We start from the raw sequence: 54,044 nt of genomic DNA on the forward strand, positions 1-54,044 counted from the left end.
CGCGCCGGGCCAGGCGCCGGGCGCACCGCTGCCGGGGGTGGCCGCACCGGGCCAGGCACCGGGCCGGGCCGCGGCGGGGGCCGGCTGCTCCTGTACGGGCGCGGGGGCCGGCTGCTGCACGGGCGCGGGTGCGGGGGCGGGCGGAGGCGGGGCCATCGGCGTGTGGGCCTCGGGCCCGGGCACGTACCCCATGGCGGGCGCCGGGGGTCCGGGCGTGAAGACGGGTGCGGGCGCGGCCGCGGCCCCGCGCTCCAGCCGGTCGAGCCGCGCCTGGAGGGAGCGCTCGTCGTCGAAGGCGGCGGGCAGCAGCACGCGCGCGCAGATCAGCTCCAGCTGGAGCCGGGGCGAGGTGGCGCCGCGCATCTCGGTCAGTCCGGTGTTCACGAGATCGGCGGCGCGGCTGAGCTCGGCGGCCCCGAAGACAGAGGCCTGCGCCTGCATGCGCTCGATGACGTCGACGGGGGCGTCGATGAGCCCCTTCTCGGCGGCGTCGGGCACGGCGGCGAGGATCACGAGATCCCGCAGCCGCTCAAGGAGGTCGGCGACGAACCGCCGGGGGTCGTTGCCGCCCTCGATGACCCGGTCGACGACCTCGAACGCGGCGGCGCCGTCCCCGGCCGCGAAGGCGTCGACGACGGAGTCGAGCAGGGACCCGTCCGTATATCCGAGAAGAGAGGTCGCCATGGCATAGGTCACACCGTCGTCGGCGGCACCGGCGAGCAGCTGGTCCATGACGGACATCGAGTCACGCACGGACCCGGCGCCGGCGCGCACGACGAGCGGCAGCACCCCGTCCTCAACAGGAATACCTTCCTGCCCACACACCTCGCCCAAGTAATCCCTGAGCGTCCCCGGCGGCACGAGCCGGAAGGGATAGTGATGGGTCCGGGACCGGATGGTCCCGATGACCTTCTCGGGCTCGGTCGTGGCGAAGATGAACTTGAGGTGCTCCGGCGGCTCCTCGACCACCTTCAGGAGGGCGTTGAAGCCCGCCGAGGTGACCATGTGGGCCTCGTCGATGATGTAGATCTTGTAGCGGCTGGAGGCGGGCCCGAAGAAGGCCTTCTCCCGCAGGTCACGGGCGTCGTCCACACCACCGTGCGAGGCGGCGTCGATCTCGATGACGTCGATCGACCCCGGCCCGTTCCGCGCGAGGTCCCGGCAGGACTGGCACTCACCGCACGGGGTGGGCGTGGGCCCCTGCTCACAGTTCAGACACCGCGCGAGAATGCGCGCACTGGTCGTCTTTCCGCACCCTCGCGGCCCGCTGAACAGGTACGCGTGATTGACCCGGTTGTTCCGCAGGGCCTGCTGCAACGGGTCGGTGACATGCTCCTGCCCGATGACCTCGGCGAAGGACTCGGGACGATAGCGGCGGTACAGCGCGAGAGACGACACGTATACGAGGTTATAGGCGCCCACCGACAACCCGGGAAAAACGATCTGTGTCCGGGAACGCAAGCGCCCCCCACGCACCTGCCAGAGCCGACCTACCCTTGCTGCCTTCCGGCCCTGGGGGAGTTCAGTCAGATAGCACCGCGTGAGGGGCTGCGCCCAGCGTACCCGATCCGAGCCCCACCCCGGCCATCCCCACCGACCTGCACCCTTCGCCGGACCCCCGCCCGGAATCGTGTGCGCGAGCACCCTCTCCGGTCATGTAATGTTCTCCACGGAGGATTCGCCTAGAGGCCTAGGGCGCACGCTTGGAAAGCGTGTTGGGGGCAACCCCTCACGAGTTCGAATCTCGTATCCTCCGCAGCCGCCTGAACAGGCGAAACGAAGAACCCGGACCGCTTCAGCGGCCGGGTTCTTCGGCATGTCCTGGTCTCAGTTCCGGTCTCGTTTATCTCAGGCATTCACGACATCTCGTACGGCGCGCCAGGATCACCCGTACTTCAGCCCCGCCGACAGCCCGCCCTCTGCGGGTGAACTCCCCACCGAGTGGCGACGATGGACCCATCGAATGCGCGATTCTTGGCTCCGCTCGGGGCTGCTCCGGTCCCCAGCCGCGTTCCCGGTCTCGCGAGGTGCTCCCCATGACGTCCCGATCCACGCTGACAGCCTGGCTGACCGGCCTCGACGCCCCACGGCTGTCGCGCGTACTCGGGACCCGGAAGGACGCCGTGGCGCCACCGGAGCCACGTTCCATGGAGGAGTTGGCGGAACGTCTTCTGCGGCCAGGTTCAGTGGCGCTCGTCCTGCCGCAGCTTCCCCTGCCCTGCCTCCAAGTGGCCGAGGCCCTGGCCGCCTTGGGAGCATCCCTGTCGCGCGGCGCCCTGGCGAGGGCGCTGGGAGCGACGGCGCCCACTGCCGCTCGGGAACTGGACGCCGTACTGGAGGCTCTGGCCGATCACGCTCTGGTCTGGCCGGACGGCGACGGGAATCTCCACATGGCCGCCCCGTTGCGGCAGGCGTGGGACGCGCCTCTCGGGCTGGACGCTCCGCTGGAGGAGCTGCTGGAAGGCGTGACCTCCGAGGAGTTGCGCGGCATGCTCGTGGCACTGGGCATCAGGCCGCCCGGCACCAGGCAGCAGCGCACGGCCGCTGTCCTGGAACACCATGGCGATCCGCAGCGCGTCGCCGCGGTGATCGCGAAGGCCCCTTCGGCCGCCCGGCAGCTGCTTGAGCGACAGGCGAAGTCCGCACCACGGCACACGGAATTCGTCGTGTTCGGAGCCCCCATGGCCGATGTCCCGCCGGGCGAGCGGTGGGCCCTGGACAGGGGGTTCCTGTTCCGCAACCGCCACGGGTACGGGCCGGCCCGCATGCCCGCCGAGGTGACACTCGCGCTGCGCGGGCCGGACTGGCATGCGCCGTTCGATCCCGTACCACCCACGGCGGAGCTGGTGCCCGTCCCCGCGGTGGAGGTGGACCGGGAGGCGACCGCAGCCGCCACGGCCTTCGCAACCCACGCCGCCTCGGTCCTGTCGGTCTGCTCGGCGGCTCCACCGGCCCGGCTGAAGTCCGGCGGAATCGGCGCGCGTGAACTGGGGCGGATCGGCAAGGCCGCGCAGGCCGACGACGCGGTGGTACGCATCACCCTGGAGATCGCCTACTCGGTCGGGTTGCTGGGCGCCGACGGCGACCGCATCGCACCCACCGCGGTGTACGACACCTGGGCGGCGCAGGAACCGGCAGCGCAGTTCACCGACCTGCTTCACACATGGTGGAGCCTGTGGCTCACTCCCTCCCAGTCCCGCGACGAAGACAACAAGTCCCTTCCTGCCGTGGCCGGGGCTCCTCGCTGCAGCGCCTGTCTGCAGGCTCGACGGGGGCTGCTCGCCGCAGCGGCAACGCTTCCCGAGGGTCAGAGTGTGCAGGTCGGCACCGATCTGGGTCCGCTCGTCGCCTGGCACCGTCCGCTCGCTCATCCGTCGTTCCACGACGAGACGCCCTTCGCCGCGACGGTCCGCGAGGCCGAACTGACGGGCGTCATCGCCCGAGGCGCCCTCTCCCGGCTCGGTGCGGCCCTGGTGACCGGTGACCGGGAGGAACTGGCCGTCGCGTGTCGGCGGCTGCTGCCGGAGGCCACGGGAACAGCCCGGTTCGGCGGCGACCTCACCGCCATCGTCGCCGGCACGCCCTCGGCACGCCTCGCCGAGCTCCTGGATTCGACCGCCGACCGGGAGACCAGCGGCACGGCCTCGGTATGGCGGTTCAGCGGCGACAGCGTCCGCCGCGCCCTGGACACCGGTCGCGCTCCGGACGAGATCTCGGCCGAGCTGACCGCCGCCGCCGACGGGACCCTGCCGCAGCCCCTCTCCTATCTCATCGCCGACGCCGCCCGCCGTCACGGTCGTGTGCGCATCGCCCCCGCCGCCTGCGTCATCCACAGCGAAGAACCCGCGCTCCTGGCCGAACTCGCCGCCCACCGGTCACTCGCCGCACTCCGACTGCGGCAGCTCGCCCCGACGGTGCTCGTCAGCGGCAGCCCGCCCGACAAGACCCTCGCCGCGCTCCGGGACCAGGGCTATGCGCCCGTCGCCGAGGCCGCGGACGGGACCGTACGCATCGAGAAGGTGCCGCCTCGACGGGCCGCCGCTGTTCCGGCCCCTCGGAAGGCCACCACGAAGGCCGGCACCGGACGCTCAGCACACCGAGCGGCGGAGGCGCCCGCCGCAGTCGACCCGTCCGCCCTGGCGGTCCGGCTGCTGGCCACCCCGCCGACCGCTCCGATGCCCGATCCATTCGGCACCGGGGTCCCCTTCGGTACGGATACCGAGGAGATCGTCGCCGGATGCGCAAAGCAGCTGACGTACACCGACGTCCGCCAGCTCGCCCACGCCATCGACACGAGTACGGCCATCACCGTCGAGTACATCGCCGCCTCGGGCAGCCGCACCGTCCGTACCCTCAGCGGCCTCGACCTCGACCCGCCCTACCTCGAAGCCTGGTGCCACCTTCGGGACGCCGAGCGTGTCTTCACCCTCTCCCGCATCCACGGCGTCATGCCGCCAGGGCATGGCTGAGCCCCGGGCTCGTCATGATCGGCGGGAGCGTCACTGCTGGGCGCCCTACGTCCGACAGCCCTCATGCATCAACATTGATATACTTGGCACACGTTTCGATATACGGCGAGGTGCACCGATGAGCCGCACAGTGATCGATCTCGACGACGAACTGCTGGCCGAGGTGGCAAAGGCCCTCGGGACAGGCACCAAGAAGGAGACCGTCAACACCGCCTTGCGTGAGGTACTGGAGAACCGGCGCAGAGCACTCGCGCTCACTCGCCTGCGCGCGGCGACAGGCGAGGGGGCCTTCGACCTTGAGCTCTTCGACGACAAGAGGAATTACCGTCGGTGAACTCGGCCCAGTTCCTCATCGACACCAGCGCCCTCGCCCGGTTCCTGCGCGGTGATGCCGAGCAGTACGGATGGGACCAGGCCGCAGCGGCAGGCCTCATCGCGACCTGCCCGATCACCGAGCTCGAGTTCTTCTACAGCGCCCGCTCCACCGCCGACCGCGCGCAGGGAATCGAAGACCTGCGCCTCCTCTTCGGGCGGGTCCCCGTGGACGATCGGGCATACAGCCGGGCCTGGCAGGTCCAGGAAGCCCTGACCAAACGAGGTCAGCACCGCAGCGCCGGGGCAGTCGACCTGGTCGTAGCCGCCACCGCCGAGCTCCAGGGCCTCACTCTCCTGCACCGCGACCGCGACTTCGAGTGCATCGCCGCCATCACCGGGCAAGCCCTGCAGTGGTACGGGCCTGACGCCGGCAAGTGACCGTCACGGTCTCAGTTCCGGTCTCATTCACCCCCGTCCGGCCCCGTCCGGACGGAGCCACCTTCGACCTCCTCTTCTTCATGCCGCTCCTGGGCGCGGCGGTCGGGGCGGCGGCCGGCGCGCTGGGCGGAAAGATGGCCGACGTCGGCATCGACGACGACTTCATCGACTCGGTCAAGGCGAAAGGTGACACCGGGAACTTCGGCCCTGTTCCTGCTCTCGCAGGACGCCGTGGTCGAACGCGTACGAGGAGCCTTCCCGGGCGGCCACACGGAGCTGATCCACTCGAACCTGGACAGCGAGAAGGAGACAAAGCTCCGCGAGGTCTTCGCGAGCTGAGCAGCCGAACGAAACCCCACGGGCGGACGGGCCGACCAGGCAGACGAACCTGGCGACCGGTCCGCCCGTTGCGCGTTCGGCAGACCGTCCACGCGCTCGGCACGCTTTGACGTCCGGGAGGACGTCTGTTGACGCACCTGGGTAGCCCCTGGGCCCCGCTGCCCCTCGCTATCGAAGCGCCCCGACGCCCCGGACGTGGCCCTCAGGGCTGAACGCGGCCTCCAGAGGGGCTCGTTCACTGGATAGGGGGGTGATCGGCCGGAGGCACGTTCCTTCTCCATCCGATCTGTAGTGATGCCGATACTTTCTGTGATGACCAGTCGGCACACTCGACTCAACTAGGGGCGACCAATGAGGAAGTTGGCAACGGCAGCCGTGGCAGCGGGGCTGTTCTTCGGGGGGATGGGGGTTGCGGCGGCTGATTCGTGGCACGACGTGACGCTCTTCAAGACGACCGGAGCGCATTTCGCGGAAGCGAAGTACAAGTGGGAGCCCGTAGAGGTGCAGCAAGGCGCCTTCCACATCAAGGGCGAGCTGCGTGACACCGGCATGGAGGACGACCACAACGTGTATCTGCAGGTGAAGGTGCACGGTTACGGCTGGAATCGCTTCAACGGGGTGCAGAAGAAGAACGTCTGGATCGACAAGCTCGTCCACGATGGTGCCTCTCGGTACACCAATACGGCAGAAGTGCGCGTGTGCCAGAACCGCGGCTCCTTGCACCCTGACAACTGCTCTCCGACGAAGCACTTCAAGCGCCCGTAGGGGCAGTCCCATCTGTGCGGGAGCCGCACACCGGTGGCTCCCGCCCCCCCTAGGAGTGCGCACCTTGAAGGACGTCATTCTCCGCGCCGAGGGCGTGGATCTCTTCTACGGCACACAGCAGGCGGTAACCGGTGCCGATTTCACGCTCAAGCGCGGCGAAGTGGCCGCCATCATGGGCAGCAGCGGGTCGGGCAAGTCGTCCCTGCTGTACTGCCTCGCTGGGGTCCTGCCGCCTTCCAACGGCACGGTGACCTTCGACGGACAACAGCTCTCCTCTCTCCCCGACGGGGAGCTCAGTGCGCTGCGCCGTACGCGTCTGGGGTTCGTGTTCCAGTACGGGGAACTACTGCCGGAACTGACCGTCGAGGAGAACGCGGCCCTTCCCCTCCGGCTCGCCGGGATCAGTAAGTCCCACGCCCACGCCATGGCCGGCCAGGTGCTGGGACGGCTCGGGATGGGCGATCTGTTACGGCGCAGGACGTCGAAGCTGTCGGGAGGCCAGAGCCAACGCGTGGCCGTTGCGCGCGCTCTGGTCCACCGGCCGGACGTGGTGTTCGCCGATGAGCCGACAGGAGCCCTCGACAGCACAAACGCAGCGGCTGTGCTCGACGAGTTCCTTCAGCTGGCGCGCCGACAGAAGACCGCCGTAGTCATCGTTACTCACGATGCCCATGTCGCTGCGAAGGCCGATACCCAGTACACGATGTCGGACGGTGCCCTGGCCCAGCGGGTGGCAGTGTGAACGCTTTCGCCCTCGGCATGCGCCTGCTGTGGCGCAGCGGGCGCAGGGCGCGGGTCCGGTTCCTCCTGATGGCGTTCGGGTCCGCACTTGGCGTTGTCTGCCTGGCCGCCGCACTCACCATTCCGGCGATCATCGCGGCCAGCGACGCCCGCGTGACGGTCCGATCGGTGGAGCCCGGCAAGAGCAAGAACGCCGTCTACCAAGAGTTCCTGGACCCCTACGGTTCACAGCCGCTGCGACGGATCTTCATCGCTCGCACAGGCCCCGGGCCGTTGCCGACTCCCCCGGGAATCAAGGAACTCCCTCGCCCCGGCGAGGCGATCGTTTCGCCGAAGCTGGGCGAGATCCTGGCTGCCAACCCACGCGCTGCGGGCCTCGTGCCCGGCCGTGTGACCGCCACGATCGCCCCGGCGGGGCTCGCGGGTCCCGACGAGTTGTACGCCTACATCGGCACCAGGCCGAATGAGCTGACCGAGGCGGCGCCGCTCGGGCACTTCGGCAGCAAGTACATGCGGCACGAGCTCGTCGAACCATCGACGCTCGACATCCTGCGGTTCACTCTCGGCTGCATCGTGCTGCTCCCTCTCGTCATCTTCCTCTCCGTCTGCGCGCGGCTGTCCGGTGAATCCCGTGCGCGTCGGCTCGCCGCTCTGCGGCTCCTCGGCCTCAGCATGAAGGACACACTGCGGGTCAACGCCGGAGAGAGTGTGGTCGCCGCCTTCGTCGGTGCCGTGGCCGGACTCATCGGCTATCTCGGGGTCAACGAAGTCATGGCGCGGATCGGGTTGCCCGGCTTGCACTGGTACCCGGCCGACGGGCGGCCCGAGGGGGTGACCATCGCCGTATGCCTGCTGGGGTGTCCGGCCCTCGCGTGGGTCGTCGGCCAGTTCAGCGCACGGCGGGCAGCCCAGTCGCCCATCAGCGTGCGCCGTACCGGAGAGAGCAATCCTCCGAAGAAGTTCGGGACTTTGTTGTTGATCCCGGGGCTCGGAGTCATCGGCGGATACTGCGCGCTCAGTGCAATGGGGCGGGATCCGTCGGGCGGGTCTGCCAGCGCGGTTCTGGTTCCCACCGCTGTGCTGATGACTGGGGTGGGGCTCGTGTTCGGTCTGGCACCGATCACATCGTGGCTCTCGCAACGCCTGGCGGCAGTCTCGAAGTCCTTGCCTCTGTCGCTGGCCATGCGACGGACAGAAGTCGATTCGGGCAGTGCATTGCGGGTGGTCACCGGTCTCGTGCTGCTGGTATTCGGTGCCTCACTCACGCAAGGGGTGCTCATCGAATTGGACCAGGTCAGTCGGCGGACGACTCCGGTCCAGGAGTACAGCCTCCCCATGTCGGAGCTGAGTAAGCAGCAGCACGCGCAAATGTCCGCATTGCGCGGTGTACAGGCGCATGGGCTGGCGACCCAGTCATGGGTGCCCGACGTGGAGGTGGACCGCCCCAGAATCCAAGCTGTTGTTGCAACCTGCGCTCAGTTGGCTGCCTTCACCGAGACCACGAGCGGATGCGTCGACAACAAGGTGCTGAGGGTCGTGGATCCGACTTACCCGTCTGACGGCGATTCCCGACCCGGCGGCAGCTTCCTCTTCCTGCTCACCGATGGTCGAAAGCTGCAGGTCTCCGTACCCCAAGACACTGTCACGGTTCGGTCCTACCAACCCTCGGAATTCGGCGGCCCAAGCCTGCTCATCCCCCCCTCCTCCCTCCCCCAAGGCACTCAGCTCGCCGGCGCTCGATTCGTTCTCGTCAGTCCTTCCGACCCCGACACCGTCCGTGCCGTGCTCGATGGGATCGGGGCCGTGGCTCCGACCGTTTCCGTTGAGCCCGTGGGGATTGTTATCGACTCGCTCGCTCAGTTGACCGTGATTCGGAGTCTGCTGGTCGTCGGGATGGTGCTCGGGCTCGTGATCGGGGTGGCCGCGTTTGTCGTGTCTGTGGCCGATCGGGCCATGGAGCGGCGGGGGCAGGTGACCGCGTTGGCCTTGTTGGGGGCTCGGGCGGGGACCTTGCGGGTGGTGCAGGTGGTGCAGGTGTTGTTGCCGCTGGTGGTGGGGTTGGGGGCCGCCATCGTGACCGGGTGGCTTGCCGAGTCCAGTTATCTGATCACCGGGGGTGGTGCGGTGCACTGGGACTGGGAGGGCCTGCCCCTGCTGTTCGCCTCCGCGCTGGGGGTCATGCTCGCCGCCGCGGTCGCCTCCGTGCCCATGGTCCGGCGTCACATCGATCCCGAGCACATTCGGCGGGACTGATCCGGCGGGGAGCGATGAGTTTCTCGGGGGTTCGGGGTCCTTGTTCTCAGTTGCCCGTTCACTCCCAGGAGATCACCGTGTCCGAGAACGCCGTCAAGGGTCCCGCCAGCTACTTCCCCTCCATCGAGAAGAAGTACGGGCGGCCCGTCTCCGAGTGGATCGGGCTCGTTCAGGCCTCGCCGCTCGTCAAGCACATGGAGCTCGTCTCCTGGTTGAAGGCCGAGTACGGCATGGGCCACGGGCACGCCAACGCGCTCGTGGCCCATGTGCTGGCCGGGGGCAAGTAGTCCTCAGGCCGCCAGGGTGTGGGTCGTGCGGCGCTCCATGCGGGTCTTCAGGGTCAGCGTCGCCGCCGCCGTCGCCGTGCCCGCCACCAGCGCCGTCCACCACAGGGCCGCCGGGCTCAGCGTCGTGTACATCGTCACCCCCAGCGTCAGCGCCCCGAAGCGGGCCATCCCCCACGTCCAGCTGAACGCGCCCTGGTAGCGGCCCCGGGCGTGGGCCGGGGCCAGGTTCGCGAAGAGGCTTGCCGCGATGCCCGCGACCACCACCTCGCCCAGCGACCAGATCACCACCGACAGCGTGTATCCCGCGATGCTGTCCGCCAGGCCCGTCACTGCCACTCCCAGCGCGATCAGCGCGCTGCCCGCGCTCTGCACCGCCAGCTGCGGCAGTCGGGACAGCCAGGCCGTCACGAACGGCTGCAGCCCCACGACCATGATCGCGTTGACCGCCGCCATCGCCCCGTACACCGCCGGCGACAGGCCGCTGTCGCGGACCGCGAGCGGCAGCGCGACCTCCGTGAGGGAGTAGACGAAGAGCTGCACGCCGAAGAGCGGGAGCAGGAGCATCGCCAGGCGGTCCCGGAGCACCACTCCGTAGCCGATGCCGTCCTTCTGCTGCTTCTCGTGCTTCGGTTCCTTTATGCGTACCGCCACCACCAGCGCGTACAGCAGCATCGAGCCCGCGTCCACCGCGAACAGGAGCCAGTACCCCTGCGCCGCCAGGTAGCCGCCCAGGACGCCCGCCACCGCGGTGCCGATGTTCACGCCCCAGCCGAAGAGGGCGTACGCGCGCCGGCGCCGTTCGCTGTCGACCGCGTCGGCCATCAGCGCGTACGCCGCCGGGGAGACCAGGCTGCCCGCCGCGCTGATCAGCAGCGCCGCCGCCGCCATCGTCCACACCCCCGGCGCCAGGAAGAGGGCCCCCTGCGCCGCCGACGCTCCGATCAGGCCGATCAGCATCGTCGGACGGCGGCCGATGCGGTCCGCGAGGATGCCGCCCACGGCCGGGCCGATCAGGTTGCCCGCGCCGAGCGCGCCGAGTACGTACGTGGACGCCCCGCCCGTCACTCCCCGCGAGGCCAGGAAGAACACCAGGAACGGCGTGACCAGGTAGCCGAGTCGGTTGACGATCGTTCCCGCGAAGATCGTCCAGACCACGGACGGGAGTCCCCGGAACGCCGAGGTCGAAGCAGCCGGGGTAGGAGTCGCCGGGGTGGACTTGCTTGTGGAAGGCATGGAAGGGAGTTTGTTCTTGCGCCCCCTTCCCCTCCATTGATTAAGGTCAGAGCGAATCCATTCGCCTACTCCAGGACGTGGCACGCATGGAAGCCGGGCTCAGTTTCTCCGCCGCCGACCTCGCCCAGACCCGCTTCGCCGTCTCCCCCATGTGGGAGGTCGTCACCAGCTACCGCATCGTCGTCCACCACCGGGACTCCGCCGCCCACAGCCGCTGGGCCGCCCAGGTCCGGCCCCGGATCGTGCGCGCCGGCCTCGATCGCGGCTGGCTCGCCGCCCTCGTGCCCGCCCGCGGCTACCTCGCCGACTTCCTCAACCCCACCCCCGCCGGGCCCTTCCCCACCCTCGACGCCGAGCTCGACGCCATCCGCCGCTCCCCCGCCGAGGACGTCATCGACGACCTCGACACCCTGGAGGGGAAGGGGGTCGACGCGTCCAGGCTCCGGATGCTGGGCGAGGACCCCTCGGCCGTCCTCCCCAAGGTCGCCGACGAGATCGAGACGTACTGGGAGCTCGCCCTCGCCCCCTACTGGGCCCGCATCCAGAAGGTCCTGGAGGTCGATGTCTTCCACCGGGCCCGGCAGGTCGCCGAGCACGGTTCGGCGCGGGTCCTGAGCGAGCTCCACGAGACCGTGCGGTGGGACGACGGCACCCTGCGGCTCGTACGGCGGCACTGCGCGCTCACCCGCGACCAGGCCGGGTCGGGGCTGCTGCTCATCCCGTCCGTCTTCGCCTACCCCCAGGTCCTCACCCGTTCCGTACACCCCGATCCGCCCCAACTCGCCTATCCGGCCCGTGGGTTCGGCGGCGTCTGGGAGCCCCGGACCAGCGCCGCCACCGATGCCGTCGCCGCCGTCCTCGGCCGCTCCCGCACCCTGCTCCTCACCGAGCTCGACACCCCCGCCTCCACCACCCAACTCGCCGACCACTGCGGCATGTCCGCCGCCGGCGTCTCCCAGCACCTCATCGCCCTCCGCAACGCCGGACTCGTCACCGCGCACCGCAGCGGCCGCTCCGTCCTCTACGCCCGCACCGCCGTCGCCGACCAACTCCTCCAGCCGCCGGGGATCATGGCCGGATGAGCTCTTCTCCCCCTCTCTGGACCGAGCGTGTTCTCGTACGTGACGGTGTACGGCTGTCCTGTCGCGACTGGGGCGGCTCCGGGCCCGACACCCTCCTCCTCCACGGGCTCGCCGGCCACTCCGGCGAGTGGGACGCCCTCGCCCGGCTGCTCCGGGACGCCGGGCACCGGGTCGTCGCCCTCGACCAGCGCGGGCACGGGCGCAGCGAGCGGCTCCCGGCGGACGTCTCCCGGGCCGCGTACGTCGCCGATGCCGTCGCCGTCGTCGAGGAACTCGGGCTCGTACGACCCCTGTTGATCGGGCAGTCGCTCGGCGGGCACACCGCGCTCCTCACCGCCGCCGCCCACCCCGGTCTCCCACGCGCCCTCGTCCTCGTCGAGGCCGGGCCCGGTGAGCCCGAGCCCGGCCTGCCCGAGCAGATCGGGGGCTGGCTGCGGGCCTGGCCGGTGCCGTTCCCCACGCGGGAGGCGGCCGTCGCGTACCTGGGGAACGGCAAGCGGGCCGTCGGGGAGGGCTGGGCCGACGGGCTCGAAGAGCGCGACGGCGGGCTCTGGCCGCGCTTCGACCCCGGCGTGATGGAGCGGTCCCTCGACGAGAACGCCCGGCGGGAGTTCTGGGGGGAGTGGGGCGCTGTCGCCTGCCCCGGTCTCGTCGTCCTCGGGGAGGGCGGGATCATCGGGCAGGAGCAGTACGGGGAGATGGTTCGGGGGCTGCCCGGGCTGCGTGGCGTCAGCCTCCCCGGGGCCGGGCACGATCTGCATCTGGAGCGGCCCGAGGTGCTGGGTGGGCTGATTCTCGATTTCCTCCGGCAGCAGGGGCTTTGAAGCCCTTGCCTTGGAGTGCACTCCAGTCCCTAGAGTGCGCGCATGCGCTATCGGGTACTCGGCGGGACCGGGATCGACGTCAGCACCTACTGCCTCGGCACCATGATGTTCGGGGCGGTCGGCAATCCGGACCACCAGGAGTCCGTACGGATCATCCATGCCGCCCTCGACCAGGGCATCAACTTCGTCGACACGGCCGACATGTACTCGGCCGGCGAGTCCGAGGAGATCGTCGGCAAGGCGCTGCGCGACCCCCGGCGCCGCGAGGCGACCGTCCTCGCCACCAAGGTGTACTTCCCGATGGGCGGCGAGGGGCCCAACCGGGGTGGCTCCTCCCGGCGTTGGATCACCCTCGCCGTCGAGAACAGCCTCAAGCGGCTCGGTACGGAGTGGATCGACCTCTACCAGGTCCACCGGCCCGATCCCCGGACCGACATCGAGGAGACCCTCGACGTTCTCGGTGATCTCGTCGGCCAGGGGAAGATCCGCGCCTTCGGCTGCTCCACCTTCCCCGCCGAGGAGATCGTCGAGGCCCACGCCGTCGCCGAGCGGCGCGGGCTGCGCCGCTTCCGGTCCGAGCAGCCGCCGTACTCGCTGCTCGCGCGGGGTGTGGAGGCCTCCGTACTGCCCACCGCCCAGAAGTACGGGATGGGCGTACTGACCTGGAGCCCGCTCGCCTCCGGCTTCCTCACCGGCAAGTACCGCAAGGGGCAGCCGATCGACCTCACCAGCGGGCGGCCCGCGCTCACCCCGCACCGCTTCGACCCCTCCCTGCCCGTGAACGCCGCCAAGCTCGACGCCGTCGAGGCCCTCGTCGACGTCGCCGAATCCATCGGGTGCTCCCTGCCCGAGCTGGCGATCGCCTTCGCCGCCGCCCACCCGGCCGTGACCTCCGTGATCCTCGGCCCCCGGACGATGGAACAGCTGGAGGGCCTGCTCAAGGGCTCGACGGTCGTCCTCACCGACGAGACCCTCGACCGGATCGACGCGATCGTGCCGCCCGGGACCAACCTCTACCAGCCGGACGGCGCCTGGCGGCCGCCCTACCTGACCGATCCGACCCTGCGGCGGCGGCCGTTGGGCGAGCGGGCCGCCGGCTGAGCCGCGGGGGCGTCCTGGGGCGGCTCGGCCAGGCCCCGCGAGCCCGGCCCGATCCGAAGGACGGACCCTAGGGGCTCGGGGTGAACTGCTCCGTGCCCACCACCCGGAGCAGGGCCAGGCGCTCCCCCGCGTCCGTGCCCGGCGGCGGGGTGTAGAGGACGAGGCGCTGTTCGCCCTCCGGGGCGAGCAGCACCTGGCAGTCCAGGTCGACCGCGCCGATCAACGGGTGCGCGACCCGCATCCGGCTGTGCCGGCGGACCGCCACCTCGTGCCGCTCCCACAGCTCCGTGAACTCCTCGCTCGCCCCGCGCAGCCGCTCCACGAGCCGGGTGGCCGCCGGGTCGCCGGAGCGGCGGCCGACGGCCGCGCGCAGGTCGGCGACGTGGAGGCGGCTGTAGTACGCGTGCTCCTCGGCCGGGTACGCCGTACGGGCCGCCGGGTCGGCGAACCAGCGCCAGACCACGTTCCGCCCGTGCTCCGACACCGTGCACACCCCGCCGAGCAGGGACTGGGCCATCGCGTTCTGCGCGAGGACGTCCCCGAGGTCGCTCAGGACCTGCGCGGGGGTCGTCTCCAGCTGGTCGAGCAGGTGCAGCAGGCCCGGTGCGACATGGTCGCCGGCCGTGGCGCCGGCCGGCGGGCGGTGGCCGGCGAGGAGGTGGAGGTGGTCGCGCTCGTCGGTGTCGAGGCGCAGCGCGCGGGCCAGTGCGGCGAGCATCTGCGGGGAGGGCTGCGGGCCGCGGGCCTGCTCCAGGCGGATGTAGTAGTCGGCGGACATGCCCGCGAGCTGGGCGACCTCCTCGCGGCGCAGTCCTGGCGTGCGGCGCCGGGGTCCCGCCGGGAGGCCCGCGTCCTGCGGGCGGACCCGCTCACGGGAACGGCGCAGGAAGTCGGCGAGTTCACGGCGGTCGATCGTCATGCGGATCATGGTGCCGTGTGCGGGCCGCCGTATCCAGGGACCGCCGGTCCCCGGGTCGGGCCGTCGGGCTTCGAGAAGAGCACGAGTTCGTGAAGAGAGTGACGGAATTCCTCGGCTCGGACGCCTCCTGAGGCCATTCTGGACCGCATGACGGAGACCAGAATGATCGACGCGGCCGAGCGGCGGGCCCGGCTCGGGGTACGGCACCGGCTGGCGGGGGGCGCGCGGGCGGGGTCCGCGGCGGAGGTCGGGGGCGCGCTGGTGGCGCTGCACGCGACGGATCCGGCGAGCGTGTTCCTCGCGGTGGCGGCGCGGTTGGCGGAGGGCGTCGAGCCGGTGGGGGCGGTGGAGCGGGCGCTGTACGAGGACGGGTCCCTGGTCCGTATGCACGGGATGCGGCACACGGTCTTCGTCTTCCCGTCCTCGCTCGCCGCCGCCGTCCAGGCCTCGACGACCGAACCGGCCGCGGTCCGCGAACGGACCACGCTCCTCAAGCACTTGGCGGCCGGCAGCGCCTTCGACGGGGACTGGCTGGCGGAGACCGAGCGGCTCGTCCTCGCCGAGCTGGGCGCGCGGGGCGAGGCGACGGGGGCCGAACTCGGCGAGGCCGTACCGAGGTTGAGGTCGACGTACGTGTACGGGCCGGGGACCCGCCAGGAGGGGGTGCAGTCCGTGGCGAGCCGGGTGCTGCGGGTGCTCGGCATGGAGGGCCGGATCGTACGGGGCCGGCCGCAGGGTTCGTGGACGTCGAGCCGCTTCCGGTGGGCGACCGCCGAGGCCCATCCCGTACAGGACCCGGCGGAGGCGCGGGCCGAGCTGCTCGGGCGGTGGCTCGGGGCGTGCGGGCCGGCGACCGAGGCGGACCTGACGTGGTGGACGGGGTGGAAGGTCACGGACGTCCGCAAGGCGCTCGCGGCGGTGGGGGCGGTGCGGGTGACGGTCGCGGAGGGGGCGGGTTTCGTGCTGCCGGAGGACCTCGGGCCCGTACCGGAGCCGGAACCCTGGGCGGCGCTGCTGCCCGCGCTCGACCCGACGGCGATGGGGTGGCGGGGGCGCGACTGGTACCTGGACCCGGAGCACCGGGCGGCGCTGTACGACCGCAGTGGGAACGTCGGGCCGACGGTGTGGTGGAACGGCCGGATCGTCGGCGGCTGGGCGCAGCGCCCGGACGGCTCCCTCGCCCGCCGGCTCCTGGCCGACGTGGGCGCGGAGGCGGAGCTGGCGATCGCGGCGGAGGAGGAGCGGCTCGCGGGGTGGCTGGGGGGCGTGCGGGTGACGCCCCGCTTCCGGACCCCGCTGGAGCGGGAGCTGAGCGGCTCCTGACCGGCTCGTCTAGTGGCGGATGTCCAGGCCGGGCACGCCCAGGTCGTGGAGGCCGTCGAGGACGAGGTCGACGCCGACGGCGGCGAGCAGCAGGCCGAGCAGGCGGCCGAGGAGCTCGATCGTGGCGTGGTGGGTGCGGCGCAGGATCCGGGTGAGGAGCAGGACGCAGACGAGGTCGAGGGCGATGACGGACACGTACGCGCCGACGACCGTGGAGCGCCAGGTGAAGGAGTCGCGGGCGGCGGCCTCGATGAGGACGGCGGTCATGGCGAGCGGGCTCACGACGTACGGCATGAGCAGCTCGCGCACCCCGCTGACCAGGTCGGGGGAGTCCTGCTGGGTGCCGTCGGAGCCGAGGTGGAGGCCGAGGACGAGGCCGACGGCGTAGATGAAGAAGATGACGCCGCCCGCGAGCTGGAGGGCGGGCGTGCTGATGTGGAAGAGGTCGAGCAGCCAGGGCGCGGTGATGCCGGTGACGAGGCCGACGAGGACGGCGGCGCCGGAGGAGATGAGCGCGATGAGCCGCAGCTGGCGGACGTCGTGGACCTGGGCGAGGCCGGCGAAGGCGAGGAGCACCTTCGGGGGTCCGACGACGGAGAAGAAGGCGATGAAGGCGGCGGAGAAGGTGAGTGCGTTCACATCGCAGATCTTGACCGGCGCCATGGGGCGGTCGAGTGATTTCTCCCGTTTTCCCGGTTTCCCTCCGCGCGGTGTCGAGAACGGCGGCCCGGCTCCGACTGTGCTGCGAGAGGCAGTAATCGCAGAGATCGACGAGGAGGACGTCATGAAGTACCTGGTGATGGTCCAGGGAGCGCAGGCCGACTACGAGGCGATGACGGGCCGCGGCTCGGCGCAGTACCCGGCCTGGGACAAGACGCAGCTCAAGGCCATGTTCGACCATATGAACGCGATCAACGAGGACGTGACCGCGCGCGGCGAGATGGTCGACGCCCAGGGCCTCGCCGCCCCGTCCACGACCCGCTTCGTCACGGTGGACGCCCAGGGCGAGCCGGTCGTCACGGACGGCCCGTACGCCGAGACCAAGGAGGTCCTCGCCGGCTACTGGGTCCTCGACTGCGACTCCCTGGCCCGCGTCACGGAGATCGCCGCCCAGGTCGCCCGCTGCCCGGTCCCGCCCGGCTCCCCGGACTACCCGGTGGTCATCCGCCCGATCGACGAGACGGGCCCGAGCCAGGACTGAGTTTCAGTGCACCCCGTGGGCTCCGCCTGACGGGCGGGGCCTGCCGCCCGATCGACGAGACGGGCCCGAGCCAGGACTGAGTTTCAGTGCACCCCGTGGGCTCCGCCTGACGGGCGGGGCCTGCCGCTTGGGATGAGGAAGGGGGTCGTCAGGGCTGCTGCGGTGGCCGTGAGGGTGCAGGCGGTGAAGGTGGTCGTGAAGCCTGTCGGTCCCAGGGCGAGGGTGGAGGTCGCGGCCACGCCGAGGGTGCCGCCGAGCTCGTGGAAGGTGTTGACGATGCCCGAGGCGAGGCCGGCCTCGTGGGTGGGGATCAGGCCGAGGGCCGTCGTGGTCGCCGTGACGAAGACCGCGCCCAGGCCGAGGGCGGCCGTCGCCAGGGACGGCAGGAGGGTCGTCCAGGGGTTGGCGGTCGGGGTCAGGAAGGCGAGCGGCAGGCAGCCCGCCGCCGCCAGGGCCATGCCGCCGGCCGCGCAGGCGCGCGGGCCGGCCGTCGTGACCAGGCGGGAGCCGAGGTGGGCGCCGATCGCCGTGGCGAGCGCGACCGGGAGGAAGAGGAGGCCGGTGCGGAGGGCGTCCAGGCCGTGGACGCGCTGGAGCCGCATCGAGCCCAGGAAGAAGAACGAGATCAGGAGTGCCGTCGCGACCAGCATGAGGGCCGAGCCTGCGACGACCGGGCGTCGGGTCAGCATGCGGAGGTCCATGAGGGGGGCGCGGGTTCGGCGTTCCGTCGCCGCGAAGGCGGTGTAGAGGGCGGCTGCCGCCAGGAAGGGCAGTACCGTCCAGCCTTCGTCGCCCGCTCGGACCAGGCCGTAGACGAGCGCGGCCGTTGCTGTGGTGACCAGGAGGGCTCCCGGGATGTCCAGGTGTCCGGGAGCGCGGGTGGGCCTGTCCTTGCGGAGGACTTTCGGGAGGGTCGCCAGGAGTGCCAGGCCCGTCGGGACGTTCACGTAGAAGATCCACGGCCAGCCCGGGCCGGCCGTGAGGGCGCCGCCCAGGAGGACGCCCACGGCGGAGCCGGTGCCGCCGACGGCCGCCCAGACGCCGAGGGCCCTGGCCCGTTCCGGGCCGTGGAAGGTGGTCGTGACGAGGGCCAGGGCCGCCGGGGAGAGGAGCGCGGCTCCCACGCCCTGTGCGATGCGGCCGGAGATCAGGACGGTGGCGTTCGGGGCCAGGCCGCAGGCCAGCGACGCGGCGGTGAAGAGGGCCAGGCCCGAGAGGAGGGTCCGGCGGGCGCCGAGGGCGTCCGCCAGCCGTCCGCCGAGGAGCATCAGACCGCCGAAGCAGAGGGTGTACGCGGTGACCACCCAGGTCAGAGCCGTACGCCCGAGGTCCAGATCGGCGGCGACGGCGGGCAGGGCGACGTTCACGACGGTGACGTCCAGGATCAGCATGAACTGGGCCGCGCAGATCAGCGCGAGGGCCGTCCAGCGGCGTGCGTGGACGTCGGCGGGGGCGAGGTCGGTCGACATAACTGAACTGTACGGCACAGTACAGTTGAACTCAACGGTACAGTTCGGTTGGTACGCTCCCCGCATGGATCCCAAGCCCGCGCCCACCGGCGCCCGCGCCGCCCGCAAGCGGCAGGCCGTCGTACGGGCCGCCCGCGACCTCTTCCTCCGCGAGGGCTTCGGCGTCGGCATGGACGCCATCGCCGCCGAGGCGGGCGTCTCCAAGGTGACCGTCTACAACCACTTCGGCAGCAAGGAAGCCCTCTTCACCGCCGTCGTCGCCGGCGCCCTCGACGAACCCCTCGGGGACACCGAAGGCCCCGACCTCTCCCGGCTCGCCGACGCCGAGGACCTGCGCGCCGCCCTCACCGAGGCCGGCCGCGCCTGGGCGCGGGCCGTCCGTGCCGACGAGGCGGGCCGCGCCCTGCGTACCCTCGTCGCCACCGAGCTCCACCGCTTCCCCGAGCTCGGCCGCGCCTGGCGCGCGCACGGCCCCGCCGGTCACCACCCCGCCGTCGCGGACGCCCTGCGCACCCTCGCCGAGCGGGGCCGGCTCGCGATCCCGGACCTGGAGGTCGCCGTCCTCCAGCTGTACTCGCTGCTGGTCTTCCCGCAGATGGTGTTCGAGCAGTACGGGACGGAGCTCACCGAGGAGCTGAGCGAACGGCTCGTCGTCGACGGGGTCGAGATGTTCCTCCGGCGTTACGCGCCCTGACAGGTGTCATCCTTGGACTTCGACGGAACCCCGCGCCGGGGAGTAAAATTACCCCCTGGGGTATCTGTGGAGGAGTGGCAGTGGAACTCGATCTCGCGGGCGCCGAGCTCAAGGCGGTCCTGAACCGGCTGCGCCGGGCCCAGGGCCAGATCTCCGGCGTCATCCGGATGATCGAGGAGGGGCGCGACTGCGAGGAGGTCGTCACCCAGCTCGCCGCCGCCTCCCGCGCCCTCGACCGGGCCGGGTTCGCGATCATCGCGACCGGGCTCCAGCAGTGCCTGACCGACATCGAGGGCGGCCGCAAGAACGGCGAGGACCCCGAGGCGATGCGCGCCCGGCTGGAGAAGCTCTTCCTCTCCCTCGCCTAGACCGGGAGAACGCGAGGAGTGGCCCCGGGGGTGGTGACCCCGGGGGCCGCCGGGGGGTTGGGGCGGGGCGGGCCGAAGAGGAAGGCCCCGGCCGTAATGGGGGTCGCGTTGTGCGGGGGGCGCCCCCACCCCGGCGGCGCCCCCGGGGGGGCGCCGCGCCCGGGTGTATACGCTCTCCCCCCCCCCCGCCTCCCCGGGCATACGGGCTGGTGCCCCCCGGGGTTGGCTCCCCGGGGGCCACTCCTGTGTCTGCAGGCGCTCAGGACGTCAGTCGTCCGCCAGGCCCTTCAGGCGCTTCGCGATGCGCGTCAGGCGCGCGCCCTGGTAGCGGGCGGCCTCGAGGACCTCCTCTCCGGGGGCGCCGTTGGCACCCGGGTGCGCGGTGCCGTACGGGTTGCCGCCGGCCGCGTAGACCGCCGGGTCCGTGAAGCCGGGGGAGACGATGACCGAGCCCCAGTGGTGGAAGGTGTTGTAGAGCGCGAGCAGCGTCGACTCGTTGCCGCCGTGGACGTTGTGCGCGCTGGTGAAGGCGGTGGCGGGCTTGTCCGCCATGACGCCGCGCTGCCAGAGCCCGCCCGTCGTGTCGACGTACTGCTTGAGCTGCGCGGCCACGTTGCCGAAGCGGGTCGGCGAGCCGAGGGCGTACGCGTCCGCCCACTCCAGGTCGTCGAGCGTGGCGACCTCCACGTCACCGGTGGCGTCCACGTGGGCGCGCCAGGCCGGGTTCGCGTCGATGGCGGCGTCGGGGGCGAGCTCGGTCACCCGGCGGAGGCGCACCTCGGCGCCGGCCTTCTCGGCGCCTTCGGCGACGGCCTGGGCGAGCTGGTGCACGGATCCCGTGGCCGAGTAGTAGATGACGGCGACCTTGACGGACATGGTGGACTCTCCTCAGCCGAACTCTACGAGCGAAGCGGATTTCTTTCCGGTTCCTGTTCCGAGCGTAAGCGGATCGCTATCCGCTTCGCAAGGGCAACAGGTATGCTCGCATCAGAAAGCGACCCACGGGGGAACGGGGCTCAGCGAACAGGAGTCGGCAGATGAGCACGGAGAACCCCCAGCCCGGAGACCGGTCCGGCGACCGGTCCGGAGACAGGGCGGCAGCGCCGGCACTCAGCCTGCTCCCCACCGTCGACACCCCCGCCCCCGAGCGCGCCGACGCGGCCCGCAACCGGCGCCGGATCCTCGACGCGGCCGCCCGGATCGTCGCCGAGGAAGGCCCCGACGCCGTCACCATGAACCAGGTCGCCCACGCCAGCGGCATAGGCGTCGGCACCGTCTACCGCCGCTTCGGCGACGTCTCCCAGCTCCTGTGGGCGCTCCTCGACGAGCGCGAGCGCCGCTTCCAGGAGGCGTACATGACCGGCCCTCCCCCGCTGGGCCCCGGCGCCCCCGCCGCCGAACGCCTCGACGCCTTCCTCGACGCGCTCGTCGACCGGGTCGCCGCCCAGCGCGCCCTGCTGCTCGCGGCGCACTCCGCCGCGCCCCGCGCCCGCTACTACAGCGGCGCCTACCGGGTGATGCACACGCACATGTCCCTGCTCATCGGACAGCTCAGGCCGGGGAGCGACAGCACGCTCCTCGCGCACCTGGCGCTCGCGCCGTTCTCCCCCGACGTCATGCACCACCTGACGGTCGAGCAGGAGCTGCCGGCCGACCGCCTCAAGGCCGGTATACGGGACCTGCTGACGTTGCGGGGCTGACCGATCCGCGGACGGTCGTGGACCGGTGGGCCCTCGCCGTCGCAAGATCGCGCCATGACCACGTACCTGATCCTGCACGGCTTCCAGAACCGCCGCCCGCCCGCCCACTGGCAGCACTGGCTCGCCGGGGAGCTGCGCGAGCGCGGCCACGAGGTCCGCTACCCCCAGCTGCCCGAGCCGGACGCGCCCGAGCTCGGCGCGTGGCTCGACGCCCTGGAGGAGCACGGGCGGCGCCCGGCCGAGGGCGAGTTCGTGGTCCTCGCGCACAGTCTCTCGGTGCTGCTGTGGCTGCGCGCCGGGGTGCGGCGGCCGGACGCCGACCGGGTCCTCCTGGTCGCCCCGCCGTCCCCGCAGGTCACCGCCTCGATCCCGGAGATCGCCGGCTTCGCGGACGGTCTCGACCTGGCGGAGGCGGGACTCAAGGCGCGGCTCGTGTACGGGGACGGGGACCCGTACTGCCCCGAGGGCGCCGACCTGCACTACGGCATCCCGCTCGGCCTCGACCTGGACCTCGTACCGGACGGCGAGCACCTCAACCCGGACTCGGGGTACGGGGAGTGGCCCTCGGTCCTGGAGTGGTGCGAGGACCCGGCCGTACGGGTGCGGGGAAACCTCGCGCGGTAGCACCGGCACGCCCGGTAGCGTCGGCCGGATGCATCCCGAGACCGCACCGTACGACCAGGGCCTGCTCGACGTGGGCGACGGCAACCGCATCCACTGGGAGGTCTCCGGGAACCCGGACGGCAAGCCCGCGCTCGTCGTGCACGGCGGGCCGGGCTCCGGCTCCTCCCCGGGCAGCCGGCGGTACTTCGACCCGGAGGCGTACCGGGTCGTCCTCTTCGACCAGCGGGGCTGCGGCCGCTCCACCCCGCACGCGAGCGACCCGGCCGCCGACATGTCCGTGAACACCACCGCGCACCTGGTGGCCGACATGGAGCGGCTGCGCGAGCACCTCGGGATCGACACGTGGCTGCTGTACGGCGGTTCCTGGGGCTCCACGCTGATCCTGGCGTACGCGGAGGCGCACCCCGAGCGCGTGTCGGAGATCGTGATCGCGGCCGTCACCACCACCCGCCGCTCCGAGACGGCCTGGCTGTACGAGGGCGTCGGCCGTTTCTTCCCCGAGGCCCACGAGCGCTTCCGGGCGGGGGTGGACCACGCGGCGGACCCGGTCGGGGAGTACGCCGCCCGGATGGACCACCCCGACCGGGCCGTACGGGAGAAGGCGGCCGCGGACTGGTGCGCCTGGGAGGACGCCGTCCTGTCGATGGAGGGCATGGGCACCCCGTACACCGACCGGGTCGACGACACCCGGCTCGGCTTCGTGCGCATCTGCTCGCACTACTTCGCGCACGGCGCCTTCCTGGAGGAGGGCGCGCTGATCCGCGACGCGCACCGGCTCGCCGGGATCCCCGGGGTCCTGATCCACGGCCGGCTCGACATGGGCGGCCCGCTGACCACCGCCTGGGAGCTGGCCCGCGCCTGGCCGGACGCCGAGCTGCACGTGGTGGAGAAGGCGGGACACCTGGGCGGCGAGGAGACCCGGGAGCTCGTCCTCGCGGCCCTCGACGGGTTCGCAAAGGGGTGAGTCCACGGGTCGTACCGCTTCGCGAAGGGGTGAGTCCACCGGGCGGGCGCCACGCGCGCGCGTGATGATCGGTCCATGAGTCCCCAGGCCCCCGAGATCCACCTCGCCCAGCAGCCGGAGGCCGACGCGCTGCTCGGCCGGTCGCCGCTCGCCGCGCTCGTCGGCATGCTCCTCGACCAGCAGGTCCCGATGGAGTGGGCGTTCTCCGGCCCGTACACGATCGCGACCCGCATGGGCCACGACGACCTCGACGCGCAGGAGATCGCCGCCCGGGACCCGGAGGAGTTCGCCGCGCTGCTCTCCGAGAAGCCGGCCGTGCACCGCTACCCGGGTTCGATGGCGCACCGGATCCAGCAGCTGTGCCAGTTCCTCGTCGAGGAGTACGGGGGCGACGCCGAGGCCGTCTGGGCGGACGCGGCGACCGGGAAGGAGCTGCTCGCGCGGCTCCAGGCGCTGCCCGGCTTCGGGAAGCAGAAGGCGCAGATCTTCCTGGCCCTGCTCGGCAAGCAGTACGGGGTGCGGCCCACGGGCTGGCGGGAGGCGGCCGGCCTGTACGGGGAGGAGAACTGCCACCGTTCGGCGGCGGACATCACCGGTCCCGAGTCGCTCGCGAAGGTCCGGGCGCACAAGCAGGAGATGAAGGCCGCGGCCAAGGCCGCGAAAGCCGCCAAAGACCGCTAGCCGACTGGGAATTGATAATTCCACATGTCATTCCCGTTTGACCTGACAGTAATTGTGACGGATCTGTTCACAGAATGCCCCCGAGATCGCTAGCTTCCCCTCAACCTCGTCCGTACCGGGAAGGACTTCTGTGAACGCATCCCAGCGCCGAGCCGCGGCCATCCTCGCCGCCGCCGCCCTCGCCACCCCGCTGGTCCTTGCCTCCCCCGCCACCGCGGGACAGGACCCGGCTGCCGCACCCGCCCGCGACGCCGCCCGGCTGGCGAAGAAGCTGGTCCGCGAAACCACCGCCCAGGACGCCTACAAGCACCTGCAGAAGTTCCAGGCCATAGCCGACTCGGCCGGCGGCAACCGCGCGGCCGGCACGCTCGGCCACGACGCCTCGGCCGCCTATGTGTACACGCAGCTCAAGAAGGCCGGATACGACGTCCGCTACCAGAAGTTCGACTTCATCTACACCGAGACGCTCGCCGAGAAGGCCTCCGTCGTCGCGCCCGCGCCCCGGGCGCTCGGCATCAAGGCCATGACGTACACGAAGTCCACCCCGGTCGGCGGCATCAACGCCGAGCTCGCCGCCGTGCCCGTCGACGCCGACGGCTCCACCGGCTGCGAGCCGGGCGACTTCGCCTCCGGCACCTTCACCGGGAAGATCGCGCTGATCAAGCGGGGTGTCTGCTCCTTCGCGATCAAGCAGCAGAACGCCGCCGCGGCCGGCGCCGTCGGCGCGGTCGTCTACAACAACGTCGACGGCGCGCTCTCCGGCACCCTCGGCACCCCGGAGTCCGGCGCGATCCCCACCGGCGGGGTCAGCCTGGCCGAGGGCACCCAGCTCGCCGCCGACCTCGCCAAGGGCCCGGTCTCGCTCTCCTTCGAGATCCGCCAGCTCCAGGAGAAGCGCAGCACCAACAACGTCATCGCGGAGACCCGCGGCGGCAACGCCGCCAACACCGTGATGCTCGGCTCCCACCTCGACTCCGTCACCGCGGGCCCCGGCATCAACGACAACGGCTCGGGCTCCGCCGGACTCCTGCAGACCGCCCTGGAGCTCGCCAAGTCGAAGGACAAGGTCCGCAACAAGGTCCGCTTCGCCTGGTGGTCGGCGGAGGAGGTCGGCCTCCTCGGCTCCGAGCACTACGTCAAGAGCCTCACCGCGCTCGACAAGAAGGAGGTCAAGCTCTACCTGAACTTCGACATGATCGCCTCGCCGAACTACGGCCTGTTCGTGTACGACGGCGACAACTCGGACGGCGTCGGCGCGGACGCCGGCCCCGAGGGCTCCGCCCAACTGGAGCGCGACATCACCGAGTTCATGGACCGGCGCGGGGTCCCGCACGAGGGCACCGACTTCACCGGCCGCTCCGACTACGGCCCGTTCATCAAGGTCGGCATCCCCTCCGGCGGCACCTTCACCGGCGCCGAGGGCATCAAGACCGCGGCCCAGGCAGCCAAGTTCGGCGGCACGGCGGGCGTCGCGTACGACGTGAACTACCACGCCAAGGGCGACGACATCAGCAACATCGACATGACGGCCTTCGACGTGAACATCGACGTCATCGCCCACGCCGTGGGCACCTACGCCCACGACCTCTCGTCCCTGCGCAAGCCGGTCGTCTCCGTCCCGACCACCGGCGACGCGGGCAGCGGCGGCGGCCTGCACGGCGACCACGACGAGGTCGCCCTCTAGTCAGCGCCTCCGACGGGCCGTACCGAAGATCGAGCGGCTGATCTCCCGGCCCAGCTGGGTGCCGATCGACCGGGCCAGGGACGTGAAGATCCCACTGCCCACCACCTGTTCGGCGAGCGAAGGCTCCTCCTTCTGCCGAGGAGCCTTCGCCCCCGCCTTCTCCGCCTCCTCCGCCTTCTCCGCCTCCTCCGCCTCCTTCGCGGCCGCCGCCTCCAGGGCCGCCGCCTCCGCCGCCCGCTGCTCGGCGGTCAGCTTCTCGTACGCCGACTCCCGGTCCACCGCCTCCGCGTACCGCCCGTACAGCGGCGAAGCCTTCACCGCCGCGTCGAGGGCCGCCGCGTCGACCGGCCCCATCAGCGACTCCGGGGCCCGCAGCCGGGTTGCCGCCACCGGGGTCGGGGCGCCCTTCTCGCTCAGTACGGTGATCACCGCCTCGCCCGTACCGAGGCCGGTCAGCACCTCCTCCAGGTCGTACGGCGAGTTCGGGAAGGTCCGCACCGTCGCCTTCAGGGCCTTCGCGTCGTCCGGGGTGAAGGCGCGCAGCGCGTGCTGCACCCGGTTGCCGAGCTGCCCGAGCACGTCCGAGGGGACGTCCTTCGGGGTCTGCGTCACGAAGAAGACCCCGACGCCCTTCGAGCGGATCAGCCGCACCGTCTGCGTGATCGACTCCAGGAACGCCTTCGAGGCCCCGCCGAAGAGCAGATGCGCCTCGTCGAAGAAGAAGACCAGCTTCGGCTTGTCGAGATCGCCGACCTCGGGCAGGTCGTGGAAGAGGTCCGCCAGCATCCACATCAGGAAGGTCGAGAACAGCTGCGGCTTGTCCTGCACGGCCGGCAGCTCCAGGACCGAGACGATCCCCCGCCCGTCCGCCGCCGTCCGCAGGAACTCGCTCGTGTCGAACTCCGGCTCCCCGAAGAAGTCCCCCGCGCCCTGCTGCTCGAAGGCCGTGATGGAGCGAAGGATCACCCCGGCCGTCACCGTCGACAGCCCGCCGATCCCCTTGAGCTCGGCCTTCCCGGTGTCCGAGACCAGGAAGGCCACCACCGCCCGCAGGTCCTTGAGGTCGATCAGCTCCAGACCCTTGGAGTCGGCGTAGTGGAAGATCAGGCCGAGCGACTGCTCCTGCGTCTGGTTGAGCTGGAGCACCTTGGAGAGCAGGACGGGACCGAAGCTGGTGACCGTGGCGCGGACCGGGATGCCGGGGCCGGTGCCGCCGAGCCCGTAGAACTCGCAGGGGAAGCCGCGCGCCTGCCACTCCTGGCCGACCTGCCCGGCGCGCTCCCGGACCTTGGCGCCGTCCTGGCCGGGCGTCGAGATGCCGGAGACGTCGCCCTTGATGTCGGCGAGGAAGACCGGGACGCCGTTCGCCGAGAGCTGCTCGGCGATCAGCTGGAGCGTCTTCGTCTTGCCGGTGCCGGTGGCCCCGGCGACCAGACCGTGCCGGTTGAGCACCGGCAGCGGGAGACGGATGCCCGCTTCCGGGTGACAGGTGCCGTCCCAGAGCAGCGCCCCCAGTTCGAGTGCGGGTCCGTCGAAGGCGTACCCGGCGGCGATCCCGGCGGCGGGCCCCGCCAGGGAGGCCGGAGCCGTCCCGGTCGCTGCCGTCTCCGGCGCGGGAGCCGTCCCCGTCGCTGCCGTCTCCGGCGCGGGAGCCGTCCCCGTCGCTGCCGTCTCCGGCGCGGCCGTCGCGGCCGCTTCGGTCTCCGGCGGCTGCTCGCTGACGCTCATGACGGCACCCCAATTTCGGTTTTGTCACGGTTTGCACCAGCATCCCACTGCCGTCGCGTGGCTGCGCCGGGAGCCGCTCGCCCGGTAGGCTTTCCGTGTGATCTTCAAGCGCATCGGAAACGGAAAGCCGTATCCCGACCACGGCCGGGAAAGCACCCGGCAGTGGGCGGACGTCGCCCCGCGCCCGGTCCGCCTCGACCAGCTGGTGACCACCAAGGGCCAGCTGGACCTGGAGACCCTGCTCGCCGAGGACTCCACCTTCTACGGCGACCTCTTCGCGCACGTCGTGAAGTGGCAGGGCGACCTCTACCTCGAGGACGGACTGCACCGCGCCGTCCGCGCGGCGCTCCAGCAGCGCCAGGTGCTGCACGCCCGCGTCCTGGAACTCGACTGAGCCGACGCCCCCGCTGAGCCTTTCGGGGTCAGTTCGCCCCCATCCGGACGCGATCACATGATCATCAAGTAGGCATCGCCGACGGGCGGCATTACGCTGCGTTCATGAGCATGCTCACTCCCCCCGGCATGGGCGGTAAGTACCGCATCACGGGGGATGTCTACCCCCGCATGCGCCGCCCCCACCGCCGGCGCAGGATCGTCCTCGCGTCCGCCGCCGCCGTGGTCGTGCTCGGCGCGGCCGGCTGGGGGACGCTCCAGCTCGTCGACGTCTTCTCCGGCGACGGGGGAACGAAGACCACGGCCGGGAAGCAGGCCGACTGCAAACCCGCGCCCACGCCGACGGCCGCGCCCGCCGCCTTCCCGAAGCCCGCGCAGATCACCGTCAACGTCTACAACGCGACCCCGCGCAGCGGACTCGCGAAGACGACCGCGGACGAGCTGAAGAAGCGCGGCTTCACGATCGGCAAGGTGGGGAACGCGCCCACCGCCTACGACAAGAAGGTCACGGGCACCGGACTGCTGCTCGGCGCGCCCGCGGCCACCAAGGGCGCCTTCACGGTCCTCGGCACCCAGCTCGCGGGCGCCACGACCAAGACGGACACCCGGGGCACGGCGGACGTGGACCTGATCATCGGGACCGCGTTCAAGACGCTGTCCCCGAAGGCGACGGCGGACGCGGCCCTGGTCGCGTTGACCAAGCCCGCGCCCGCGGTGAAGCCCTGCCGTTAGGGGTTCTTCTACTCGGCCGAGCCGACTGTGTCTTATTCGGCGGAGCCGACTGTGTCTTATTCGGCCGAGCCGTACATGCGGTCGCCCGCGTCGCCCAGGCCCGGGACGATGTAGCCGTTCTCGTTGAGCCGCTCGTCGACCGAGGCCGTCACGACGGTCACCGGCGTGCCCGCGAGCTCGCGCTCCATGACCTCGACGCCCTCCGGGGCGGCGAGGAGCACGACCGCGGTCACGTCGTCGGCGCCGCGCTTGATGAGCTCCTGGATCGCCGCGACCAGCGTGCCGCCGGTCGCCAGCATCGGGTCCAGGACGTAGACCTGGCGGCCCGAGAGGTCCTCCGGCATCCGCGTCGCGTAGGTCGACGCCTCCAGCGTCTCCTCGTTGCGGATCATGCCGAGGAAGCCGACCTCGGCCGTCGGGAGCAGCCGGACCATGCCGTCGAGCATGCCGAGCCCGGCGCGCAGGATCGGGACCACCAGCGGACGCGGGTGCGACAGCTTCACGCCGGTCGTGGGCGTGACGGGGGTCTCGATGTCGACCTGCTCGGTCCGCACGTCCCTGGTGGCCTCGTAGGCGAGCAGGGTGACCAGCTCGTCGGCGAGACGGCGGAAGGTCGCGGAGTCCGTGCGCTTGTCGCGCAGGGTGGTGAGCTTGTGGGCGACCAGGGGGTGGTCGACGACGTGGAGACGCATGACTCAACAGTAGCCCGCCGAACACTGGCGTCGACCCACGGCGCCGGGGCAAAGTGGGGGCACAGGGACCCAGCGATGGGGTGGTGTGGCCGATGCCCGACCTGGAAGAACCGGCCGAGGAAGCCGCCGAGGGGGCGGCCCGCACGCCGGCACCGGAGACCGACGCGGAGCGCCGCAGGCGCCGCGCCCAGTTCCTCCGCGAGCTGAACGAGGCCAAGGCGCTGCGCGAGCGCGTGCAGCCGCGACGCGCCCGGGCCGCCCGGATGCGCCAGGCGATGCGCATGCGGACCTTCCGCTGGTGAGGCCGTCCCGGACGGATCATCCGCTGTGCGCCCCCTTCGTGCGCCGGGGTCGCACGCCCGCCCGATGGCGGGGTCGTTCAGACTGATGCACGACGCAAGAGCCGAAGACCTCTCCTGACGGCGTCGTATCTGTCACGATGCCGATTGGGCGGGGCATCAGGCTCGCGCCGCCGGAACGTCACACCTCTGATCAGTGGGAGAGAGTCAGGTGTACTTCGCCGCACTGCTCGCGCGCACCGAAGACGGGTGGGAAGCGAGCGACACGGAGCTCGACGACGTGGAGACCCTGTCGGATCTGACCGAGCTCGCCCGTGAGGCCTCGGACGACGACACGGTGATCGTCTTCATCGAGCAGGAGGACGCGTGGTTCGGGATCGTCCGGATCGAGGGTGAGGAAGACCCTCGCATCTACGTCTCGGACGGGGCCGCCGCCGCCCGTTCCTCGTACGGGGAGATGCTCACCCGGGAGCTCCTCGGGGACGATCTGGACGACCTGGTCGACGACCTGGAGACGCTGGACCTGGACGGCACCGAGGACGGGGAGCCGCCGGCCGCCGACCCGGACGAGGACGACGAGGCGGGCTCCGTCGCCGCCGAGGCCGTCCCGGCCGCTCCGGTGGGCGACCGGCTGATCCTGGCGGACCTCGGCATGTCGGCGGAGGACCTGCTGGCCCTCGACGCCGACGCGCTCGCGGAGATCGCGGACGCGCTGGGCGCCGCGGACGTCCTGGAGGCCGTCCGCTAGTGGCACCTGCGGTACCTGTTCCCGACGCGAGGGGCGACGCGGCGGGCGAGGCGAGGGACGAGGCGACGGGCGACGCCCCGGCGAGGTCCATGACCGATCCCGTACGGGACGCGGTGGGAGACCCCGACGCCGTGCCCGACGCCGTACGGGAGCCCGTACGGGATCCCGGCGCGGACGCCCTGCCCGACCCCGTACGGGAGCCCATAAGGGACCCCGGCCCGGACGTCGTTCCCGATCCCGTACGGGATCCCTGGCGGGATGCCATGCGGCTTGCGATGGCCGAGGCCGAGGCTGCCGGGCCGGCCGGTGACGTACCGGTCGGCGCGGTCGTGCTCGGGCCCGACGGCGCCGTGATCGCCCGCGCGCACAACGAGCGGGAGGCCACCGGCGACCCCACCGCGCACGCCGAGGTGCTCGCCCTGCGCCGGGCGGCCGCGGTGACCGGCGAGTGGCGGCTGACGGGCTGCACGCTCGTCGTGACCCTGGAGCCGTGCGTGATGTGCGCCGGCGCACTCGTCCAGTCGCGGGTCGAGCGGGTGGTGTTCGGGGCGCTCGACGAGAAGGCGGGCGCGACCGGTTCGCTCTGGGACCTCGTGCGCGACCGCCGGCTCAACCACCGCCCCGAGGTGATCCAGGGCGTCCTCGGCGAGGAGTGCGCCGAGCAGTTGACGGCCTTCTTCCGCGCCCGCTGACCTGCGGCGGGATACGGATTTCATCGCAGGGCCAAGTTGGGCTAAGCTCTCTCTCGGTAGCGTGTCCGAGCGGCCGAAGGAGCTCGCCTCGAAAGCGAGTGTGGCGCAAGTCACCGAGGGTTCAAATCCCTCCGCTACCGCTTCGATCGAAGGGCCCGACGCATCAGCGTCGGGCCCTTCGGCGTATCTCCCCCACGCACACGGAAGAGCCCGCGCACGGGAAAGGCCGTACACGGGAAAGGTCGCACACGGGAAAGGCCCCGGTTCGCGCGCGTGGCGCGGCCGGGGCCTTCTCACGTAGGACGGGGGGAACGGCATCGGGGGGACAAGCCGTTCCCCCCGATGAGAACCGGACCTGCAAGCCCGTACCGCAGTCAGGGGGGAAGCATGCGGCGCGGACCCCGCAGTGCGGGCCGGTTCCTTCGAGCCCCGCCGATTCCTGCCAGATCCGCCGGGCTCGACATCCATACTGCTCGCCCATCACTCTTCCGGGGGGCGGCGAAAGGCCCCGATCGCCGGGCCCTTGGTCCATAAAGCCTCGGTTAGAGTGGCGCGGTCGTACGGCGGGGGAACAGGGGAGGGCTGGGCAGATGGCGCAAGCGAAGAAGGTCGCGCTCTACGCGGTCGTGGTCTTTGTGCTGTACACGATCGTCACATCTCCCGCCCGGGCGGCCGATCTGGTGCAGGTAGGGTTCGAGGGCATTTCCAGCGCCGCCCAGGGAGTCGGTCAGTTCATGACCGAACTCGTCAACTAGGAGCTTTCCGTGATCCGCCATCTGGTCCTCTTCAAGCTCAATGACGGTGTCGACCGCGACGAGCCGCGCGTGGTCGCCGGCGTCGAGGCGTTCCGCGCGCTCGGCGAGCAGATCCCGGAGCTGCGCTTCTGGGAGTGCGACTGGAACATCACGGACCGGCCGATCGCCTACGACTTCGCCATCAACTCGGCCGTCGAGGACAAGGACGCCCTGCAGCGCTACCTCGACCACCCGGCGCACCAGGCGGGCGTCGCCCAGTGGCGCGAGTTCGCTACCTGGGTGATCGCGGACTACGCCTTCTAGTCCTCCTCTTCACCCCGAGGCTCCCCGCCGTCGCGGCGGGGGGCCTTTTCCGTGCGTGACCTCCCCTTTTTCCGCCAACATGCCCTCAACACGGGACTATGCGGTGCTTGCACACAGTGGACATGTCTTGTGATGCTATGACCGCTTTTGACGGATGAGTTGACCGTAGTTGACCCAGTCGACCAGCAAGACCAGCCAAAGGGGTGGCGTGAACGTGCCGGCCAGTACAGCACCTCAGGTCCCGCCCCAGCACGAGGCGGGTGGAGCGGCGGACACCCCGCGCCCCCGGCCGCAGAGCAGCCGGGGCGCCGACACCCGGGCGCTCACCCAGGTGCTCTTCGGGCAGCTCAAGAACCTGGAACCCGGGACCCCCGAGCACCACCGGGTCCGCGGGGCCCTCATCGAGGCCAACCTGCCGCTCGTACGGTACGCGGCGGCCCGCTTCCGCTCCCGCAACGAGCCGATGGAGGACGTCGTCCAGGTCGGCACCATCGGCCTGATCAACGCCATCGACCGCTTCGACCCGGACCGGGGCGTGCAGTTCCCCACCTTCGCGATGCCCACCGTCGTCGGCGAGATCAAGCGGTACTTCCGCGACAACGTCCGGACCGTGCACGTGCCGCGCCGGCTGCACGAGCTCTGGGTCCAGGTGAACGGCGCCACCGAGGACCTGACGACCGCTCACGGCCGCTCCCCCACGACCGCGGAGATCGCCGAGCGGCTGCGGATCGGCGAGGACGAGGTGCTCGCCTGCATCGAGGCCGGCCGCTCGTACCACGCGACCTCCCTGGAGGCCGCGCAGGAGGGCGACGGGCTGCCCGGGCTGCTCGACCGGCTCGGCTACGAGGACCCCGCCCTGGCCGGCGTCGAGCACCGCGACCTCGTCCGCCACCTGCTCGTCCAGCTGCCCGAGCGGGAGCAGCGGATCCTGATGCTGCGCTACTACAGCAACTTGACCCAGTCTCAGATCAGCCAGGAGCTCGGCGTCTCCCAGATGCATGTGTCAAGGCTCCTCGCCCGCAGCTTCGCCCGCTTGAGATCCGCAAACAGGATCGAGGCGTAGCTGGAACGGGTAGACCGGTTCGGAGCAGTTCTCCGGGTGCCCAAATGCCGTACACCCCTTGTTTCCTGCGGAAATGTCAGCTGTCCGTGTCGACAAGTCACTACAGCGTGTTGCCGACATGTGACATTCTGCTGGAACCGAGTTTGCCGCAGCCCCGCCGCCGGTATTCAGGTGGAGGCTGCGTTCCTCAGATGGTCGCGGCCACCGCGACCGTCCGCGACCTCAAGGGGGTGGCATGTCCACAGAACTGGGCAGCTCGAAGGTGCTCACGCTCACGCCCGTTCCCGTGCCCACGCAGACGACGGCGCCGACCGCGACCGACAGCGCGGAGACCGCTGCGACCGCCGAGGTCGCGCCGCCGCCGATGACGGTCGCGCCCGGAGCGCTCGACACGCGCACCCTCTCCCGCTCCCTGTTCCTGCGGCTGCGCGCCCTCGACGCGGAGGGTGCCGCGGCCGACAGCCCGGAGCGGACCTACGTCCGCGACACCCTCATCGAGCTCAACCTCCCCCTCGTGCGCTACGCGGCGGCCCGCTTCCGCTCCCGCAACGAGCCGATGGAGGACATCGTCCAGGTCGGCACCATCGGCCTGATCAAGGCGATCGACCGCTTCGACTGCGAACGGGGCGTGGAGTTCCCGACGTTCGCGATGCCGACCGTCGTCGGCGAGATCAAGCGCTTCTTCCGCGACACCTCCTGGTCGGTCCGCGTCCCGCGCCGACTCCAGGAGCTGCGCCTCGCCCTCACCAAGGCCAGCGACGAGCTCGCGCAGAAGCTCGACCGCTCCCCCACCGTCCCCGAACTCGCCGCCGTGCTCGGGGTGTCGGAGGAGGACGTCGTCGACGGCCTCGCCGTGGGCAACGCGTACACCGCCTCCTCGCTCGACTCCCCCTCGCCCGAGGACGACGGCGGCGAGGGCTCGCTCGCGGACCGCCTCGGCTACGAGGACACGGCCCTCGAAGGCGTCGAGTACCGCGAGTCGCTCAAGCCGCTGCTCGCCAAACTGCCGCCCAGGGAGCGGCAGATCATCATGCTCCGCTTCTTCGCCAACATGACGCAGTCGCAGATCGGCGAGGAGGTCGGCATCTCCCAGATGCACGTCTCGCGCCTCCTCACCCGGACCCTCGCCCAGCTGCGCGAAGGCCTCATCTCCGACTGACTTCCCGCAAACCACTGCCCTGTTGACGACTCGTCAGCCAGACTGGGGCGCATGAGGCGAAGGAAGCCGGGACTTGCGGCGGTGGCGCTCTGCCTCGGCGGGGCGCTGACCGCGTGCGGCGGCGGAGGAGACGGCGAGGGGTACGCGGCGGTCGGCGCCGGCCCCTCCCCGAAGGGCGCGGTCGCCCCTTCGGGCGTGGTCACCCTGGTCCCCCTGGAGCCCTCGGAGAGCGGGACGACGTCCAGCACGTCGTCCCCGTCACCCGCGCCCCCCGGAAGCCCCGGGACGCCGCCCACGGGCCCCGACGGGGCCTCTCCGGGCCCTTCAGGGACGCCGGGGACTCCTGGCAGCCCAGGAACCTCCGGGACCTCCGGACCTTCCCGTACGGGATCGAGTACGGGATCGAGTACGACTCCGCCGACCGCGCCCGGCACCGGCGGCACCCCGCCCCGCACCCCCTCCACGACACCCGGACCCACCACCCCCGGCACGCCCCCCACGTCGCCCACGCCGACGACCCCGCCGGGGCCCGCCGTGCTGACCGTCTCCGCGCCGAGCCTCGCGGAGAGCGACCGGCGCTGGTGCCAGCGGGTCACCGTCACCTTCCGCAACACCGGTGGCACCGCCGCCGCTTCGGGCACGGTCGGCTTCGCGACGCACGTCATCGGCCTGCTCGGCACCGACTGGGGAACGGTCGCCACCAGCCAGCCCCTGCCCGCACCGATCGCCGCCGGGACGGCACGCACCCAGACGTACACGGTGTGCGTGGACTCCTGGCGGGTGCCGCTCGGCATGCGCGTCGACACCCGCGAGGTCACCGCCACCTGGCGGTGATCACACGTACCGCACCCCCGTCAGCCCCTCCGAGAGGTCCCACAGTCGGCGGCCCGTCCCCGGGTCGGACGCCGCGTCCGAGAGGCGGACGCGGGTCGGGGTGCCCCGGAGTTCGCCCATGCCGTCCGGGCCGATGAACTCGCCGCCCGCGACCGACGGATCGGTCGCCGCGTACAGCTGGGGCAGCGCTCCCCGCTCCGGGCGCTGGGCGAGGAGCGGATTGCCGATGCGCCCGAAGAACAGCTTCGCCAGGCCCGAGGTGTCCTTCATCTGGAGGTTCGTCGCGGTGTAGCCGGGGTGGGCGAGCACGCTGCGGACCGGGCTCGCGGTCGCGGAGAGGCGGCGGTGCAGCTCCTTGCCGAAGACGGCGTTGGCGAACTTCGACTGGTTGTAGAAGGGCATCGGCGCGTAGCCGTGCTCACCGTTCAGGTCGTCGAAGCGGAGGCTGCCCTGCCGGTGGTTGATCGAGCTGACCGTGACGACCCGGGGGTCCGTCCCGGCGGCGAGCAGGTCGAGCAGCAGGCCGGTGAGCGCGAAGTGACCGAGGTGGTTGGTCGCGAACTGGAGCTCGTGGCCCTGGGGACTGAGCGTGCGGGGCGGCGCCATCACGCCCGCGTTGTTCACGAGGACGTCGAGACGCGGGTGCTCGGCGCGCAGCCGGTCGGCGAAGGCCCGGACCGAGTCGAGGTCGGCGAGGTCGAGCGGGCGGACGTCGAGGAGGCGTGGGTCGGCGCCCAGGGCCTCGGCGGCGCGGCGGCCCTTCTCCTCGTCCCGTACGGCGAGGATCACGCGGGCGCCCCGGCGGGCGAGCTCGCGGGTGGTGGCGAGGCCGAGGCCGCTGTTGGCCCCGGTGACGACGAAGACCCGCCCGGTCTGGTCCGGGATCAGGTCGGCGGTCCAGCGCTGCTTCTCAGTCATGCGGCACACGTTGCCGTTCGTGTCACCGAGTGTCAAGCACGGCTCTGGATGTCACGGAAGTCACCGCGTACCATCGTTCCCGTGACCACCCTCGCCCAGCGCAAACGCCAGCTCGTCGCGACCGAGCTCACCGAGGCGGCGCTCCAGCTGCTCGCCCTCCGGGGCTTCGACGCGGTGACCGTCGACGAGATCGCGACCACCGCGGGGGTCTCCAAGCGGACCTTCTTCCGGTACTTCGCGTCCAAGGAGGACGTGGTCGTCCAGTTCCTGGCCGGCATGGGTGCCGACATGCGCGCGGGGCTCGCCGCCCGGCCCGCCGGGGAGCGGCCGTCCGAGGCGCTGCTCCAGACCGTCTCCGTACCGCTGGCGGTCTGCGGCGACCACGCCGAGCGCGCGCTGCCGGTCGTCCGGCTGATCCTGCGGACGCCCGCGCTCCTCGCCCGCTTCCTCGAGCACCAGGCCCGGTGGCGCGAGGAGCTGACCGAGGAGCTGGCGGCCCGGCTCGGCCGCGATCCCGGGACCGACCTCTACCCGCGGCTCGCGGCGGGCATGGCGCTCGCCGCCTTCGACGCCGTACTGCACCGGTGGAGCGAGGGCGAGGGTGAGAGCCCCGAGGATCCGGGTGGGCTGATCGAGGAGGCCTTCGCGGTGCTCGCGCCCGCCCTGGATTCCGTGAACAAGTGAATCCGTGAGCAAGTGAATCCGTTAGCAAGTAGATCCGTGAGCAAGTAGATCCGTGAGCAAGTAAAAAGGTGGGCCGGTCCGCGTGCTGCGGACCGGCCCACCTCTGCAGGGGTACGGAAGCGCTGGTCAGCCCAGCGCCAGCCAGGCGACGGCCGCCAGGACGACGATCGCGGCGACGACGCCCACGATCAGGCCGACCCGGGGGCCGCCCGACGCGGCCGCGGCCTGCGGCTGCTGCCGCTGCGGGGTGCCCTCGTCGACGAAGGCGCGGAACATCTGCGTGCTGCCGGCGGGGTCGTAGCCCTCGGGACCCTGAGGGGGCTGGCCCTGGCCGTACGGTGCTTGGGGGTTGTGTGCCATGGGCCAGGACCCTAGCGAAGTCGGGGTGAGGGGCCCAAGCCCCGGCACCACCCCTTCACCTTTGCCGATTCTTTAGCGCCGTTTGACCGATTTAGTTTGCCTGAAGCAACCATCCATCTCTATGGTTGCCCTAAGCAACAAGATGGACGGGGGTGCCCGATGGCGACGCGGAACAGGTACGAGGAACTCGCCCGCTCGGTGAGTGCGATCGGAGCCGTGAAGCGCGGACTCGCCCGTGCCCTGCCCGTCGAATGCCAGGGCGGCTCGGCGGCCGTGCTCGCCCTGGTCAAGCACCACGGCGACATGCGGACGAGCCGCCTCGCCGAACTCATGGCCGTCGACATGTCCGTGTGCAGCCGCCATGTGGCGCACACGGTGGAACACGGCTGGATCGAGCGCCTGCCCGACCCGGAGGACAAGCGCTCCCGCATCCTGCGACTCACCGAACCGGGCCACGCGATGCTCGGCGAGCTGGACCGCCGGGTGACCGAGGCCTTCTCCCGCCACCTCTCGGAGTGGTCCGACGACGACGTCGAACTCCTCACCCACCTGCTGGTCCGCCTCCGCGACTCCTTCGGGGACTGCCGGGCCCAGGCCCACCACGCTTGAGAAAAAGGAAGTTCATGGCTACGACCACGCCCGACACCGGTGCGCGGGACGGCGTCACCGGTACCGGCGGTGGCGGCGAGACCGCCCCGATGACGCACCGGCAGATCATGGAGGCGCTGTCCGGGCTGCTGCTCGGCATGTTCGTCGCCATCCTGTCCTCGACGATCGTCTCCAACGCCCTCCCCCAGATCATCACCGACCTGGGCGGCGGCCAGTCCGCCTACACCTGGGTCGTGACCGCCGCCCTCCTGGCGATGACCGCGACCACCCCGCTCTGGGGCAAGCTCGCCGACCTCTTCTCCAAGAAGCTGCTCGTCCAGATAGCCCTGATCATCTACGTCGCGGGCTCGGTCGTCGCCGGCCTCTCGCAGAGCACCGGCATGCTCATCGCCTGCCGTGTCGTCCAGGGCATCGGCGTCGGCGGCCTGACCGCCCTCTCCCAGATCATCCTGGCCGCGATGATCGCCCCCCGCGAGCGCGGCCGGTACAGCGGCTACCTCGGCGCGACCTTCGCCGTCGCCACCGTCGGCGGCCCGCTGCTCGGCGGTGTCATCACCGACACCGAATGGCTCGGCTGGCGCTGGTGCTTCTACGTCGGCGTGCCCTTCGCGATCATCGCGCTGATCGTCCTGCAGAAGACCCTGAAGCTCCCCGTCGTGAAGCGCCAGGTCAAGGTCGACTGGGCCGGCGCCTTCTTCATCAGCGCCGCCGTCTCCCTGCTCCTCATCTGGGTCACCTTCGCGGGCGACAAGTACGACTGGATGTCCTGGCAGACGGCCGTCATGGTCGGCGGCTCGGTCCTCCTCGGCGCGGTCTTCGTACTCGTCGAGTCCAGGGCGAGCGAGCCGATCATCCCGCTCCGCCTCTTCCGCAACCGGACCATCACCCTCGCCTCGCTCGCCTCGCTCTTCGTGGGCGTCGCGATGTTCGCCGGCACGGTCTTCTTCAGCCAGTACTTCCAGCTGGCGCGGAACGAGTCGCCGACGATGTCCGGCGTCCTCACCATCCCGATGATCGGCGGCCTGTTCGTCTCCTCGACCGTCTCCGGCCTGGTCATCACCAAGACCGGCCGCTGGAAGGCGTGGCTGGTCAGCGGTGGCGCCCTCGCCGCCGGCGGCCTCGGCCTGCTCGGCACGATCCGCTACGACACGGCGTACTGGCACATCGCGCTGTTCATGGCGGTCCTCGGCCTCGGCCTCGGCATGATGATGCAGAACCTGGTGCTCTGCACCCAGAACCAGGTGGCCCCCGCCGACCTCGGCGCCGCCTCCTCCGTCGTCACCTTCTTCCGCTCCCTGGGCGGTGCGATCGGTGTCTCGGCGCTCGGCGCGGTCATGGCCCACCGGGTCACGGACTACGTCAAGGAAGGCCTGGCCGAGCTCGGCCCGAAGGCCGCGGCCGCGATGGGCAAGGGCGGCTCGGGCGGCGGCATCCCCGACATGGACAAGCTGCCCGCCCCGATCCGTACGGTCATGGAGGACGCGTACGGACACGGTGTCGGGGACGTCTTCCTCTACTCGGCCCCCTTCGCGCTGCTCGCCTTCGTGGTGACGCTGTTCATCAAGGAAGTGGCGCTGAAGAGCAACACGGCGAAGGCCGAGGCCAGGTAGAAAAGCTCCCGGACGCGCTTCGAGCGGAGGCGCGGCCGGGTCCGGTACGGAGCGGCGGGCAGGGGACGGCCCGCCGCTCCGTCATGTCCCGGCGCCCTCGGCGGCCTCGCGCGCGACCATGACCTCGATGCCGGCGATCAGGACGTCCAGGGCGTAGCCGAAGTCGCGGTCCCAGACCTCGCTGAGGCTGTCGTGCGAGGTCCGCTCGTCGAGGATCTCCCGCAGGCCCTCGATCTGCTCCGTGAGGCCCGGGTCGTCCCGGAAGGCGCTCACCGAGTCCACGTAGAACTCGTCCTGAGACATCCCGGCCTCCGCCGCGCGCCGGCCGAACTGGGACTCGATCGTCCCGTAGCCGTACACGAACTGGAAGACCGCCGACATCGCGCTCGGCCGGCGGTCGAGCGAGAGGCCGGTCTCCGCGACCGTGTCGTGGATCTTCTGGCCGACGGCGATCGCGTTCGGCCCGATGTTCAGGTACTGGCCGGCGCTCGGCGACATCCACCCGTGGCGGACCAGCATCCGCCGGTAGTCCAGGGCGAGCAGCCGGATCCGCTCCTGCCAGCTCCCGGCGGCGTCGACCGCCGTGAGGTCGATCTCCCCGTAGACGCTGTCCATGGCGTACTCGAGGATGTCGTCCTTGGTGTCCACGTACCAGTACAGGGACATCGCGGTGACGTTCAGCTCGGTCGCCAGCTTGCGCATCGACAGCTTGGCCAGGCCCTCGTCGTCGAGCATCCGGACCGCGGCGGCCACGATCCGGTCCCGGTCGAGCCCGGCGGGGCCGCCGCCGCTGCGGGCGGCCCTGTTCTCCAGCCAGACGCTGGAACGCGCCGGGTTCTTGGCCCGATCGGCTGCCTTGACCATCGCGTTCCTCCGTCTGTCAGCGGTCCGTCACCATGCTAGGCAGCGACCGGCTGCTCGGTGTTCACTGCCTTCTCCGCGCGCTCGGCCCGCTTGAGCAGGGCCGCCGCGAGCAGACCGCCGGCGAGGACGGCGATCGCGCCGACCAGCTGGCTGGTCTGGAGGCCGGAGGCGAAGGCGTCCGAGATCTGCCGGCGCTCGGCCTCGCCGCCGGCGGCGGCCAGCGCGGCGGGCAGGGAGGTCGCGGTGACGGCGACGAGGGCGGCGAAGCGGGCGTTGAGCACGGCTCCGAGGACGGCGACGCCCAGGCCGTTGCCGAACTCGGCCAGGGTGCCGTTGATCCCGGCGCCCACGCCCGCCTTCTCCGGCGGGATCGCGCTCATCAGGGCGTTGGCCATGGCCGGCGAGGAGACGGCGATGCCGAAGCCCATCAGGACCAGGCCGAGCAGCATGCCCCAGTAGCTGCCGTCCGTGCCGCCGCCGAGCAGCGCGATGGAGGCGAGGCCCGCGGCGACCAGGGTCATGCCGAGGACGACGGTGGGCGGGGTGCCGAGCTTCATGACGATCTTGGGGCCGACGCCGGTCAGGTTGAGGCCGACGATCGTCAGCGCGAGCGGCGCCATCCGGAGACCGGCTTCGAGCGGCTCGTACCCGAGGACGAACTGCAGGTGCTGGGTGAGCAGGAAGAGCGAGCCGCCCATGCCGAAGACGACCAGGATCGAACCACCGATGGCGCCGATGAACTTCTGGTTCCGGAAGAAGTGCATGTCGAGCATCGGGTACGGGGTGTGCAGCTCCCACAGCGCGAAGGCGCCGAGCCCGGCGACGCCGATCGCGGCCGGGACGAGGACCTGCGCGGAGAGCCAGCCGTGCTCGGGGCCGCTGATGATCGCGTACACGACGGCGGTCATGCCGATGGTGGAGAGCAGAGCGCCGAGCAGGTCGGGGCGCTCTCCCTGCGGGTTCTTGGACTCCGGGACCAGCTTGAGGACGGCGACGAGGGCGACGACCGCGACCGGGATGTTGATCAGGAAGATCATTCCCCACCAGAAGTGGTTCAGGATCACGCCGCCGATCAGCGGGCCGCCGGCGAAGCCGAGCGAGGCGACCGTGGACCAGAGGGCGATGGCCTTGACCCGCTCCGAGTCGTCGAAGATCTGCATCACGACGGCGAGGGTGGTGGTCATCAGGAGCGCGCCGCCGACGCCCATGCCCGCGCGGGCGGCGATCAGCTGCGCGGTGGAGCCGGCGAGGCCTGCGGCGAGCGAGCCGAGGCCGAAGAGCGCGAGGCCGGCGGCGAGGAGCTTCTTGCGGCCGTAGCGGTCGGCGGCGTTGCCGGCGGTGAGCAGCAGGCCGGACTGGACGAGCGAGTAGGCGTTGATCATCCACTGGATGTCGGTGGTGGAGGCGTGGAGCTCCGAGGTCAGCGAGGGGATGGCGACGCTGAGCACGGTGTTGTCGAGCAGGACGGTGAGCTGGGCGAGACAGATGACGCCGAGGATGAGCCAGCGCTGGGGATGGCCGCCGGTAGCTGTCATGGGACGGGACTCCTATACGGTGTACGAGGCCAAGGCTCGTACACCGTATAGGAGGTCTCTTACGCTGTATAGGAGTTTTTTCCGCAGGGCTGCTTCACGGGCTACTTCTCCCTGGTCAGGTCGTAGAAGGTGGCGCCGCCGACGGTCGTCTTCTCGAAGGTGGACTCCACCCACGAGGTGATCTGCGCGCTGCTTCCGCCGGCGCCGAAGCCGCCGCCGGAGGCGATGAAGTAGTGGATCCTCCCCTCGGCCACGTACTGCTTGAACCGGTCGAGGGTCGGCGACGGGTCGCTGCCGTTGAAGCCGCCGATCGCCATCACGGGCTTCTGGGTCGCGAGCTGGTAGCCGGCCGCGTTCTGGGCGCCGATCGCCGCGCCGACCCAGGTGTAGTCGTCGGCGTCGGCGAGGAGCTTCCGCTTGGCCTCGGTGCCGACGCTGGCGCCGTTGAGCAGACCGCCGACGGTGCCGGGACGGACGCCCTCGGGGAGCTGCGCGGGGCCGCCGGGGGGCTGACCGGCCTGACCGGCCTGACCGGCCTGGGGCTGGCCGAGCTGTCCGCCGGGAGCCTGGCCGCCGTTGGGCGGCTGGCCCATGCCCTGCCCTTGCCCCTGGCCCTGCCCCTGTCCCTGGCCTTGCCCCTGGCCCTGCCCCTGTCCCTGGCCTTGCCCCTGGCCCATGCCCTGGGCGCCCGGGCCGGGGCCGTACAGGACGAACATCGGGGTGCCGCCCCTCATGCCGGGGCCGCGGCCGCCCGTCGCCGCACCGGACGGGCCGGCCGTCACGATCGAGCCCTGGTGCCCCTCGGCCACGGTGGCCAGGGTGTACGCGAAGGGGCCCGCGAGGCCCGCCGCGAGGCCGAGGCCCGCCGCCGCGAGGCCGAACCGCCGGTCGACCCGGCCCGCGAGGAGGAGGCCCAGCGCCGCCGCGCACCCGGCGACCAGCACCGTCCAGCGCAGCCACGGCAGCCAGTCCGGCGTACGGCCCAGCAGCGTCCAGCCCCACACCGCCGTCACCGCGACCGAGACGGCGAGGGCCGCCGAGGCGAGGAACCGGGTCCGCTCCTCCCACAGCACCGCCGCACCCATGCCGATCAGGGCGGCGACGTACGGGGCCATGGCCACCGTGTAGTACTCGTGGAAGATGCCGGCCATGAAGCTGAAGACGGCCGTCGTCACCAGCAGCGAGCCGCCCCAGACCAGGAACGCCGAGCGCGCCGTGTCCGTACGCGCGGCCCGCCAGGTCACCACGAGCCCGGCGACGAGCAGCAGCAGCGCGGCCGGGAGCAGCCAGGAGATCTGGCCGCCGATCTGGTCGTTGAACATCCGGCCGATGCCGGTCTCGCCCCAGCCGCCGCCCGCACGCGCGGGCAGCTCCATCCCGGCGGGCATGTTCTCGGTCACCGGGCCGGCGCCGCCACGGCCCCCGCCGACGCTGCCGACCTCGTTGCCGTTGATGCGGCCGAGGCCGTTGTAGCCGAAGGTCAGCTCCAGGAAGCTGTTGTTCTGCGAGCCTCCGACGTACGGGCGGGAGGACGCCGGCCACAGCTCGACCACGGCCACCCACCAGCCCGCCGAGACGAGCATCGCCAGCCCGCCCAGGGCGAGCCGGCCGAGCCGCCGCCCGAGGCCGCCCGGCGCGCACACCACGTACACGAGGGCGAGCGGCGGCAGGATCAGGAAGGCCTGGAGGGTCTTCGCGAGGAACGCGAAACCGAGGGCCACGCCCGCCCACACGAGCCACTTCGCGCTGCCCGCCTCCTGCTCCAGGGCGCGCAGCACGCAGTACACCGCGACCGTCGTCAGGAGCGCGAGCAGCGCGTCCGGGTTGTTGAAGCGGAACATCAGCGCGGCGACCGGCGTCAGCGCGAGGACCGTGCCCGCGATCAGGCCCGCGCCCGCGCCGAACCGGCGCCGCACGGCCGCGTAGAGCACGGCCACCGTGCCCACGCCCATGAGCACCTCGGGCACCAGGATCTGCCAGGAGCCGAGCCCGAAGAGCCGCACGGACAGGGCCATCGGCCAGAGCGCGGCCGGCGGCTTGTCGACGGTGATGGCGTTGGCCACGTCGAGGGCGCCGAAGAAGAAGGCCTTCCAGCTCTCGCCGCCCGCCTGGACGGCCGCGGAGTAGAAGGAGTTGGCGTAACCGGAGGCGCTCAGGTTCCACAGGTAGAGCAGCGCGGTGGCGGCGAGCAGGCCGAGGAAAGCGGGCCGGACCCAGGGGGCGTCCTCGGCACGGCCGCGCCACAGCCGGGCGGGCCGGCCGCTGCGGGGCGCCGCGGGGACGGCGAGGGGCGGAGTGGTCATCGTTCGTTCCTTGTCGAGGCGCGGTCCGGGAAGACCCAGAGCCGGAAGAGGAGGAAGCGCAGGACGGTCGCGGCGAGGTTGGCGACGATCAGGACGGCGAGCTCGGTGGAGTGCGCCGGATCGCCGGTCGCCGCGCCGAGGGCGGCGAGCGAACCGCTCGTCAGGGCGAGGCCGATGGCGAAGACCACGAGCCCCTGCGCCTGGTGGCGGACGGCCCGCTCCCGGCCCCGGACGCCGAAGGTGAGGCGCCGGTTGGCCGCCGTGTTGGCGACGGCGGAGACGAGGAGCGCGCCGGCGTTGGCGAGCTGCGGGCCGACGCCGAGGCGGAAGGCCGAGTACAGCGCGAGGTAGAAGAGCGTGGACAGGACCCCGACCACGCAGAAGCCGACGAGCTGGCGGGCGAGCCCACCCGGCACACCGTTCAGTTCACGGTCCCGGGGGTCGTCGCCGAAGGGCCGGGCGAGCCGGTCGAGGGGCAGCGAACCGGTCGCGAGGGCCCGCCCCACCCGCCAGACGCCCCGGAGGTCGTCGGTGGCGGTCCGCACGAGGTGGACGGTCGAGTCGGGGTCGTCGACCCAGTCGACCGGCACCTCGTGGATGCGCAGCCCGGCCCGCTCGGCGAGGACCAGCATCTCGGTGTCGAAGAACCAGCCGGTGTCCTCCACCATCGGCAGGAGCCGCTCGGCGACCTCCCGCCGTATGGCCTTGAAGCCGCACTGCGCGTCGGAGAACCGGGCGGCGAGCGAGGACCGCAGGATCAGGTTGTAGGCGCGCGAGATGAACTCCCGCTTCGGCCCGCGCACCACCCGCGAGGAGCGGGAGAGCCGGGAGCCGATCGCCAGGTCGGAGTGGCCGGAGATGAGCGGCGCGACCAGCGGGAGCAGCGCGTTGAGGTCGGTGGACAGGTCGACGTCCATATAGGCGAGGACGGGCGCGTCCGAGGCCGACCACACGGTCCGCAGCGCCCGGCCCCGGCCCTTCTGTTCGAGCCGTGTGGAGCGCACCTCGGGCAGCTCGGCGGCGAGGGCGGCGGCGACGTCGGGGGTCGTGTCGGTGGAGGCGTTGTCGGCGACGGTGATGCGGAAGCCGTACGGGAAGGTCCGGAGGAGGTGCTCGTGGAGCCGGCGGACACACGGCTCCAGGTCCTTCTCCTCGTTGTAGACGGGGACGACCACGTCCAGGACGGGCCGTCCGGCCACGTTCACCGGCAGGTGGTCCCGGGCGGGAAGGGCTTCCCCGAGGGTTTGGGTTCGCATGACAGGGACACTCCCGGGCCCCGCTGTCACGGCTGTGTGATGCGCCTGTGGCCCGCCTGTGAGTCCTGCTGTCAGGCCCCGTTCATGGGGAGCCGGACGGTGAAGACGGTCCGCCCCGGGGCGCTCTCGACGGTCACGTCCCCGCCGTGGGCGAGCACGACCGCGCGGACGATGGCGAGGCCGAGGCCGGTGGATCCGGCCTGGCGGGAGCGGGAGGCGTCGCCGCGCGCGAAGCGTTCGAAGACGGCCGGGAGCAGCGCGGGCGGGATGCCCGGGCCGTCGTCCTCGATCTCGACGAGCGTCGCCGCCGGTTCCGTGCGGACGTGTGCGGTGACCTTGGTGCCGGGCGGGGTGTGGGTACGGGCGTTGGCGAGGAGGTTGACCAGGACCTGCTGCAGCCGGGCGCCGTCGGCCCGTACGAGCGCGCCGGCGGTGGGCAGTTCGAGGCGCCAGTGGTGGTCGGGTCCGGCGGCACGGGCGTCGCTGACGGCGTCCACGACGAGCGGGACGAGGTCGAGCGTCTCGTACGCGAGGGGCCGGCCGGCGTCGAGCCGGGCGAGCAGCAGGAGGTCCTCGACCAGGCCCGTCATCCGGGTGGCCTCGGACTCGATGCGGAGGAGGGCGTGCCGGGTGTCGGGTCCGCACTCCTCGTGGCCGCGCCGGGTGAGCTCCGCGTACCCCCGGATCGAGGCGAGCGGGGTGCGCAGCTCATGGCTGGCGTCCGCGACGAACTGCCGCACCCGGGTCTCGCTCTGCTGGCGGGCGTCGAAGGCCGAGTGGACGTGGTCGAGCATCCGGTTGAGGGCCGCGCCGACCTGACCGACCTCGGTGCGCGGGTCGGCCTCCGCCTCCGGGACCCGCTGATGGAGCGCCACCTCCCCGCTGTGCAGCGGCAGTCGGGCGACCTGACGGGCGGTGATGGCGACCCGCCGCAGCGGGCGGAGGGCGACCCGGACGAGCACGGTCCCGGCGAGCGAGGCGGCGACCAGCCCGGCGCCGGTGACGCTCAGCTCGACGAGGACGAGGGTGGAGAGGGCGTCCTCGACCTCGGTGAGGGGGATGCCGGTGAGGAACTCGCCCAGGGCCCCGGCGGAGTACTGGACCCGGTACGAGCCGAGGCCGCCGGGCAGCTCCACGGTGTGCGGCCGACCGTCCCGGGGGACGGCGGCGAGGGCGGCCGTCTGGGCCTCGTCGAGTTTCTCGACCCGGAAGTGCACTCCGTACGCACCGCTGTCCTCGGTCTCCGCCTGATACCCGGCGGAGGAGACGCCGTCGCCCGTGAGCACGGCCCCGAGCGTGCCGTTCGGCACGCCGCGATCGACGACGAAACCGAGCGGGTCCCGGCTCCGCACCGGATCGGGCGGGCCCAGGGCGATCGGCGGCCCGGCGGCCCGGTTCGAGACGGCCCGCACCTGCTCGTCGGCCTGGTCGTACAGGTACGAGCGGAACGCGATCGTCGTGACCGTGCCGATCACCGCCGAGACCACCGCGATCAGCGCGACCGCAGACACGACGAGCCGGGTCCGCAGCGACCACGGCCGCCGCCGACGTACGCCTCGCAGCACGGGCCCTACTCCCCCGGCTTGATCAGATACCCGGCCCCGCGCCGGGTGTGGATCATCGGCGAGCGGCCCGCGTCGATCTTCCGGCGCAGATAGGAGATGTAGAGCTCGACGACATTGGCCTGGCCGCCGAAGTCGTACGACCAGACCCGGTCGAGGATCTGCGCCTTGCTGAGCACCCGGCGCGGATTGCGCATGAGGTAGCGCAGCAGCTCGAACTCGGTCGCGGTGAGGTGGATGGACTCGCCGCCCCGGGTGACCTCGTGGCTGTCCTCGTCGAGGGTCAGGTCCCCCACGACGAGTAGGGACTCGCTGCGCGTCTGCGCGGCCCCGGACCTGCGGATGAGGCCGCGCAGCCGGGCCACGACCTCCTCCAGGCTGAAGGGCTTGGTGACGTAGTCGTCACCGCCGGCGGTGAGCCCGGCGATGCGGTCCTCGACGGCGTCCTTCGCCGTCAGGAACAGCACGGGTACGTCGGGCAGCTCGCGGCGGATCGAGCCCAGCAGGCTCAGCCCGTCGACGTCCGGAAGCATGATGTCGAGGATGACGACGTCGGGCCGGAACTCGCGCGCGGAGCGGATGGCGGCGGCCCCGTCCCCGGCGCTGCGGACCTGCCAGCCCTCGTAGCGCAGGGCCATGGAGAGCAGCTCGGCGAGCGAGGCCTCGTCGTCGACGACGAGCACCCGGACGGCGGTTCCGTCGGCGCGGAGCATGTCGGCGTGGGTGCCGGTGCGGCGTGTGGTGACGGTCATGGCACCACGGTGTCGGCCGCCGCTGAGAGGCCTCTTTCCCTTTCCTGTGAATTCCCTGAGAAAGACCCAGGGGGTTACTGAGCGTGTTTCACGTGAAACAACGCGGCTCCGTTCTCGTAGAGGACCCGCCGGAGCCAGTCGTCGCCGAGCCCGAGGCGTTCGAGGGCGTGGAGCTGGTGGACGTACGGATACGGGATGTTCGGGAAGTCCGAGCCGAGGAGGATCCGGTCGCCGAGGTCGAGGAGCCGCTTGCGCTCGGTCTCCGGGAAGGGCGCGAGCCGCTCGCTGAAGTCGGTGAAGGCCATGGTGGTGTCGAGGTGGACCTCCTCGTACCGCTGGGCCAGGTCGAGGAACTCGCCGTACTCCGGCATCCCCATGTGGGCGACGATCACCCGCAGCCGTGGGTGGCGGGCGAGCAGCCGCCCCATGGGCCTGGGGCCGGTGAAGTTCCCCGGGGTCGGGCCGGAGCCGCAGTGGACCACGACGGGCGTACGGCTGTCGGCGAGCGTCCCCCAGACGGCGTCGAGCGCCGGGTCGCCCGGGTCGAAGCCGCCGACCTGGAGGTGCACCTTGAAGACCCGGGCGCCGGCGTCGAGCGCCTGGTGGACGTACGCGTCGACGCCCGGCTCGGGGAAGAAGGTCGCCGTGTGCAGACAGTCGGGGGTGCGGGCGGCGAAGTCGGCGGCCCAGGAGTTCAGCCAGGCGGCCATGCCGGGCTTGTGCGGGTAGAGCATCGCTGTGAAGGCGACCGCGCCGAACCCGCGCAGGAGGGCGAGCCGGCGCTCCTCCTCCTCGCGGTAGGTGATGGGCCACTCGACGCCGGTCAGGGGCCCGACGGCGTCGAAGTACGCCCAGACCTTGTCGAGGACGTTCTGCGGCATGAAGTGCGTGTGCACATCGACGAGCCCGGGGAGCCGGAGCCGGGTCAGCAGCCCTCGGGTGTCGCTCGCGAGCCCTCCAGGCTCACTCGCGCTCATAGCCGTAGCTCCGCTCGACCTTGCCGATGTGGACGCTGTAGCTGTCGTACCAGTGCTTCCGCCCGTGCGCCTTCGCGGCCTGGTGCTCGGTGTGGAGGCGCCAGGTGTCGAGGGACTCCAGGTCGCGGAAGTAGGCGACGGTGATGCCGATGCCGCCGGGGGTGCGGGCGGACTCGTAGCCGAGGAAGCCGGGGATCTCCCGGACGATCTCCTGCATCCGGGCGGAGGTCTCGGCGTAGCCCTCGGGGGCGTCGGGACGGATCGAGGTGAAGACAGCGGTGTAGTAAGGCGGTTCGAGGCCCGCCACCAGCTTCGGGGTCATGTGATCACCCTCGCCGGGGCGGAGGCGGGATGTCCACGGCGGCCGGGGAAAGGGATCCAAGACTTTACGAAGGAGGATCCGGGGGCTCAGAACAGCCCTTCCTGGGCGGTCACCACCACGGGGACCACCGCCGTCACCGGAACCGAGAAGTCCTCGTCCTCCCCGGCGGCCTCAAGGATCCAGCCGCCCATGAGCCGGGTGTCGAGGGCGAGACAGCGCCCGTCGGGGGCGAGGAGGTGCAGGTCGGGGCCGGCCGCGGCGAGCAGCCGCCCCGTGACGACGCCGCCGCCGACGAGCTCGGCGACCGTGCCGTCGAGCGCCGGCAGTCCGGCGAGGTGGAAGGCCTCCACGTGGTCACGCGCGGCGAACTCCAGCGGCTCCAGGGTCTCCGTCCAGCCGCCGACCGCCCGGGCGCGCCGGTACAGCTCCTCGACCTCGCGGGCCCGGTCCTCGACCGGCGGCAGGGCGTGCCGGGCGGCCCGCTTGCGCTCGTACGCCACCCGGTCGGGCACACCGAGGGCCTGCCGCAGGACCTCCTCGGTGCGGCGGGCGGCCATCAGCGGACCCCGGCCGAGCCAGCTGAACGCGACGGCCCCCTGCTCCAGGAGCCGGGCCTCGCCGCGGGCCTCGGCGGTGATGCCGACCTTGGTCATCCCTGGCCCGAACCAGGCCAGGTAGACGCGGTACGGCCGCGGGTCGTCCGCGATCGTGTCGGCCGCGACGGAATGGGCCCGGTCGAGCCGCGCGCACTCCGGACACCGCCCGCCGGTGGCCCGCCCGGGGACGACGGCCTCCAGGGGGCAGGGATTGCCGCGGGCCCCGGGACACCGCCGGACGCCGACGGCCCGGAAGGCGAGCCGCTGCCCGTACGTGAGCGTGCTGACGCGCCCGCCCCGCCACCGCAGCCCGGGCACGCCACCGCCCCAGCCGATCCCCCGGCACCACCACTCCACGCGCGCACCTCTCTACCCTGCTTCGGTGTCCAGTCTCCGCCACATCCGCTTCCAGTCCCCGACCCGAAGCCCGCGGGGCCACCACCCCGGCGTCTTCGGCCTCGCCAACGCGCTGGCCCGGGAGGGACGGCTCTCCCCCGAGGAATGGAGGATCTGGCGCGCCTCGAACGACTGGTACGACGCGCACTTCCCGAACCCGACGACGGTGGACCCGACGGTCTACGACCCGGTGGTGAACCCGGGGGCCGCCGCCTGGTTCCGTCCGACGGCGACCGAGGCGCTGGCCCGGGTCGCCCCGTACCTGCGCATCCTGCGAGTCCACGGCGTGCCCTGCGTACGCCTGGAGTCGGCGGACCCGGGCCGGATCGTGTACGAGGACGCGTACCAGGTGGTGGCGGTGGGACTGAGGGGTCAGGGCAGCACGTAGATGCGGGCGCGTCCCGGGCCGCCTCAGGGCAACACGTAGATGCGGGTCCCGTCCGGGGCGGCCGTTCCCTCAGGGCAGCACGTAGATCCGGGTCCCGTCCGGGGCCGGTCTGCCCACCTCGCGCATGCAGCCGCGTTCGAGGAGGAGGCGGACGCAGTCACGGACCCGCTCGCAGGACAGTCCCGTGCGACGGGTGACGTCCTGGGGCCGGTAGCGCACCCCGCCCCGGACGAGCGCGGGCGCCAGACAGGAGGCCACCGTCCGCATGTCCCCGGTGATGGCCCAGGACTCGACGAGCTCCTGCGGGGTGAGCGCGACGGCGGCGCCGGTGCGCTGGCGGGGCACGGCGAGCCGCTCCAGGGAGTCGGCGACCCTGGAGAGGTTCTGCCGGGTCTCGCGGAGCAGCTCCGCGTACTCGACGTGCTCGGCGTACGCGGCGGCCCCCTCGTCGAAACGCCCCTCCAGGCGTACGAGGACGTCGACGAGCTCCGGCGGCAGCAGGTACCCGGTGTGCACCGGCGAGGGTTCGAGCCCGTATCCGCCGTACCGCTGGACCGCCGCCACGACCCCCGCCGTCCACGCCCGGAACGGCCCGGCCTCCGGTCTGCGGCAGGCCCCGACGAGCTGGACGAGCCCCTCCAGGCTCACCATCCGCGTCGCCGCCCGGATCCCGGTGGACCGGCCGGGAAAGCCGGCGCCCCCGCCGAGGTCCCGCGCGGCCGCCAGGCACTCCTCGGGCAGCGTCACGGTCCGCAGCGCCTCCCGCGTCCCCGCGTACCCCAGCCGTTTCGCCACGTCCACCACAGGGAACCAGTGGGTGCCGTCCGGCGAGGTCAGCCGCCGCAGGCGCGCTCCGGTGGCGACGTACGCCAGGTCATCGATGTCGATCGCGTCCATCGATCATCACCTCCGCCTCGCAAGCTAGGCCGAGGGCATATTCAACTGACATGCAAATCAGACAGGTTCACCCAAAAGGGGAGGGTTTTCGGGGATTCCCCCAAAAACCCTCCCCTTCACCTGCTTACTTGGCGACGAACTGCGTGAGGATCGCCTGCACCTCGTAGATGTCGACACCCTTGGTGAAGGTCTTCGTGACGGGCAGCTGGGTGCCCGAGATCCAGATCTTCAGCTCGGCGTCCAGGTCGAACGTGCCGGCCGTCTCGACGGCGAAGTGCGTGATGCTCCGGTACGGGATCGAGTGGTACTCGACCTTCTTGCCGGTGATCCCCTGCTTGTCGACGAGCACGAGCCGCCGGTCGGTGAAGAAGATCGTGTCGCGGATCAGCAGGTACGCGGCGTGCACCTGCTCCCCCTGGCCGAGCAGCCGCGCGAAGTCCTGCTGCGCCTGCGCCGGATCGATCTTGTGCGCGTTCCCGAAGAGCGCCATGCCCCAAACCCCCACATCGGATGAGAAAGAAAGATCATCCGACCCTAACTCCCGCCCCGCGGAACCCGCTACGTCCGTTTCCGCCCTGCCCTCGCGCACCCCATCGGACTAGGATCCGGACCATGCCTCTGACCTTGAACGACGTGGACCGGTTCGAGGCCTCGCGGCCCCGCCTGGAGGCGATCGCCTACCGCCTCCTCGGCTCGGCGAGCGAGGCCGAGGACGCCGTGCAGGACACGTTCCTGCGCTGGCAGGCCACCGACGTCGACCGCATCGAGGTCCCCGAGGCCTGGCTGACGAAGGTCCTCACCAACCTCTGCCTCAACCAGCTCACCTCGGCCCGCGCCCGCCGCGAGACGTACGTGGGCGAGTGGCTGCCCGAACCGCTGCTCGCCGGCGACCCGATGCTCGGCCCCGCCGACACCGCGGAGCAGCGCGAATCGGTCTCGTACGCCGTCCTGGCGGTGATGGAGCGCCTCTCCCCCAACGAGCGCGCGGTGTACGTCCTTCGGGAGGCCTTCGACTACCCGCACCGGGAGATCGCCGAGATCCTCGACATCAGCGAGGCCTCCAGCCAGCAGATCTTCCACCGCGCCAAGAAGCACGTCGCCGAGGGCAAGGCCCGTACGGAGATCGACGAGGCCGAGGCGCAGCGGATCGTCGAGGAGTTCCTCGCGGCGGCCACCAGCGGCCGGACCGAGCCGCTCGTACGACTGCTCACGGGCGACGCCGTCGCGATCGGCGACGGCGGCGGCAAGGTCCCGGCGCGTGCGAAGGCGTTCGAGGGCGCGCTCGCGGTGGCGACGTTCATGCGGGGCCTGTTCAAGCCCGGTGTCGCCAAGCGCAAGGTGATCGGCGGTTCGCCCGACGTCTACGCCACGACCGCGAACGGCGTCCCCGCCGCGGTGGCGGTGCTCGACGGCCGGGTCGTCGGCATCATGTGCCTGGAGGTCACGGCAGAGGGCATCACCGCGTTCCGGAACCAGGTGAACCCGGACAAGCTCGAGCGGGCGACGAGGCAGTGGGCGAAGACCGACCACGGAGCCCCTCTGGTGCAATCAGCCTTCTAACCCCTCCGCTGTGACCCAGGTCACACCACACTCCTGTCAGGAATCGCAGGGCTACCCGGTTCAAGGGTCGACACCGCGCGAGACAGGAGCAGGAAGATGCAGCAGCACCGGATCATCGTCCTCGGAGCCGGCTACACCGGAGCCATCGCCGCCGGACGCCTCGCCAACCAGCTCCACCGCGAGGACGTCGCGATCACCCTCGTCAACGCCGAGCCCGACTTCGTCGAGCGCGTCCGCCTGCACCAGCTGGCGGTCGGCCAGGAGCTCACGCCCCGACCGTTCAGCGAGATGTTCGCGGGAACGGGTGTGGAACTGAAGCTCGCGAAGGTGACGGCGATCGACGTGGACCGCAAGACGGTCTCCGTCACGGCCGGAACCGGCGACGAGGAACTTGCGTACGACACCCTGGTCTACGCCCTCGGCAGCGGCTGGAACCCCCAGGGCGTCCCGGGCACGGCAGAGCACGCGCACGAGATCGCCGGCCGCGCCGGAGCGCTCCGGCTGCGCGAGCGCCTGGCCGCCCTGGAGGCAGGCCAGTCCGTGGTCGTCGTCGGCGGCGGCCTCACCGGCCTGGAGGCGGCGACCGAGATCGCCGAGGCCCGCCCGGACCTCGACGTCGCCCTGGCCGCCCGAGGCACCCTCGGCGACTGGCTCTCGGACAAGGGCAGGCGGCACGTACGCAAGGTCTTCAAGGACCTCGGCATCACGACGCACGAGCACACCGAGGTCACGGCGGTGGAAGCGGACCGCGTGACCACGCCCCACGGCTCCTTCCCGGCCGCGGTCACCCTCTGGACGACGGGCTTCGCGGTGCACCCGATCGCGCGGGCCACCACCCTGGAGGTCACGGACACCGGCCGGATCGTGGTCGACGGCACGATGCGCTCGGTCTCCCACCCGGACGTGTACGCGGTCGGCGACGCGGCCCTGGCCATGGGCCCGGGCGACAAGCCCCTCCGCATGTCCTGCGCCTCGGGCACCCCCATGGCCTGGCAGGCGGCCGACGCCATCACGGCCCGCCTGACCGGCGGAAAGCTCCCCAAGACCCAGCCGCGCTACTTCAACCAGTGCATCTCCCTGGGCCGCAAGGAAGGCCTGATCCAGTACGTCACCGCCGACGACCGCTCGATCCGCGCGGCCCTGACGGGCCGCCTCGCCGCCCGCTACAAGGAACTGATCTGCAAGGGCGCGGCGTGGGGCGTCGCCAACCCGAACCTCGGCCTCCCCACCCGCCGCCGCCACATCCTCCCGACCCGAACCCCGGCCACCGCCACGGCCTGACAAGCAAACAACACAAGAGCCCCGGACTCCCGTCCGGGGCTCTACGAGGCGGTGACGGTCAACGTGTAGTCCACACCGGTCGAGAAGTCGCCCGACCGTCCACGGATCTTCAGGGAATGCTTCCCGGAAGCGAGGGGCGGCAGTTGTACCCACAGGCCGCATCCTGTCGCTGCGAAGCGCCCTTCCTCCCCGGTGAGCGGGTTACCCGGAGCGCCTTGCACCGTGATCGGTTCGCCCTTGTAGGTCTCCGGCTCGACGACCTTGCCGTCGAGGAGCACGGTCCCCTGCGCGCTGCTCATGAA

General features: G+C 71.6%; 58 protein-coding genes, 2 tRNA genes and 1 other RNA gene (1 of these 61 running past the window's edge). 38 read left to right on the plus strand and 23 right to left on the minus strand.

Translation table 11 applies throughout. The features are described 5' to 3' along the window. A partial coding sequence (locus ACWGN5_RS07080; protein ID WP_453511866.1) for a DNA polymerase III subunit gamma and tau occupies window positions 1-1,398 on the minus strand: 1,398 nt, incomplete at its 3' end. Window positions 1,399-1,454: 56 nt separating this feature from the next. Continuing rightward, window positions 1,455-1,553: signal recognition particle sRNA small type (gene ffs, locus ACWGN5_RS07085), an RNA gene on the minus strand. A gap of 118 nt (window positions 1,554-1,671) precedes the next feature. Between ffs and ACWGN5_RS07090 the strand changes: the two genes are divergently transcribed. The 9 genes from ACWGN5_RS07090 to ACWGN5_RS07130 all read left to right on the plus strand — a co-directional run bounded on the left by ACWGN5_RS07090 (window position 1,672) and on the right by ACWGN5_RS07130 (window position 9,607). Next, a tRNA-Ser gene (locus tag ACWGN5_RS07090) sits at window positions 1,672-1,756 on the plus strand. A 280-nt stretch (window positions 1,757-2,036) separates the two neighbouring features. Continuing rightward, window positions 2,037-4,469 (plus strand): helicase-associated domain-containing protein, encoded by a 2,433-nt coding sequence (locus ACWGN5_RS07095; RefSeq protein ID WP_453511868.1) that lies wholly within the window; start codon window positions 2,037-2,039, stop codon window positions 4,467-4,469. Between the two features lie 118 nt (window positions 4,470-4,587). Next, the gene (locus ACWGN5_RS07100; RefSeq protein ID WP_453511870.1) at window positions 4,588-4,803 is read left to right on the plus strand and encodes a type II toxin-antitoxin system VapB family antitoxin; all 216 of its coding nucleotides are present in this window, start codon (window positions 4,588-4,590) and stop codon (window positions 4,801-4,803) included. Next, window positions 4,800-5,222, plus strand: coding sequence for a PIN domain-containing protein (locus ACWGN5_RS07105; protein WP_453511872.1), 423 nt, complete (start codon window positions 4,800-4,802; stop codon window positions 5,220-5,222). The genes ACWGN5_RS07100 and ACWGN5_RS07105 overlap by 4 nt, the downstream gene beginning before the upstream one ends. Window positions 5,223-5,408: 186 nt before the next feature. Further along, window positions 5,409-5,561, plus strand: a complete 153-nt coding sequence (locus tag ACWGN5_RS07110; RefSeq protein WP_453511874.1) for a DUF1269 domain-containing protein — start codon at window positions 5,409-5,411, stop codon at window positions 5,559-5,561. A gap of 351 nt (window positions 5,562-5,912) precedes the next feature. Further along, window positions 5,913-6,326 (plus strand): hypothetical protein, encoded by a 414-nt coding sequence (locus ACWGN5_RS07115; protein ID WP_453511877.1) that lies wholly within the window; start codon window positions 5,913-5,915, stop codon window positions 6,324-6,326. Window positions 6,327-6,390: 64 nt separating this feature from the next. After that, window positions 6,391-7,068 (plus strand): ABC transporter ATP-binding protein, encoded by a 678-nt coding sequence (locus tag ACWGN5_RS07120; RefSeq protein ID WP_453511879.1) that lies wholly within the window; start codon window positions 6,391-6,393, stop codon window positions 7,066-7,068. Next, the gene (locus ACWGN5_RS07125) at window positions 7,065-9,320 is read left to right on the plus strand and encodes an FtsX-like permease family protein (RefSeq protein ID WP_453511881.1); all 2,256 of its coding nucleotides are present in this window, start codon (window positions 7,065-7,067) and stop codon (window positions 9,318-9,320) included. The genes ACWGN5_RS07120 and ACWGN5_RS07125 overlap by 4 nt, the downstream gene beginning before the upstream one ends. A gap of 77 nt (window positions 9,321-9,397) precedes the next feature. After that, entirely contained in the window at window positions 9,398-9,607 is a 210-nt protein-coding gene (locus ACWGN5_RS07130) for a DUF4287 domain-containing protein (protein ID WP_453511883.1), read from the plus strand. Window positions 9,608-9,610: 3 nt separating this feature from the next. Here the strand turns inward: ACWGN5_RS07130 and ACWGN5_RS07135 are convergent, their stop codons facing one another. Then, on the minus strand, window positions 9,611-10,840 hold the full coding sequence (locus ACWGN5_RS07135; RefSeq protein ID WP_453511885.1) for an MFS transporter: 1,230 nt from the start codon (window positions 10,838-10,840) through the stop codon (window positions 9,611-9,613). A gap of 86 nt (window positions 10,841-10,926) precedes the next feature. Between ACWGN5_RS07135 and ACWGN5_RS07140 the strand changes: the two genes are divergently transcribed. Genes ACWGN5_RS07140 through ACWGN5_RS07150 form a run of 3 tightly spaced genes read left to right on the plus strand, consistent with a single transcriptional unit; the run spans window position 10,927 to window position 13,847 of the window. After that, complete coding sequence (locus ACWGN5_RS07140) at window positions 10,927-11,922, plus strand: DUF5937 family protein (RefSeq protein WP_453512268.1); 996 nt, start codon at window positions 10,927-10,929, stop codon at window positions 11,920-11,922. Next, window positions 11,919-12,746, plus strand: coding sequence for an alpha/beta fold hydrolase (locus ACWGN5_RS07145; protein ID WP_453511887.1), 828 nt, complete (start codon window positions 11,919-11,921; stop codon window positions 12,744-12,746). Before ACWGN5_RS07140 ends, ACWGN5_RS07145 begins: the two co-directional genes overlap by 4 nt. Before the next feature lie 42 nt (window positions 12,747-12,788). Then, a complete protein-coding gene (locus tag ACWGN5_RS07150; protein ID WP_453511889.1) occupies window positions 12,789-13,847 on the plus strand; it encodes an aldo/keto reductase in 1,059 nt (352 codons plus the stop codon). A gap of 67 nt (window positions 13,848-13,914) precedes the next feature. On the opposite strand, the gene ACWGN5_RS07155 is transcribed toward ACWGN5_RS07150, so the two are convergent. After that, complete coding sequence (locus tag ACWGN5_RS07155; RefSeq protein WP_453511891.1) at window positions 13,915-14,775, minus strand: helix-turn-helix transcriptional regulator; 861 nt, start codon at window positions 14,773-14,775, stop codon at window positions 13,915-13,917. Window positions 14,776-14,913: 138 nt separating this feature from the next. Here ACWGN5_RS07155 and ACWGN5_RS07160 point away from each other — a divergent pair, with 138 nt between their 5' ends. Beyond that, window positions 14,914-16,089, plus strand: a complete 1,176-nt coding sequence (locus tag ACWGN5_RS07160) for a winged helix DNA-binding domain-containing protein (protein WP_453511893.1) — start codon at window positions 14,914-14,916, stop codon at window positions 16,087-16,089. A 9-nt stretch (window positions 16,090-16,098) separates the two neighbouring features. Here ACWGN5_RS07160 and ACWGN5_RS07165 read toward each other — a convergent pair whose 3' ends face one another. Continuing rightward, the gene (locus tag ACWGN5_RS07165) at window positions 16,099-16,728 is read right to left on the minus strand and encodes a MarC family protein (protein WP_453511895.1); all 630 of its coding nucleotides are present in this window, start codon (window positions 16,726-16,728) and stop codon (window positions 16,099-16,101) included. Between the two features lie 145 nt (window positions 16,729-16,873). On the opposite strand from ACWGN5_RS07165, the gene ACWGN5_RS07170 reads away from it, so the two are divergent. Next, complete coding sequence (locus tag ACWGN5_RS07170) at window positions 16,874-17,290, plus strand: YciI family protein (protein WP_453511897.1); 417 nt, start codon at window positions 16,874-16,876, stop codon at window positions 17,288-17,290. Window positions 17,291-17,373: 83 nt separating this feature from the next. On the opposite strand, the gene ACWGN5_RS07175 is transcribed toward ACWGN5_RS07170, so the two are convergent. Beyond that, window positions 17,374-18,759 (minus strand): MFS transporter, encoded by a 1,386-nt coding sequence (locus ACWGN5_RS07175; RefSeq protein WP_453511899.1) that lies wholly within the window; start codon window positions 18,757-18,759, stop codon window positions 17,374-17,376. Window positions 18,760-18,823: 64 nt separating this feature from the next. Between ACWGN5_RS07175 and ACWGN5_RS07180 the strand changes: the two genes are divergently transcribed. Then, the gene (locus ACWGN5_RS07180) at window positions 18,824-19,453 is read left to right on the plus strand and encodes a TetR/AcrR family transcriptional regulator (protein ID WP_453511901.1); all 630 of its coding nucleotides are present in this window, start codon (window positions 18,824-18,826) and stop codon (window positions 19,451-19,453) included. Between the two features lie 80 nt (window positions 19,454-19,533). Continuing rightward, a complete protein-coding gene (locus ACWGN5_RS07185; protein WP_030685455.1) occupies window positions 19,534-19,821 on the plus strand; it encodes a metal-sensitive transcriptional regulator in 288 nt (95 codons plus the stop codon). Between the two features lie 267 nt (window positions 19,822-20,088). Here the strand turns inward: ACWGN5_RS07185 and wrbA are convergent, their stop codons facing one another. Then, window positions 20,089-20,697, minus strand: coding sequence for an NAD(P)H:quinone oxidoreductase (gene wrbA, locus ACWGN5_RS07190; RefSeq protein ID WP_453511904.1), 609 nt, complete (start codon window positions 20,695-20,697; stop codon window positions 20,089-20,091). A 161-nt stretch (window positions 20,698-20,858) separates the two neighbouring features. Between wrbA and ACWGN5_RS07195 the strand changes: the two genes are divergently transcribed. The 5 genes from ACWGN5_RS07195 (at window position 20,859) to ACWGN5_RS07215 (ending at window position 25,474) form a co-directional block, all read left to right on the plus strand. Beyond that, window positions 20,859-21,521 carry a TetR/AcrR family transcriptional regulator gene (locus tag ACWGN5_RS07195; protein WP_453511906.1) on the plus strand — a complete coding sequence of 221 codons (663 nt, stop codon included), beginning with the start codon at window positions 20,859-20,861 and terminating at the stop codon, window positions 21,519-21,521. 54 nt (window positions 21,522-21,575) lie between these two features. Further along, window positions 21,576-22,145 carry an RBBP9/YdeN family alpha/beta hydrolase gene (locus ACWGN5_RS07200; protein WP_453511908.1) on the plus strand — a complete coding sequence of 190 codons (570 nt, stop codon included), beginning with the start codon at window positions 21,576-21,578 and terminating at the stop codon, window positions 22,143-22,145. A gap of 28 nt (window positions 22,146-22,173) precedes the next feature. Then, a complete protein-coding gene (pip, locus tag ACWGN5_RS07205; RefSeq protein ID WP_453511910.1) occupies window positions 22,174-23,109 on the plus strand; it encodes a prolyl aminopeptidase in 936 nt (311 codons plus the stop codon). A 75-nt stretch (window positions 23,110-23,184) separates the two neighbouring features. Continuing rightward, window positions 23,185-23,790, plus strand: a complete 606-nt coding sequence (locus ACWGN5_RS07210; protein ID WP_453511912.1) for an HhH-GPD-type base excision DNA repair protein — start codon at window positions 23,185-23,187, stop codon at window positions 23,788-23,790. Between the two features lie 130 nt (window positions 23,791-23,920). Next, complete coding sequence (locus tag ACWGN5_RS07215) at window positions 23,921-25,474, plus strand: M28 family metallopeptidase (protein ID WP_453511914.1); 1,554 nt, start codon at window positions 23,921-23,923, stop codon at window positions 25,472-25,474. Here ACWGN5_RS07215 and ACWGN5_RS07220 read toward each other — a convergent pair whose 3' ends face one another. After that, a complete protein-coding gene (locus ACWGN5_RS07220; protein ID WP_453511916.1) occupies window positions 25,475-27,202 on the minus strand; it encodes a helicase HerA-like domain-containing protein in 1,728 nt (575 codons plus the stop codon). 97 nt (window positions 27,203-27,299) lie between these two features. Between ACWGN5_RS07220 and ACWGN5_RS07225 the strand changes: the two genes are divergently transcribed. Together ACWGN5_RS07225 and ACWGN5_RS07230 are read left to right on the plus strand one after the other, a co-directional pair. Beyond that, complete coding sequence (locus ACWGN5_RS07225) at window positions 27,300-27,596, plus strand: type II toxin-antitoxin system VapB family antitoxin (RefSeq protein WP_030209440.1); 297 nt, start codon at window positions 27,300-27,302, stop codon at window positions 27,594-27,596. Window positions 27,597-27,700: 104 nt separating this feature from the next. Continuing rightward, a complete protein-coding gene (locus ACWGN5_RS07230) occupies window positions 27,701-28,327 on the plus strand; it encodes a LytR C-terminal domain-containing protein (protein WP_453511919.1) in 627 nt (208 codons plus the stop codon). 56 nt (window positions 28,328-28,383) lie between these two features. Here the strand turns inward: ACWGN5_RS07230 and upp are convergent, their stop codons facing one another. After that, entirely contained in the window at window positions 28,384-29,019 is a 636-nt protein-coding gene (gene upp, locus ACWGN5_RS07235) for a uracil phosphoribosyltransferase (protein ID WP_017240523.1), read from the minus strand. Between the two features lie 92 nt (window positions 29,020-29,111). Between upp and ACWGN5_RS07240 the strand changes: the two genes are divergently transcribed. The 9 genes from ACWGN5_RS07240 (at window position 29,112) to ACWGN5_RS07280 (ending at window position 34,872) form a co-directional block, all read left to right on the plus strand. Further along, window positions 29,112-29,321, plus strand: a complete 210-nt coding sequence (locus ACWGN5_RS07240) for a hypothetical protein (protein WP_051787381.1) — start codon at window positions 29,112-29,114, stop codon at window positions 29,319-29,321. Window positions 29,322-29,529: 208 nt separating this feature from the next. Continuing rightward, entirely contained in the window at window positions 29,530-30,066 is a 537-nt protein-coding gene (locus ACWGN5_RS07245) for a tRNA adenosine deaminase-associated protein (RefSeq protein ID WP_453512271.1), read from the plus strand. Window positions 30,067-30,329: 263 nt separating this feature from the next. Beyond that, entirely contained in the window at window positions 30,330-30,758 is a 429-nt protein-coding gene (gene tadA / locus ACWGN5_RS07250; RefSeq protein ID WP_453512273.1) for a tRNA adenosine(34) deaminase TadA, read from the plus strand. A gap of 55 nt (window positions 30,759-30,813) precedes the next feature. Beyond that, window positions 30,814-30,898: transfer RNA gene (locus tag ACWGN5_RS07255), tRNA-Ser, on the plus strand. 450 nt (window positions 30,899-31,348) lie between these two features. Next, complete coding sequence (locus ACWGN5_RS07260; RefSeq protein ID WP_177181689.1) at window positions 31,349-31,513, plus strand: hypothetical protein; 165 nt, start codon at window positions 31,349-31,351, stop codon at window positions 31,511-31,513. Between the two features lie 9 nt (window positions 31,514-31,522). Next, window positions 31,523-31,816 carry a Dabb family protein gene (locus tag ACWGN5_RS07265; protein ID WP_369145438.1) on the plus strand — a complete coding sequence of 98 codons (294 nt, stop codon included), beginning with the start codon at window positions 31,523-31,525 and terminating at the stop codon, window positions 31,814-31,816. Window positions 31,817-32,030: 214 nt separating this feature from the next. After that, window positions 32,031-32,879 carry an RNA polymerase sigma factor SigF gene (locus ACWGN5_RS07270; protein WP_369145437.1) on the plus strand — a complete coding sequence of 283 codons (849 nt, stop codon included), beginning with the start codon at window positions 32,031-32,033 and terminating at the stop codon, window positions 32,877-32,879. A 235-nt stretch (window positions 32,880-33,114) separates the two neighbouring features. Then, window positions 33,115-34,038 (plus strand): RNA polymerase sigma factor SigF, encoded by a 924-nt coding sequence (locus ACWGN5_RS07275; protein WP_453511923.1) that lies wholly within the window; start codon window positions 33,115-33,117, stop codon window positions 34,036-34,038. A gap of 51 nt (window positions 34,039-34,089) precedes the next feature. After that, a complete protein-coding gene (locus ACWGN5_RS07280; protein WP_453511925.1) occupies window positions 34,090-34,872 on the plus strand; it encodes a hypothetical protein in 783 nt (260 codons plus the stop codon). On the opposite strand, the gene ACWGN5_RS07285 is transcribed toward ACWGN5_RS07280, so the two are convergent. Next, window positions 34,873-35,790: an oxidoreductase gene (locus ACWGN5_RS07285; RefSeq protein WP_453511927.1), complete on the minus strand. Its 918-nt coding sequence runs from the start codon at window positions 35,788-35,790 to the stop codon at window positions 34,873-34,875. 48 nt (window positions 35,791-35,838) lie between these two features. On the opposite strand from ACWGN5_RS07285, the gene ACWGN5_RS07290 reads away from it, so the two are divergent. After that, a complete protein-coding gene (locus ACWGN5_RS07290; RefSeq protein WP_453511929.1) occupies window positions 35,839-36,474 on the plus strand; it encodes a TetR family transcriptional regulator in 636 nt (211 codons plus the stop codon). Window positions 36,475-36,600: 126 nt separating this feature from the next. On the opposite strand, the gene ACWGN5_RS07295 is transcribed toward ACWGN5_RS07290, so the two are convergent. Further along, complete coding sequence (locus tag ACWGN5_RS07295) at window positions 36,601-36,834, minus strand: hypothetical protein (protein ID WP_453511931.1); 234 nt, start codon at window positions 36,832-36,834, stop codon at window positions 36,601-36,603. 159 nt (window positions 36,835-36,993) lie between these two features. Between ACWGN5_RS07295 and ACWGN5_RS07300 the strand changes: the two genes are divergently transcribed. Then, entirely contained in the window at window positions 36,994-37,443 is a 450-nt protein-coding gene (locus ACWGN5_RS07300; protein WP_453511933.1) for a MarR family winged helix-turn-helix transcriptional regulator, read from the plus strand. Window positions 37,444-37,457: 14 nt separating this feature from the next. Continuing rightward, the gene (locus tag ACWGN5_RS07305; RefSeq protein ID WP_453511935.1) at window positions 37,458-39,053 is read left to right on the plus strand and encodes an MDR family MFS transporter; all 1,596 of its coding nucleotides are present in this window, start codon (window positions 37,458-37,460) and stop codon (window positions 39,051-39,053) included. An 81-nt stretch (window positions 39,054-39,134) separates the two neighbouring features. Here ACWGN5_RS07305 and ACWGN5_RS07310 read toward each other — a convergent pair whose 3' ends face one another. The 9 genes from ACWGN5_RS07310 to ACWGN5_RS07350 all read right to left on the minus strand — a co-directional run bounded on the left by ACWGN5_RS07310 (window position 39,135) and on the right by ACWGN5_RS07350 (window position 49,577). After that, a complete protein-coding gene (locus tag ACWGN5_RS07310) occupies window positions 39,135-39,917 on the minus strand; it encodes a TetR/AcrR family transcriptional regulator (RefSeq protein ID WP_453511937.1) in 783 nt (260 codons plus the stop codon). A 35-nt stretch (window positions 39,918-39,952) separates the two neighbouring features. Continuing rightward, window positions 39,953-41,452 (minus strand): MFS transporter, encoded by a 1,500-nt coding sequence (locus ACWGN5_RS07315; RefSeq protein ID WP_453511939.1) that lies wholly within the window; start codon window positions 41,450-41,452, stop codon window positions 39,953-39,955. A 101-nt stretch (window positions 41,453-41,553) separates the two neighbouring features. Next, window positions 41,554-43,755 (minus strand): ArnT family glycosyltransferase, encoded by a 2,202-nt coding sequence (locus tag ACWGN5_RS07320; RefSeq protein ID WP_453511941.1) that lies wholly within the window; start codon window positions 43,753-43,755, stop codon window positions 41,554-41,556. After that, window positions 43,752-45,011 carry a glycosyltransferase gene (locus ACWGN5_RS07325; protein WP_453511943.1) on the minus strand — a complete coding sequence of 420 codons (1,260 nt, stop codon included), beginning with the start codon at window positions 45,009-45,011 and terminating at the stop codon, window positions 43,752-43,754. Before ACWGN5_RS07325 ends, ACWGN5_RS07320 begins: the two co-directional genes overlap by 4 nt. 71 nt (window positions 45,012-45,082) lie before the next feature. Then, complete coding sequence (locus tag ACWGN5_RS07330) at window positions 45,083-46,573, minus strand: ATP-binding protein (protein ID WP_453512275.1); 1,491 nt, start codon at window positions 46,571-46,573, stop codon at window positions 45,083-45,085. An 8-nt stretch (window positions 46,574-46,581) separates the two neighbouring features. Beyond that, entirely contained in the window at window positions 46,582-47,325 is a 744-nt protein-coding gene (locus ACWGN5_RS07335; RefSeq protein WP_453511945.1) for a response regulator transcription factor, read from the minus strand. Between the two features lie 74 nt (window positions 47,326-47,399). Continuing rightward, window positions 47,400-48,302 (minus strand): amidohydrolase family protein, encoded by a 903-nt coding sequence (locus tag ACWGN5_RS07340; RefSeq protein WP_453511947.1) that lies wholly within the window; start codon window positions 48,300-48,302, stop codon window positions 47,400-47,402. Next, a complete protein-coding gene (locus ACWGN5_RS07345) occupies window positions 48,289-48,624 on the minus strand; it encodes an antibiotic biosynthesis monooxygenase family protein (protein ID WP_453511949.1) in 336 nt (111 codons plus the stop codon). Before ACWGN5_RS07345 ends, ACWGN5_RS07340 begins: the two co-directional genes overlap by 14 nt. 86 nt (window positions 48,625-48,710) lie before the next feature. Further along, window positions 48,711-49,577 carry a DUF2797 domain-containing protein gene (locus tag ACWGN5_RS07350; RefSeq protein ID WP_453511951.1) on the minus strand — a complete coding sequence of 289 codons (867 nt, stop codon included), beginning with the start codon at window positions 49,575-49,577 and terminating at the stop codon, window positions 48,711-48,713. Window positions 49,578-49,602: 25 nt separating this feature from the next. Between ACWGN5_RS07350 and ACWGN5_RS07355 the strand changes: the two genes are divergently transcribed. After that, on the plus strand, window positions 49,603-50,004 hold the full coding sequence (locus ACWGN5_RS07355) for a hypothetical protein (protein WP_453511953.1): 402 nt from the start codon (window positions 49,603-49,605) through the stop codon (window positions 50,002-50,004). Between the two features lie 69 nt (window positions 50,005-50,073). Here the strand turns inward: ACWGN5_RS07355 and ACWGN5_RS07360 are convergent, their stop codons facing one another. Beyond that, window positions 50,074-50,901 carry a BRO family protein gene (locus tag ACWGN5_RS07360; protein WP_453511955.1) on the minus strand — a complete coding sequence of 276 codons (828 nt, stop codon included), beginning with the start codon at window positions 50,899-50,901 and terminating at the stop codon, window positions 50,074-50,076. Between the two features lie 124 nt (window positions 50,902-51,025). After that, a complete protein-coding gene (locus ACWGN5_RS07365; protein ID WP_453511957.1) occupies window positions 51,026-51,391 on the minus strand; it encodes a PH domain-containing protein in 366 nt (121 codons plus the stop codon). A gap of 122 nt (window positions 51,392-51,513) precedes the next feature. Here ACWGN5_RS07365 and sigJ point away from each other — a divergent pair, with 122 nt between their 5' ends. Both sigJ and ACWGN5_RS07375 read left to right on the plus strand, forming a co-directional pair. Continuing rightward, on the plus strand, window positions 51,514-52,461 hold the full coding sequence (gene sigJ / locus ACWGN5_RS07370; protein WP_453511959.1) for an RNA polymerase sigma factor SigJ: 948 nt from the start codon (window positions 51,514-51,516) through the stop codon (window positions 52,459-52,461). A 96-nt stretch (window positions 52,462-52,557) separates the two neighbouring features. Further along, window positions 52,558-53,742 (plus strand): NAD(P)/FAD-dependent oxidoreductase, encoded by a 1,185-nt coding sequence (locus tag ACWGN5_RS07375; RefSeq protein WP_453511961.1) that lies wholly within the window; start codon window positions 52,558-52,560, stop codon window positions 53,740-53,742. A 41-nt stretch (window positions 53,743-53,783) separates the two neighbouring features. On the opposite strand, the gene ACWGN5_RS07380 is transcribed toward ACWGN5_RS07375, so the two are convergent. Next, a protein-coding gene (locus tag ACWGN5_RS07380; RefSeq protein WP_453511963.1) for a signal protein crosses the window boundary here: on the minus strand, window positions 53,784-54,044 show its final stretch. The gene runs 324 nt beyond the window's last position; 261 of the gene's 585 nt are visible here — the last part of the coding sequence; the start codon falls outside the window, past its right edge; its stop codon occupies window positions 53,784-53,786.

This window comes from Streptomyces sp. NPDC055815 (assembly GCF_053616475.1).

Coding starts and splice junctions, on each gene's coding strand:
- ACWGN5_RS07220 (WP_453511916.1), bottom strand. CDS start 27,202: ATGAGCGTCAGCGAGCAGCCGCCGGAGACCGAAGCGGCCGCGACGGCC.
- ACWGN5_RS07275 (WP_453511923.1), top strand. CDS start 33,115: ATGTCCACAGAACTGGGCAGCTCGAAGGTGCTCACGCTCACGCCCGTT.
- ACWGN5_RS07260 (WP_177181689.1), top strand. CDS start 31,349: ATGGCGCAAGCGAAGAAGGTCGCGCTCTACGCGGTCGTGGTCTTTGTG.
- ACWGN5_RS07310 (WP_453511937.1), bottom strand. CDS start 39,917: ATGGTCAAGGCAGCCGATCGGGCCAAGAACCCGGCGCGTTCCAGCGTC.
- ACWGN5_RS07280 (WP_453511925.1), top strand. CDS start 34,090: ATGAGGCGAAGGAAGCCGGGACTTGCGGCGGTGGCGCTCTGCCTCGGC.
- ACWGN5_RS07345 (WP_453511949.1), bottom strand. CDS start 48,624: ATGACCCCGAAGCTGGTGGCGGGCCTCGAACCGCCTTACTACACCGCT.
- ACWGN5_RS07095 (WP_453511868.1), top strand. CDS start 2,037: ATGACGTCCCGATCCACGCTGACAGCCTGGCTGACCGGCCTCGACGCC.
- ACWGN5_RS07135 (WP_453511885.1), bottom strand. CDS start 10,840: ATGCCTTCCACAAGCAAGTCCACCCCGGCGACTCCTACCCCGGCTGCT.
- ACWGN5_RS07320 (WP_453511941.1), bottom strand. CDS start 43,755: ATGACCACTCCGCCCCTCGCCGTCCCCGCGGCGCCCCGCAGCGGCCGG.
- ACWGN5_RS07300 (WP_453511933.1), top strand. CDS start 36,994: ATGGCGACGCGGAACAGGTACGAGGAACTCGCCCGCTCGGTGAGTGCG.
- ACWGN5_RS07170 (WP_453511897.1), top strand. CDS start 16,874: ATGAAGTACCTGGTGATGGTCCAGGGAGCGCAGGCCGACTACGAGGCG.
- ACWGN5_RS07115 (WP_453511877.1), top strand. CDS start 5,913: ATGAGGAAGTTGGCAACGGCAGCCGTGGCAGCGGGGCTGTTCTTCGGG.
- sigJ (WP_453511959.1), top strand. CDS start 51,514: ATGCCTCTGACCTTGAACGACGTGGACCGGTTCGAGGCCTCGCGGCCC.
- ACWGN5_RS07175 (WP_453511899.1), bottom strand. CDS start 18,759: ATGTCGACCGACCTCGCCCCCGCCGACGTCCACGCACGCCGCTGGACG.
- ACWGN5_RS07340 (WP_453511947.1), bottom strand. CDS start 48,302: ATGAGCGCGAGTGAGCCTGGAGGGCTCGCGAGCGACACCCGAGGGCTG.
- ACWGN5_RS07305 (WP_453511935.1), top strand. CDS start 37,458: ATGGCTACGACCACGCCCGACACCGGTGCGCGGGACGGCGTCACCGGT.
- ACWGN5_RS07150 (WP_453511889.1), top strand. CDS start 12,789: ATGCGCTATCGGGTACTCGGCGGGACCGGGATCGACGTCAGCACCTAC.
- ACWGN5_RS07325 (WP_453511943.1), bottom strand. CDS start 45,011: ATGCGAACCCAAACCCTCGGGGAAGCCCTTCCCGCCCGGGACCACCTG.
- ACWGN5_RS07195 (WP_453511906.1), top strand. CDS start 20,859: ATGAGCACGGAGAACCCCCAGCCCGGAGACCGGTCCGGCGACCGGTCC.
- tadA (WP_453512273.1), top strand. CDS start 30,330: ATGCGGCTTGCGATGGCCGAGGCCGAGGCTGCCGGGCCGGCCGGTGAC.
- ACWGN5_RS07285 (WP_453511927.1), bottom strand. CDS start 35,790: ATGACTGAGAAGCAGCGCTGGACCGCCGACCTGATCCCGGACCAGACC.
- ACWGN5_RS07210 (WP_453511912.1), top strand. CDS start 23,185: ATGAGTCCCCAGGCCCCCGAGATCCACCTCGCCCAGCAGCCGGAGGCC.
- ACWGN5_RS07100 (WP_453511870.1), top strand. CDS start 4,588: ATGAGCCGCACAGTGATCGATCTCGACGACGAACTGCTGGCCGAGGTG.
- ACWGN5_RS07230 (WP_453511919.1), top strand. CDS start 27,701: ATGAGCATGCTCACTCCCCCCGGCATGGGCGGTAAGTACCGCATCACG.
- ACWGN5_RS07290 (WP_453511929.1), top strand. CDS start 35,839: ATGTCACGGAAGTCACCGCGTACCATCGTTCCCGTGACCACCCTCGCC.
- ACWGN5_RS07365 (WP_453511957.1), bottom strand. CDS start 51,391: ATGGCGCTCTTCGGGAACGCGCACAAGATCGATCCGGCGCAGGCGCAG.
- upp (WP_017240523.1), bottom strand. CDS start 29,019: ATGCGTCTCCACGTCGTCGACCACCCCCTGGTCGCCCACAAGCTCACC.
- ACWGN5_RS07200 (WP_453511908.1), top strand. CDS start 21,576: ATGACCACGTACCTGATCCTGCACGGCTTCCAGAACCGCCGCCCGCCC.
- ACWGN5_RS07335 (WP_453511945.1), bottom strand. CDS start 47,325: ATGACCGTCACCACACGCCGCACCGGCACCCACGCCGACATGCTCCGC.
- ACWGN5_RS07240 (WP_051787381.1), top strand. CDS start 29,112: ATGCCCGACCTGGAAGAACCGGCCGAGGAAGCCGCCGAGGGGGCGGCC.
- ACWGN5_RS07155 (WP_453511891.1), bottom strand. CDS start 14,775: ATGATCCGCATGACGATCGACCGCCGTGAACTCGCCGACTTCCTGCGC.
- ACWGN5_RS07180 (WP_453511901.1), top strand. CDS start 18,824: ATGGATCCCAAGCCCGCGCCCACCGGCGCCCGCGCCGCCCGCAAGCGG.
- pip (WP_453511910.1), top strand. CDS start 22,174: ATGCATCCCGAGACCGCACCGTACGACCAGGGCCTGCTCGACGTGGGC.
- ACWGN5_RS07315 (WP_453511939.1), bottom strand. CDS start 41,452: ATGACAGCTACCGGCGGCCATCCCCAGCGCTGGCTCATCCTCGGCGTC.
- ACWGN5_RS07360 (WP_453511955.1), bottom strand. CDS start 50,901: ATGGACGCGATCGACATCGATGACCTGGCGTACGTCGCCACCGGAGCG.
- ACWGN5_RS07375 (WP_453511961.1), top strand. CDS start 52,558: ATGCAGCAGCACCGGATCATCGTCCTCGGAGCCGGCTACACCGGAGCC.
- ACWGN5_RS07140 (WP_453512268.1), top strand. CDS start 10,927: ATGGAAGCCGGGCTCAGTTTCTCCGCCGCCGACCTCGCCCAGACCCGC.
- ACWGN5_RS07295 (WP_453511931.1), bottom strand. CDS start 36,834: ATGGCACACAACCCCCAAGCACCGTACGGCCAGGGCCAGCCCCCTCAG.
- ACWGN5_RS07160 (WP_453511893.1), top strand. CDS start 14,914: ATGACGGAGACCAGAATGATCGACGCGGCCGAGCGGCGGGCCCGGCTC.
- wrbA (WP_453511904.1), bottom strand. CDS start 20,697: ATGTCCGTCAAGGTCGCCGTCATCTACTACTCGGCCACGGGATCCGTG.
- ACWGN5_RS07145 (WP_453511887.1), top strand. CDS start 11,919: ATGAGCTCTTCTCCCCCTCTCTGGACCGAGCGTGTTCTCGTACGTGAC.